General features: G+C 71.4%; 51 protein-coding genes (1 of these 51 running past the window's edge). 26 read left to right on the top strand and 25 right to left on the bottom strand.

The genetic code is table 11. The features are described 5' to 3' along the window. The 4 genes in view from IFR11_RS12830 to IFR11_RS12815 are tightly spaced (at most 33 nt apart) and all read left to right on the top strand, a layout consistent with a single transcriptional unit that may run on beyond the window. On the top strand, window positions 1-189 hold the end of the coding sequence (locus IFR11_RS12830; RefSeq protein ID WP_055935870.1) for a carbohydrate ABC transporter permease. Its footprint begins 741 nt before the window's first position; 189 of the gene's 930 nt are visible here — the last part of the coding sequence; its start codon lies off the left edge, out of view; the stop codon is at window positions 187-189. A gap of 1 nt (window position 190) precedes the next feature. Next, window positions 191-1063 (top strand): carbohydrate ABC transporter permease, encoded by an 873-nt coding sequence (locus IFR11_RS12825; protein WP_235561568.1) that lies wholly within the window; start codon window positions 191-193, stop codon window positions 1061-1063. A 33-nt stretch (window positions 1064-1096) separates the two neighbouring features. Then, window positions 1097-1960 (top strand): ketose-bisphosphate aldolase, encoded by an 864-nt coding sequence (locus tag IFR11_RS12820; RefSeq protein ID WP_055833435.1) that lies wholly within the window; start codon window positions 1097-1099, stop codon window positions 1958-1960. A gap of 7 nt (window positions 1961-1967) precedes the next feature. Then, the gene (locus IFR11_RS12815) at window positions 1968-3221 is read left to right on the top strand and encodes an ADP-dependent glucokinase/phosphofructokinase (protein WP_342030301.1); all 1254 of its coding nucleotides are present in this window, start codon (window positions 1968-1970) and stop codon (window positions 3219-3221) included. Between the two features lie 117 nt (window positions 3222-3338). Here the strand turns inward: IFR11_RS12815 and IFR11_RS12810 are convergent, their stop codons facing one another. Together IFR11_RS12810 and IFR11_RS12805 are read right to left on the bottom strand one after the other, a co-directional pair. Beyond that, window positions 3339-4442 (bottom strand): FUSC family protein, encoded by a 1104-nt coding sequence (locus IFR11_RS12810; RefSeq protein WP_191916400.1) that lies wholly within the window; start codon window positions 4440-4442, stop codon window positions 3339-3341. Between the two features lie 99 nt (window positions 4443-4541). After that, window positions 4542-5507, bottom strand: coding sequence for an alpha/beta fold hydrolase (locus IFR11_RS12805; protein WP_191916399.1), 966 nt, complete (start codon window positions 5505-5507; stop codon window positions 4542-4544). Window positions 5508-5586: 79 nt separating this feature from the next. Between IFR11_RS12805 and IFR11_RS12800 the strand changes: the two genes are divergently transcribed. Beyond that, on the top strand, window positions 5587-5826 hold the full coding sequence (locus IFR11_RS12800; protein ID WP_191916398.1) for a DUF3072 domain-containing protein: 240 nt from the start codon (window positions 5587-5589) through the stop codon (window positions 5824-5826). A gap of 40 nt (window positions 5827-5866) precedes the next feature. Here the strand turns inward: IFR11_RS12800 and IFR11_RS12795 are convergent, their stop codons facing one another. Further along, a complete protein-coding gene (locus IFR11_RS12795; protein WP_191916397.1) occupies window positions 5867-6355 on the bottom strand; it encodes a MarR family winged helix-turn-helix transcriptional regulator in 489 nt (162 codons plus the stop codon). Window positions 6356-6490: 135 nt separating this feature from the next. Between IFR11_RS12795 and IFR11_RS12790 the strand changes: the two genes are divergently transcribed. After that, entirely contained in the window at window positions 6491-7018 is a 528-nt protein-coding gene (locus tag IFR11_RS12790) for a MarR family transcriptional regulator (RefSeq protein WP_191916396.1), read from the top strand. Between the two features lie 63 nt (window positions 7019-7081). Here IFR11_RS12790 and IFR11_RS12785 read toward each other — a convergent pair whose 3' ends face one another. Then, window positions 7082-7393 (bottom strand): DUF7882 family protein, encoded by a 312-nt coding sequence (locus IFR11_RS12785; RefSeq protein WP_055833451.1) that lies wholly within the window; start codon window positions 7391-7393, stop codon window positions 7082-7084. A 112-nt stretch (window positions 7394-7505) separates the two neighbouring features. Between IFR11_RS12785 and IFR11_RS12780 the strand changes: the two genes are divergently transcribed. Further along, window positions 7506-7823: a DUF7882 family protein gene (locus tag IFR11_RS12780; protein WP_055833454.1), complete on the top strand. Its 318-nt coding sequence runs from the start codon at window positions 7506-7508 to the stop codon at window positions 7821-7823. A 40-nt stretch (window positions 7824-7863) separates the two neighbouring features. On the opposite strand, the gene IFR11_RS12775 is transcribed toward IFR11_RS12780, so the two are convergent. Then, window positions 7864-8202, bottom strand: coding sequence for a DUF7882 family protein (locus tag IFR11_RS12775; RefSeq protein WP_055833458.1), 339 nt, complete (start codon window positions 8200-8202; stop codon window positions 7864-7866). Window positions 8203-8318: 116 nt separating this feature from the next. Here IFR11_RS12775 and IFR11_RS12770 point away from each other — a divergent pair, with 116 nt between their 5' ends. From IFR11_RS12770 to treZ, 7 genes are all read left to right on the top strand, one after another. Continuing rightward, a complete protein-coding gene (locus IFR11_RS12770) occupies window positions 8319-8459 on the top strand; it encodes a hypothetical protein (protein WP_156458694.1) in 141 nt (46 codons plus the stop codon). Window positions 8460-8502: 43 nt separating this feature from the next. Continuing rightward, window positions 8503-9180 (top strand): GTP pyrophosphokinase, encoded by a 678-nt coding sequence (locus IFR11_RS12765; RefSeq protein WP_055833460.1) that lies wholly within the window; start codon window positions 8503-8505, stop codon window positions 9178-9180. Between the two features lie 21 nt (window positions 9181-9201). Next, window positions 9202-10053 (top strand): transposase, encoded by an 852-nt coding sequence (locus tag IFR11_RS12760; protein ID WP_191916395.1) that lies wholly within the window; start codon window positions 9202-9204, stop codon window positions 10051-10053. Continuing rightward, complete coding sequence (locus IFR11_RS12755; protein ID WP_191916394.1) at window positions 10050-10538, top strand: glutaminase; 489 nt, start codon at window positions 10050-10052, stop codon at window positions 10536-10538. Before IFR11_RS12760 ends, IFR11_RS12755 begins: the two co-directional genes overlap by 4 nt. A 79-nt stretch (window positions 10539-10617) precedes the next feature. After that, a complete protein-coding gene (gene glgX / locus IFR11_RS12750) occupies window positions 10618-12840 on the top strand; it encodes a glycogen debranching protein GlgX (RefSeq protein ID WP_342030300.1) in 2223 nt (740 codons plus the stop codon). A gap of 5 nt (window positions 12841-12845) precedes the next feature. After that, entirely contained in the window at window positions 12846-15251 is a 2406-nt protein-coding gene (gene treY / locus IFR11_RS12745; protein WP_191916412.1) for a malto-oligosyltrehalose synthase, read from the top strand. A gap of 85 nt (window positions 15252-15336) precedes the next feature. Next, window positions 15337-17088, top strand: a complete 1752-nt coding sequence (gene treZ, locus IFR11_RS12740) for a malto-oligosyltrehalose trehalohydrolase (protein ID WP_191916393.1) — start codon at window positions 15337-15339, stop codon at window positions 17086-17088. A 143-nt stretch (window positions 17089-17231) separates the two neighbouring features. On the opposite strand, the gene IFR11_RS12735 is transcribed toward treZ, so the two are convergent. From IFR11_RS12735 to IFR11_RS12700, 8 genes are all read right to left on the bottom strand, one after another. Continuing rightward, complete coding sequence (locus tag IFR11_RS12735) at window positions 17232-18047, bottom strand: tryptophan-rich sensory protein (RefSeq protein WP_191916392.1); 816 nt, start codon at window positions 18045-18047, stop codon at window positions 17232-17234. 128 nt (window positions 18048-18175) lie between these two features. Continuing rightward, on the bottom strand, window positions 18176-18904 hold the full coding sequence (locus IFR11_RS12730; protein ID WP_191916391.1) for a glutamine amidotransferase-related protein: 729 nt from the start codon (window positions 18902-18904) through the stop codon (window positions 18176-18178). A 91-nt stretch (window positions 18905-18995) separates the two neighbouring features. Continuing rightward, complete coding sequence (locus IFR11_RS12725) at window positions 18996-20111, bottom strand: ABC transporter ATP-binding protein (RefSeq protein ID WP_191916390.1); 1116 nt, start codon at window positions 20109-20111, stop codon at window positions 18996-18998. Continuing rightward, on the bottom strand, window positions 20108-20911 hold the full coding sequence (locus tag IFR11_RS12720; protein ID WP_191916389.1) for an ABC transporter permease subunit: 804 nt from the start codon (window positions 20909-20911) through the stop codon (window positions 20108-20110). The genes IFR11_RS12725 and IFR11_RS12720 overlap by 4 nt, the downstream gene beginning before the upstream one ends. After that, window positions 20908-21825 (bottom strand): ABC transporter permease, encoded by a 918-nt coding sequence (locus tag IFR11_RS12715; RefSeq protein WP_055937641.1) that lies wholly within the window; start codon window positions 21823-21825, stop codon window positions 20908-20910. The genes IFR11_RS12720 and IFR11_RS12715 overlap by 4 nt, the downstream gene beginning before the upstream one ends. After that, entirely contained in the window at window positions 21822-22961 is a 1140-nt protein-coding gene (locus IFR11_RS12710; RefSeq protein WP_191916388.1) for an ABC transporter substrate-binding protein, read from the bottom strand. The genes IFR11_RS12715 and IFR11_RS12710 overlap by 4 nt, the downstream gene beginning before the upstream one ends. 157 nt (window positions 22962-23118) lie before the next feature. Beyond that, complete coding sequence (locus IFR11_RS12705; protein WP_191916387.1) at window positions 23119-25116, bottom strand: CocE/NonD family hydrolase; 1998 nt, start codon at window positions 25114-25116, stop codon at window positions 23119-23121. Window positions 25117-25187: 71 nt separating this feature from the next. Further along, on the bottom strand, window positions 25188-25760 hold the full coding sequence (locus tag IFR11_RS12700; protein ID WP_342030302.1) for a LysR substrate-binding domain-containing protein: 573 nt from the start codon (window positions 25758-25760) through the stop codon (window positions 25188-25190). A gap of 184 nt (window positions 25761-25944) precedes the next feature. Between IFR11_RS12700 and IFR11_RS12695 the strand changes: the two genes are divergently transcribed. Continuing rightward, on the top strand, window positions 25945-26334 hold the full coding sequence (locus IFR11_RS12695) for a DUF1304 domain-containing protein (protein WP_055833494.1): 390 nt from the start codon (window positions 25945-25947) through the stop codon (window positions 26332-26334). Between the two features lie 104 nt (window positions 26335-26438). On the opposite strand, the gene IFR11_RS12690 is transcribed toward IFR11_RS12695, so the two are convergent. From IFR11_RS12690 to IFR11_RS12675, 4 genes are all read right to left on the bottom strand, one after another. Continuing rightward, window positions 26439-26846, bottom strand: coding sequence for a transferase (locus IFR11_RS12690; protein WP_055833497.1), 408 nt, complete (start codon window positions 26844-26846; stop codon window positions 26439-26441). A gap of 279 nt (window positions 26847-27125) precedes the next feature. Next, on the bottom strand, window positions 27126-27902 hold the full coding sequence (locus IFR11_RS12685) for a DNA-formamidopyrimidine glycosylase family protein (protein WP_070408629.1): 777 nt from the start codon (window positions 27900-27902) through the stop codon (window positions 27126-27128). Between the two features lie 167 nt (window positions 27903-28069). Beyond that, the gene (locus IFR11_RS12680; protein WP_191916385.1) at window positions 28070-32758 is read right to left on the bottom strand and encodes an ATP-dependent helicase; all 4689 of its coding nucleotides are present in this window, start codon (window positions 32756-32758) and stop codon (window positions 28070-28072) included. 128 nt (window positions 32759-32886) lie between these two features. Continuing rightward, window positions 32887-33555 (bottom strand): alpha/beta hydrolase, encoded by a 669-nt coding sequence (locus IFR11_RS12675; RefSeq protein ID WP_191916384.1) that lies wholly within the window; start codon window positions 33553-33555, stop codon window positions 32887-32889. An 85-nt stretch (window positions 33556-33640) separates the two neighbouring features. Between IFR11_RS12675 and IFR11_RS12670 the strand changes: the two genes are divergently transcribed. Further along, the gene (locus IFR11_RS12670; protein ID WP_055833509.1) at window positions 33641-34255 is read left to right on the top strand and encodes an NUDIX hydrolase family protein; all 615 of its coding nucleotides are present in this window, start codon (window positions 33641-33643) and stop codon (window positions 34253-34255) included. 89 nt (window positions 34256-34344) lie between these two features. After that, window positions 34345-36267 carry a M3 family metallopeptidase gene (locus IFR11_RS12665; protein WP_191916383.1) on the top strand — a complete coding sequence of 641 codons (1923 nt, stop codon included), beginning with the start codon at window positions 34345-34347 and terminating at the stop codon, window positions 36265-36267. Window positions 36268-36324: 57 nt separating this feature from the next. Here the strand turns inward: IFR11_RS12665 and IFR11_RS12660 are convergent, their stop codons facing one another. After that, window positions 36325-37392, bottom strand: coding sequence for a threonine aldolase family protein (locus IFR11_RS12660; RefSeq protein WP_055833516.1), 1068 nt, complete (start codon window positions 37390-37392; stop codon window positions 36325-36327). A 119-nt stretch (window positions 37393-37511) separates the two neighbouring features. Here IFR11_RS12660 and IFR11_RS12655 point away from each other — a divergent pair, with 119 nt between their 5' ends. Together IFR11_RS12655 and IFR11_RS12650 are read left to right on the top strand one after the other, a co-directional pair. Further along, window positions 37512-40709 (top strand): DEAD/DEAH box helicase, encoded by a 3198-nt coding sequence (locus IFR11_RS12655; RefSeq protein ID WP_197978631.1) that lies wholly within the window; start codon window positions 37512-37514, stop codon window positions 40707-40709. Between the two features lie 67 nt (window positions 40710-40776). Beyond that, window positions 40777-42312 carry an MFS transporter gene (locus IFR11_RS12650; protein ID WP_191916382.1) on the top strand — a complete coding sequence of 512 codons (1536 nt, stop codon included), beginning with the start codon at window positions 40777-40779 and terminating at the stop codon, window positions 42310-42312. Between the two features lie 75 nt (window positions 42313-42387). Here IFR11_RS12650 and IFR11_RS12645 read toward each other — a convergent pair whose 3' ends face one another. Together IFR11_RS12645 and IFR11_RS12640 are read right to left on the bottom strand one after the other, a co-directional pair. Further along, window positions 42388-43086, bottom strand: coding sequence for an SDR family NAD(P)-dependent oxidoreductase (locus IFR11_RS12645; RefSeq protein ID WP_191916381.1), 699 nt, complete (start codon window positions 43084-43086; stop codon window positions 42388-42390). A gap of 84 nt (window positions 43087-43170) precedes the next feature. Next, complete coding sequence (locus IFR11_RS12640; protein WP_191916380.1) at window positions 43171-44568, bottom strand: DUF6421 family protein; 1398 nt, start codon at window positions 44566-44568, stop codon at window positions 43171-43173. Between the two features lie 107 nt (window positions 44569-44675). On the opposite strand from IFR11_RS12640, the gene IFR11_RS12635 reads away from it, so the two are divergent. The 3 genes from IFR11_RS12635 (at window position 44676) to IFR11_RS12625 (ending at window position 47136) form a co-directional block, all read left to right on the top strand. After that, entirely contained in the window at window positions 44676-45164 is a 489-nt protein-coding gene (locus IFR11_RS12635; protein WP_191916379.1) for an Lrp/AsnC family transcriptional regulator, read from the top strand. Between the two features lie 63 nt (window positions 45165-45227). Continuing rightward, window positions 45228-46409 (top strand): sensor histidine kinase, encoded by a 1182-nt coding sequence (locus tag IFR11_RS12630; protein WP_191916378.1) that lies wholly within the window; start codon window positions 45228-45230, stop codon window positions 46407-46409. 79 nt (window positions 46410-46488) lie between these two features. Beyond that, window positions 46489-47136 carry a response regulator gene (locus IFR11_RS12625; protein ID WP_055935912.1) on the top strand — a complete coding sequence of 216 codons (648 nt, stop codon included), beginning with the start codon at window positions 46489-46491 and terminating at the stop codon, window positions 47134-47136. Window positions 47137-47191: 55 nt separating this feature from the next. Here the strand turns inward: IFR11_RS12625 and IFR11_RS12620 are convergent, their stop codons facing one another. Beyond that, the gene (locus tag IFR11_RS12620; protein ID WP_191916377.1) at window positions 47192-47698 is read right to left on the bottom strand and encodes a hypothetical protein; all 507 of its coding nucleotides are present in this window, start codon (window positions 47696-47698) and stop codon (window positions 47192-47194) included. 85 nt (window positions 47699-47783) lie between these two features. Between IFR11_RS12620 and IFR11_RS12615 the strand changes: the two genes are divergently transcribed. Next, window positions 47784-48407 carry a 2-phosphosulfolactate phosphatase gene (locus tag IFR11_RS12615; protein WP_191916376.1) on the top strand — a complete coding sequence of 208 codons (624 nt, stop codon included), beginning with the start codon at window positions 47784-47786 and terminating at the stop codon, window positions 48405-48407. Window positions 48408-48414: 7 nt separating this feature from the next. Here IFR11_RS12615 and IFR11_RS12610 read toward each other — a convergent pair whose 3' ends face one another. From IFR11_RS12610 to IFR11_RS12600, 3 genes are all read right to left on the bottom strand, one after another. Next, window positions 48415-48903 carry a SprT-like domain-containing protein gene (locus IFR11_RS12610; RefSeq protein ID WP_055833532.1) on the bottom strand — a complete coding sequence of 163 codons (489 nt, stop codon included), beginning with the start codon at window positions 48901-48903 and terminating at the stop codon, window positions 48415-48417. Window positions 48904-48933: 30 nt separating this feature from the next. Next, window positions 48934-49461 (bottom strand): tetratricopeptide repeat protein, encoded by a 528-nt coding sequence (locus IFR11_RS12605; protein WP_191916375.1) that lies wholly within the window; start codon window positions 49459-49461, stop codon window positions 48934-48936. 94 nt (window positions 49462-49555) lie between these two features. Continuing rightward, the gene (locus tag IFR11_RS12600) at window positions 49556-50422 is read right to left on the bottom strand and encodes a spermidine synthase (RefSeq protein ID WP_070408621.1); all 867 of its coding nucleotides are present in this window, start codon (window positions 50420-50422) and stop codon (window positions 49556-49558) included. A 323-nt stretch (window positions 50423-50745) separates the two neighbouring features. On the opposite strand from IFR11_RS12600, the gene IFR11_RS12595 reads away from it, so the two are divergent. The 3 genes from IFR11_RS12595 (at window position 50746) to IFR11_RS12585 (ending at window position 54461) form a co-directional block, all read left to right on the top strand. Next, the gene (locus IFR11_RS12595) at window positions 50746-52413 is read left to right on the top strand and encodes an ABC transporter substrate-binding protein (protein ID WP_055833541.1); all 1668 of its coding nucleotides are present in this window, start codon (window positions 50746-50748) and stop codon (window positions 52411-52413) included. A gap of 84 nt (window positions 52414-52497) precedes the next feature. Continuing rightward, complete coding sequence (locus tag IFR11_RS12590; RefSeq protein WP_055833544.1) at window positions 52498-53502, top strand: ABC transporter permease; 1005 nt, start codon at window positions 52498-52500, stop codon at window positions 53500-53502. A 53-nt stretch (window positions 53503-53555) separates the two neighbouring features. Further along, complete coding sequence (locus IFR11_RS12585) at window positions 53556-54461, top strand: ABC transporter permease (RefSeq protein WP_235560547.1); 906 nt, start codon at window positions 53556-53558, stop codon at window positions 54459-54461. 278 nt (window positions 54462-54739) lie between these two features. On the opposite strand, the gene IFR11_RS12580 is transcribed toward IFR11_RS12585, so the two are convergent. After that, window positions 54740-56407 carry an ABC transporter ATP-binding protein gene (locus IFR11_RS12580; protein WP_191916374.1) on the bottom strand — a complete coding sequence of 556 codons (1668 nt, stop codon included), beginning with the start codon at window positions 56405-56407 and terminating at the stop codon, window positions 54740-54742. Between the last annotated feature and the right edge of the window lie 208 nt (window positions 56408-56615).

Here is a 56615-nt window from a genome sequence, read left to right as displayed (position 1 = left end):
TTCGCCCTCATCTGGCTGACCACGGGCGGCGGTCCGATCGACGTCACCGAGATGCTCAGCACCTACACCTACAAGCTCGCATTCGCGAAGTACGACTTCTCGATGGCCTCCACCTCGGCGGTGCTGGTCCTGGCGATGTCGATGATCATCGCGGTGCTCTACGTCCGCCAGCAGAAGGCGAGGGACTGACATGGCCCTGACCACCCCCGCGCGCCCGCGCGCCATGAGCACCGTCGCACGCCGCCGGTTCGCCCAGACCGGCGTGTTCATCGGCCTCCTCCTCGGTGCGGTCTTCGCCGCGGGACCGGTGCTGTGGATGCTGTCGAGTTCGTTCAAGTCGAACACGCAGATCTTCGAGCTCCCGCCGCGCCTGATCACCGAGACGTTCTCGTTCGACGCGTACATCTCGATCTTCACCAACCCCGAGACGGTGCGCTTCTTCATCAACAGCTACGTCGTCGCGGGAGCCGTGACGATCCTCACGCTCCTGGTGGCGATCCAGGCCGCGTACGCCTTCAGCCGCTTCGAGTTCCGCGGCAAGCGCATCGTCAACGTCATCATCGTCAGCGTCCAGGCCGTGCCGCCCATCACCCTGCTCATCCCGTACTTCGGGCTCATGGTGGGACTGGGGCTGTACAACACCTATCCGGGCCTCATCTTCACCTACATGGTGTTCACGCTGCCCTACGCGATCATCATGATGACCGGGTACTTCAACACCCTGCCGAAGGAGCTCGACGAGGCCGTCCGCGTCGACGGGGCCGGATCCTTCACCGCCCTCTGGCGCGTGCTCGTGCCGATCTCGATCCCCGGGATCGTCTCGGTGGGCATCTACACGTTCATGATCGCGTGGAACGAGTTCCTCTTCGCGCTGACCCTCACGCGCACCATCGACATGCGCACGGTGCCGATCGGCATCCAGTTGCTCATGGGACAGCACTCGTACGAGTGGAACCAGATCATGGCGATGAGCATCCTCGGCTCGATCCCCGTGCTGCTGCTCTTCCTGTTCTTCCAGCGTTTCTTCATCAGCGGCCTGACGGCCGGCTCGGTGAAGAGCTAAGCCACCCGACCCCACCCAACAAGGAGAATCTCCGTGCTCTACACCGGCAAGTCCATCCTCGACGTGGCGAACGCCCACAGCTTCGCCATCCCGGCCTTCAACATCAGCGACTGGTCGATGTTCACCGGGATCATGGACATCAGCGAAGAGAAGTCCGCTCCGGTCATCATCGCCATCCACCCCGACGAGGTCTCGCACATCACGACCGACCTGATCGCCGCGATGCGCTCCCGCGCGCACCGCTCGAGCGTGCCCGTCGCCATCCACTGGGACCACGGCGGAACCTACGAGCAGATGATCGTCGCGATCCAGTCGGGCTTCACCTCGGTGATGATCGACGCCTCGCTCGAGCCCTTCGAGCAGAACGTCGCCCTCACCCGCAAGGTCGTCGAGGCCGCGCACGCCGTGGGCGTGCAGGTCGAGGGCGAGCTCGGCACGATCGGCGCGAACGACAGCTACGGAGAATCCGGCGCCGCCGAGATCATCTACACCAACGTCGACGACGCGGTGCGCTTCGTCGAGCAGACCGGTGTCGACAGCCTCGCGATCGCGATCGGCACCTCTCACGGGCTGTACCCGGCCGAGAAGAGCCCTGAACTGCGTCACGACCTGCTCGAGCAGATCAAGGCCGCGGTCGGTATTCCCCTCGTGCTGCACGGCGGCTCGAGCAACCCGGATGCGGAGCTTCGCCGTGCGGTCGAGCTGGGCGTGAACAAGATCAACATCTCCAGCGACATCAAGGTGGCCTACCACGACCGCATGCGCGAGATCCTCGGCACCGACCGGCGCCTGCGCGAGCCCAACGCGATCCAGCCCGAGCCCATCGCCGCGATGAAGATCACCGCGGCGGAGAAGATCGACCTGTTCGGCGCCGCCGGCAAGGCCGACCTGTACTGATCGGACGGTGACCGACGTCATGGCAGAAGACCTCGTCCTCGGACTCGGCGGCACCGTCGACTACGAGATCCGATGGGATGCCGCGGTGCTCTCCGCGCTCGCGCAGGAGCACGGCATCCGTCGAGATGAGCTGACCACCACGACGCCGATCATCGACGAGCGCTCGCTCGTGATCACGGTGCTCGCCTTCCTCGCCACCGGCGGGGGAGGCGAGCGCTTCGTCCTGTCGTCGCGGATCGTCGGGCAGTTCGCGGCCCACTTCGACAAGGAGATCACCCTCGGCGGCACGGGCGTGCGCGCGGGCATCGCACTCGATCGCATCGGCGTCCCCACCGTGCAGCACCTCGTGAGCATCGACGACAACGTGCGGCGCCTGCTGCCGGCCTCGATGCGGGTGGTGTCGTCGGCGACGCGCGACACCCTCGACCCGCACCTGATCGTCCAGTACCCCGAGGGGACGACCGTGCACCTCGCGGACGCGGCGGTGACCGCTCCGGCATCCAATCGCCTGATCTTCGCCAACGACGCCCCCAACCGCGAGATGGCGATCGCCGAGGGACTTGGTGAGGTGCTCGAGGGAGCCGCGGCGTTCCTGATCTCGGGCTTCAACACCATGCAGGATGCCGACCTGCTCGCGCGTCGGCTCGACGACCTCGATGCGGCGATGGGCCAGCTGCCCGCCGACGCCCTCGTGTACTACGAGGACGCGGGCTTCTACCAGCGGGAACTGTCTGCCCTCGTGCGCGCCCGCCTGCTCGATCGCATCGACGTGTACGGCATGAACGAGGACGAGCTGCAGGAGTACCTCGCCCGCCCCGTCGACCTGCTCTCACCCGACGACGTGGCTGCCGCGCTCGCCGAGGTCCACGGCCTCATTCCCGCGCGCACTCTGGTGGTGCACACGAAGTACTGGGCGATCGCCGTGGGTCCCGCGGCCGCCGCGCACCTCGCGGGTCTCGACAGTGCGGTGCGCACCGCCGCGACCCGGTACCGGCTCGGCGATGCCTGCACGGCCGCCGACCTCGACGAGACCGCCCGTCTTCCCCGCCACGCGGGTGGGGCGGCTGTGGTGGCAGCGCTCCGCGAGCGACTGGGGGCCATCGGCGTGCCCGCGTTCGTCGTCGACACCGCCCACCCCACCACGATCGGCCTGGGCGACACGTTCGTCGGCGGATTCCTGGCCGCCGTGCCGGCCGCGGCACGCACGGCGACGGGGGCTGCCCTGGAGCGTGCGCTCGACGCGGCGGCGACCGCGCCCTGACCGGGGCGGACGAGCGCGCACCGTCTTGGGCGCTGCAACACCCTCCGCTCGTCCCTCACCCTCCGCTCGTCCCTCACCCTCCGCTCGTCACGCACAGCATGACGAGCGAGGCCCCCGTCAGCGCGTCGCGGTGTCGGCGTCGGGGTCGGAGAAGGGGCCGCACGCGGCGATCACGCGGCGCAGGCTCACCGCCGCCTCCCACGCGTCGAGGGGCTCCTCGTCGGCCGCGAGCTCACGCAGGCGATCGGTGTACCCCGTGAGCGCCGTCTCGGCCTCGTGCAGCTGCGGGCCCGTGCTCTGCGGGTCGGGCGGAGTGACGGCCAGGTGCGACACGCTCTCGATCGCCTGGGCGAGCGCGCGCCGGGCGTCCGGGGGCAGGCGCGTGTCGACGTCGGGTCCGGCGGTCAGGCGGCCGAGGGCGGCCGCCAGCTCGCGGGTGGCGTCGGCGATGCCGGTGAGGGCGTCGAGGCGGCGGCGGTTCAGGTCACGCGGAGCCTGCAGGCGCCGGCCGCGGGGGTTGTACCGGCGACTCTCGTCGGCGAGCTCGACCTCTTCTTTCACGTCGGCGAGGGTGCCGGTGAGACCCTCCGAGGCCGCGTCGGCGGCGGCGGGGTCGAAGGCGTGACCGGCGAGCGAATCGGCGATCGCGCGCAGGGCGTCGCCGAGAGCATCGCGCAGGTGGCCCAGCCGGTCGTCGGCCCGCTGCACCCGCAGCGGGGGCACCACCACGAGGTTCACCACCACGCCGACCACGACGCCGAAGGCCATTGTCATCAGGTACGACGACGAGTAGCCGTCGGGGTCGGCGCCGCCCAGCAGCAGCACGAAGAGTCCCGCGATGGCCACCCAGTCGCGGCCGACGCCGAGCGCGCGCACGCCGGCCAGCAGCACGCCGATGAGGATGACGACCGCGACCGCCACGATGCGCGGCAGGCCCGTTCCCACCACGGCGAGGCTCGCGAGGCCCAGCCCGATGCCCAGCGCGAGACCGACGACCGCCTGCACCCCGCTCGAGGCGGAGCGGGCGACGGTGGGGTACATGCTGACGAGCACGCCCAGCGGGGCGTAGTACGAGTACTCGCTCTGCGCGAAGGGCACGAGGGGCGCGAGATACCAGGCGAGGGCGGCCGCCGCAGCGGTCTTGGCGGCCAGCAGGAGGCGGTCGGGGGTGACCGCGTCGGACCACCACCGTCGCGGATCGAGGGACGGGGACAATCTCATGAGCGATGAGTGCGCGGGCGAGTCGACACCGAACCCATCCTGCGGGCGGCGCGACGCGCGGTCGCGGGGGTTGCCGTGGGGCGGCGGGCGAGGTACCGCTCAGCGGCGCGGGCGGTAGGCCTCCCACAGCACCCGGGTGTGGCGCGCCTTGGCCTTCTCCACGCCCGTCTCGTCCTTGCGTGCCGCGCTGACCCACTCGGCGGCGCGGCTGGCCATGGCGCCGAGCACCATGCGCACGTCGGCGTGCGAGGCCGGGGGAACCACGGCGTCGGCCGCCGGCATCCGGCCCTTCGCCGCCAGCTCGTCGCGCACGTGCCGCACGACCAGGTCGGCGACGCCGACGGCGTGACTGTTCACGACGCAGTGCGCGGCCCCCTCGATCTCCCACCGGCGCGCGGAGCGGGCGCGGGCGACCAGACGCGAATGCAGCCGGCGCGGCGAGGGGCGGTCGAACTCGCCGCGCACGAGCAGCAGGGTCGCGTGAGCCGCACCGATGCGGTCCGAGATGCGGTAGCGCAGCATGTGCGGCAACGTCTCGAAGAAGTAGAGGAACCCGCACAACAGGTAGGCCGACACCGCCAGCAACGCGATGTGCACGGACTCGCGCAGCGTCGACTGCACGAAACGCACCGCTTGGGTGAGGGCGTGGGCCTCGCTCTCGTCGACGACGGGACTCACGAGCACCGCGTGCGAGAGGTCAGGCCGCCGCGCGAGCACTTCGGTGACCACCTGCGTGCCCATCGAGTGCCCGATGAGCACGGGGTCGTCGAGGTCGTAGTGGTCGAGCACCCCCTCGACCTGGTCGGCGAAGAAGGAGGCGGTGGGCTGCTCCCCCGACGCGGGGACCCCGCCGAAGCCCGGCAGGTCGAGGGCGAAGACGTCGCCCTCGTTCGCGAGCAGCGGTGCGAGGAACTCGAAGTACGTCGATGCCACCCCGATGCCGGCCACGAGCACGAACGAGCGCCCCGTCGTGGCCCCGCTGGATACGCGGGTGACCCTGGTTCGCGCGTCGCCGCGCCGATAGGTCTCGACCTGGACGTCGGCGGGTCTCGGGTCGCGGGGCATCGATCCAGGATGCCGTACTCGCCTGGACGCTCTGTCAATCCCGGGGGCCGTGTCGACCGCGTCGGCCTAGCCTCGACTCATGAGCGATTCCTCCCGAGAAGAAGAGACCCTGGGTGCCGTCCGCGACAGCGACAACCCCGCCGAGAAGGACCCCTCGGACTGGGTCACCGGCGACGAGCCGATGACCGCCCCGCAGCGCAGCTACCTCGACACGCTGGCACGCGAAGCCGGCGAGGAGATCCCCGCCGACCTGAACAAGGCCGAGGCGTCGGAGCAGATCGAGCGTCTGCAGGCCGAGACCGGCCGCTCCCAGAACTGACGGTCGCCTCGCGACCCGGGCGTCCCGTCCGACCTGCTGGTCAGGTCGTGCGGGACGCTTTGTCGTGGAGCCGCAGCTCGTCGATGTCGTGCGTCTCACCGCGGGCGATGTCGTCGAGGAAGTCGGCCACGATGCGCCGCTCGGCGGCACCCAGACGCCCGGCGGCCGCGGAGGCCGAGGAGTGGCGCACCGCCAGCACGCGGCGGGCGGGGGAGTCGGCGTCGATGGTCTCGCGCACGACGATCGAACGGCGGTCGCCCGGGTACGGTCCGCGCTCCACCCATCCGGCCTCGGCCAGTCGATCGATGAGGGCGGTGGTCGCCGCCGACGAGATGCCCAGCATCTCGGCCAGCAGGCGCGGGGTGACGGGGGCGTCGTCGGTGTCGCGCTGCAGCAGGAACCGCAGCACCTTGGCGTCGTTGGGGCCGATGCCGAGCGACTGGAGTGCGGCCCGCTCGGAGGCGACCCCGGACTCGGTGAGGTCGGTGAGGGCCTTGACGACGTCGTCTGCCGACGTGGTGTCTTCCATCTCGCCTCCCGCGATCTCTCGGCGGCCTAGTGTCTCCGAGGCCGATCAAGTAGACAGCCTCGCTACTAACCATGGTAGCTGTCCGCCTCGCGCAGGGGCAGGGGGCTGGGCGTTTCCCTGTCATAGGATGCCCAGGTGGAGAACGACTCGGGCGAAACGCGCTATTGGTACGGCGCCGCGGACGAGGATCGTCGCCGACGCGCCATCGAGGTGCTGCAGGCGTTCCGCGTGTACCGCGCCGCCGAGGTGGCGATGCGCCGACGCACCCGCGAGTCGATGTCGATGGGCGAGAACGAGCTCCTCGTGCTGCGCTACCTGCTGCGGGCCAAGGGCCAACAGCGTCAGGTCTCACCGAGTGAGCTGACGCGGTACCTCGGTGTCTCGACGGCGTCGACGACCGCCATCGTCGACCGTCTCGAGAAGTCCGGCCACGTCACCCGCACGCCCCACCCCACCGACCGGCGCAGCATCTTCATCGTCGCTACCGCGGCCAGCGACGACGAGGTGCGCGCGACGCTCGGGACGATGCACTCCCGCATGATGAGCGCCGTCGTCGACATGACGCCGGAAGAGAGCGCCGCGGTCATCGCGTGCCTCGGCCGCCTGCAGGATGCCGTCGACCAGGTCGATCCGCACCCGGAACCGGTCGACTCCGAGCGGTGAGTCGCCGACCGACGTCAGCGGGGTGACGCTCGGGGCATCCGGGCGGCAGTCCGCCGGTCCGGGTCAGGACCCCGGGTGCTCCGGCTCGGGCACCAGCAGGAGGCCGCCCGAGGAGTTCGCGGAGTTCGCCAGGTCTTCGACCCACGCGCGGCTCAGCAACGCCGGCTCCGGCTCGTCGAAGACGAAGCGCAGGGGGATCGACGGGTGCAGCCACACCGTGCTGCGACCCACGTCCTGCCCCGGACCGTGCGTCCACGACAGCGTGAAGCTCTCGCCACGGCGGAGCTTGGTGGCGATGACCACCTTGAGGTGCGCGAGCGCGCGATCCTCGATGTCGATCGGTGTCGCGGCGTCTCCGTAGTAAAGCGTTCCCACACGCTCACGCTAGTCGTGTGGAGCGTGGAGCCCGTCGGGGTTGCCTCACCGCCCCGCGCCGTGGCACCGGATGGCGGATGCCGCTCTGCGTTCCTCGGCTAGGCTCGGACGCATGGGCAGATTCATCTACGACACCGTCGCGAACGCCGTCGACATCGATGACCGCACGCTCGCACACCTGCGCATCGTCGTGATGAACAAGCTGCGCCGCTCGGAATCGTTCATGTTCGACGTCGAGGTCGGTGACGGCAGTGGCCGCCGCAGCTTCTGGATGCACCCGTCGGTGCCCATCCAGTTCCACTTCTACGGGAGCCGTCAGCCCCGCATCAACCGCGTGTGGGTCGAAGACCTCATGCTCGCGGCATCCGGACCCAACGGCCTGGCCATCACGCCCGAGCCCAGCGAAGACGCGGGCGTCGAAGAGGGCTGATCGTCGGCGCGGCGCCGAGAGTGCCGCGGGTCGGGCGCGTTCAGTGCGCCGATGACGAGGCGTCGGCCTCGGCGGACGGCGCGATGTCTTCGGCGACGAGCATGATGCCGCCCGAGGAGTTCGCCGATTCGGCCAGCCGCTCGATCCACTCGCGACTCAGCATCGTGGGTTCCGCCTCGTCGAAGACGAAGCGCAAGGGAATGGCCGGGTGCAGCCACAGCGTGCTGCGGCCGCGCTCCTCGTCGTCGCGGTGACGCCACGAGAGCGTGAAGCTCTCGCCACGACGGAGCTTCGTCGAGATCACGACCTTGAGATGCGCGAGCGCGCGATCCTCGATGTGGACGATCGTGCCGCTTCCGCCGTAATGAATGGTCCCCATGCGGCCCACGATACGCGAGGGTCTCGCCGGATACGCCGAGGATTGCCCGGTGTCAAGACCGCCGGACGGGACGGGGTGCCCCTGAGATCGTGGGACCTTCACGGAAGGAGGGCGCCATGACTCATCCCCCCACGCCTTGGCACCCGGAACCCGGCGACGAATCCGACGATCTCCCCCACGTCTTCGACGGACTCATCGGCATCGACGTCATCGACGGCGAGCTCGTCCCCCGCGCCTCGGAGCCGCCACGCCGCTGATGCTCCCAGGGCCCTCGTAGGCGCGCTGGATAACGTCGAGGTCATGACGGACTCGCTGGACGAACAGCAGATCACCGTCTCGGGTGCGGCGTTGCGAGCCCTGAGGGACGATTTCCAACGGTTCCTCATGGAGTACCGCTTCGGGCTGGCCGAGGTCGAGACAAAGATCTCGATCCTGCGCGAAGAGTTCCAGGAGATGCACGCCTACAACCCGATCGAGCACGTGTCGAGCCGGGTGAAGTCACCCGACAGCCTGGTCGACAAGGTGCGGCGCAAGGGCGTCGAGACCGACTTCGACTCGATCCGCGCAGCGATCACCGACATCGCCGGCATCCGCATCACCTGCAGCTTCGTCGATGACGCCTACCGCTTGTCCGACCTGCTCACCCGGCAGGACGACATCACCGTGCGCGAGGTGAAGGACTACATCGCCGAGCCCAAGGCCAACGGCTACAAGAGTCTGCACGTGATCGTCGAGGTGCCCGTGTACCTCTCGACCGGCCGGGTCGACGTTCCCGTCGAGGTGCAGTTCCGCACCATCGCGATGGACTTCTGGGCCAGCCTCGAGCACAAGATCTACTACAAGTACGACCGACTCGTGCCCGACGATCTGCTCGCCGAGCTGAAGAACGCCGCCGACACCGCGGCCGAGCTCGACGCGCGCATGGAACGGCTGCACCGCGAGATCCGCGGAGCGCAGCCGGGGGTGGTCTCGCTCTGACGAGCCCGTCAGAATGGAACGATGAGCGACGACGCCGGCCTCCTCGACGAGGTCGCAGCCGAACTGCTCGTCCTGCCGCCCGCGCGATTCACCGCGGCCCGTAATGCGCGAGCCGCCGACGTGGCGGGACCGGTCGGTCGCCGCATCGCGCACCTGCGCAAGCCCACGGTCGCCGCGTGGGCGGTCAACCTGCTCGTGCGCGACGGGCAGCTGGGCGAGGCCGTGGAGCTCTCCCGCGCTCTGCACGAGGCGCAGGACGACCTGGATGCCGCGGAGCTCGCCCGCCTCGGACGTCAGCGGCGTCAGCTCGTCACCGCCCTCGCCCGGCGCGCGGGAGAGCTCGCCGCCGCGGAGGGCACGCCGCTGAGCGGCGCGATGATCGACGCGGTGCAGAAGACCATCAACGCCGCCGTCGTCGATTCCACGGTCGCGGCGGCCGTACTGACGGGACGGCTCGTGGCGCCCGTCGACCTGGCCGATCTCGAGTCCGATGCCCTGGGGGCCGCGGTCGCCGGGTCGGTCCCCGGCGTGGTGCCCGCCGCCGGTCCGCGCGACGATCTCGCGGCCCGACGCGCGCGCAAAGCCGCCGAGCGGGCCGTGCGCGAAGCCGAGCGTGCGCGCGCCGAGGCCGATCGTGACCTGGCCGGTGCTGACAAGCGGCTGGCCTCGGCGCGAGAGAAGGCCGATCGGGCGAACGAGCGGGTCGACGCGCTGCGCGCCGACCTCGAGCGGGCGGAGGCCGACGCCGCGGCCGCGGCCGCCGCGGTCGATGCGCGTGAGGGCGAGCGCGCCTCGGCCGTCGAGACCGCTCGGTCGGCGGCCCGAGCGCTCGAACGGGCGGAAGCTGCGAGCGATGACGGAGAGGGCGCATGAGCGAGTCCACGGTGACGGCGATCCTCGACGCCGCGCGTCGGCGCCTGACCGACGCCCCGCGCGAGCGCATCGGCGAACTGCAGGAGGGGCGGCGGTTGCTCGGCATCCCGCGTGCGGCGCGCATCGCGCAGCGCGGGACGGCGTGGCACCTCGGGGTGCTGCTCGTGATCGACGACGGCGTGCTCGCCACGGGCGACATCGTGCGCTCGCACGAAGAGGTGCGCCGCGGTTTCGCCGCCGAATCGCAACGCCGCCGCGCCGAGCTGTCGGCGGCGGCGGCGCGCGGCGGAGTACCCGAGGGCGAGACGGTGCACATCGGGTGGCACCCCATCGACCTCGCCGCCCTCGACGCGGCATCGAGCCCCCTCGCCGTCCGCGGGGGAGAGGCGCTCGTGCGCTGGAGCGCGGCCGGGGGATACCAGCCGCTCGCCCGATACCTCGAGGAGCGCATCGAGCTGCTGCGTCATCCACCTGAGCGCGCGTGACGCCCCGCGCATAGTCGGGGGTTCGCCGGGTGTCAACTCTCGCGTCCCCGGTCTGTTCCGCGAGCGACGCTGGTCTATCGTGAGCGACGTGCAGCAGGTATGGCCAGGATCCAGTTATCCCCTCGGGGCCACTTACGACGGTAACGGGACGAACTTCGCCCTGTTCAGTGAAGGAGCGGAGCGCGTCGAGCTCTGCTTCTTCGAAGAAGACGGAACGGAGACGCGCTTCGAGCTCGTGGACGTCGACGCGTTCGTGTGGCACGGCTACCTCCCCAACATCCAGCCCGGACAGCGGTACGGCTACCGCGTGCACGGGGAGTACGACCCGGCCAGCGGCAAGCGCTACAACGCGAGCAAGCTCCTGCTCGACCCGTACGCCAAAGCCGTCGAGGGGCAGATCGACTGGGGCCAGCCGGTCTTCAGCTACGAGTTCGGCGACCCCGACTCGTTCAACGACGAGGACTCCGCCCCGCACATGATGAAGGGCGTGGTCGTCAACCCGTTCTTCGACTGGTCGGGCGATCGCCAGCCCAAGATCCCGTACGCCGAGAGCTTCATCTACGAGGCCCACGTGCGCGGTCTCACCCAGCTGCACCCCGACGTGCCCGAGGAACTGCGCGGCACCTACGCCGGCATCGCCCACCCGGCCGTCATCGACCACCTGAAGAAGCTCGGCATCACCGCCATCGGGCTCATGCCGGTGCACCAGTTCGTCAACGACTCCACTCTGGAAGAGAAGGGTCTGTCGAACTACTGGGGCTACAACACAATCGCGTTCCTCGCTCCGCAGAACACCTACTCCTCGACCGGTGACCACGGTCAGCAGGTGCAGGAGTTCAAGGCCATGGTCAAGGCACTGCACGCGGCGGGCATCGAGGTCATCCTCGACGTGGTCTACAACCACACCGCCGAGGGCAACCACATGGGCCCCACCCTCTCGATGCGCGGCATCGACAACGAGGCCTACTACCGCCTCGAAGACGACGACAAGCGCTACTACACCGACTACACCGGCACCGGCAACAGCATGAACGTGGGCAACCCCCACACGCTGCAGCTGATCATGGACTCGCTGCGCTACTGGGTACTCGAGATGCACGTCGACGGCTTCCGCTTCGACCTCGCCTCGACCCTCGCTCGCGAGTTCTACGAGGTCGACAAGCTCGCCACCTTCTTCGAGCTCGTGCAGCAGGATCCGGTGGTCTCGCAGGTCAAGCTGATCGCCGAGCCGTGGGACGTGGGCCCCGGCGGGTACCAGGTCGGGAACTTCCCGCCCCAGTGGACCGAGTGGAACGGCAAGTACCGCGACACCGTCCGCGACTTCTGGCGCGGCGAGCCGCAGGCCCTCGCGGAGTTCGCCTCGCGCCTCACCGGTTCGGCCGACCTGTACGAGCACTCCGGTCGGTTCCCGGTGGCGTCCATCAACTTCGTCACCGCGCACGACGGCTTCACGCTCCGCGACCTCGTGTCGTACAACGAGAAGCACAACGACGCCAACGGCGAAGACAACAACGACGGCGAATCGCACAACCGCTCGAGCAACATGGGTGTCGAGGGGTCGACCGACGACCCCGATGTGTTGAAGCGTCGCGCGCAGCAGCAGCGCAACTTCATCGCGACGCTTCTGCTGAGCCAGGGTGTGCCCATGCTGCTGCACGGCGACGAGCTCGGTCGCACGCAGGGCGGCAACAACAACGGGTACGCCCAGGACAACGAGATCACGTGGGTGGACTGGTCGAACATCGACACCCCGCTCATCGAGTTCACCGCCGCCCTCGCGCGTCTGCGTAAGCAGCACCCCACCTTCCGACGCAGCCGGTTCTTCGACGGCCGCCCCGTGAAGATGGAGGAAGGCGCTCCCATCCCCGACGTGGTGTGGCTGCGTCCTGACGGCTCACTCATGCAGCCCGAGGACTGGGACAACGGCTTCGGGCTCGCGGTCGGCGTGTTCCTCAACGGCCAGGGGATCCGCGAGCGCGACCGTCGCGGCGAGTCGATCAGCGACGACCACTTCCTCGTGCTCTTCAACGCGGGTGACGACAAAGTCGACTTCCGGCTTCCCGACTTCGAGTACGCCCCCAAGTGGGACGCCTACGTCGACACGGCGGGCGAGCGGGCCAACACCGAGCCGCTGAGCCCCGGCGAGACGCTGCCGCTGGAGCCCAAGTCGCTCATGGTGCTGCGCGAGCACCACCTTCCCGAGCCCGAGATCGACCACTCGGTCGCGGCCTCGCTCACGGCGCAGATCCAGGTCATCGGCAACGACGACCTGCCAGGTCAAGCACCCAAGCCGGAGCTGTGAGCGACATGCGGCATCCGCTTTCGACCTACCGCCTGCAGATCCGCGAATCGTTCACCCTCGACGACGCCGCCGAGGTCACGGGATATCTCCGTGACCTCGGGGTCTCGTGGGCGTACCTCTCGCCGATCCTCGAGGCCACCCCCGGCTCCGACCACGGCTACGACGTCGTCGACGTCACGCGCGTCGATCCCGCCCGCGGAGGCGCGGAGGGTCTCGACCGCTTCGCCGCCGCGGCGCGCGCCGAAGGGCTCGGCATCCTGATCGACATCGTCCCCAACCACATGGGCGTCTCGGAGCCGCGCTCGAACGCCTGGTGGTGGGACGTGCTGCGTCAGGGGCGCGCCTCGGCGCACGCGACCGCCTTCGACATCGACTGGGAGTTCGGTGGCGGCAAGGTGCGGGTGCCGGTGCTCGGCGACCACCTCGACGCCGTCATCGATGAGATCTCGTACGACCCCACGCCGGCCGACGACGCACCCGACGGGCTCATCCGGTACTACGACCACGCCTTCCCGGTCGCACCGGGAACGGGGACGGATGCCGCGGCCTCGGGCTCGCGCGATGCCATCGAGGCGCTGCTCGACGCGCAGAACTTCGAGCTGCGGTTCTGGCAGGACGAGGCGGCCGAACTCAACTACCGCCGTTTCTTCGCCGTCACGACCCTCGCGGGCGTGCGCGTCGAACGGCCCGAGGTGTTCCAGGCGACCCACGCCGAGATCCTCCGCTGGGTGCGCGAGGGCCTCGCCGACGGCCTGCGCGTGGACCACCCCGACGGTCTCGTCGACCCGGGCGGTTACCTCGACCAGCTCGCGACCGCTCTCACCGAGGCCGGCGGCCCGGATGCCGGGTACGTGCTCGTGGAGAAGATCCTCGAGCACGGCGAAGCCCTGCCCTCGTGGTGGAAGACGGCCGGGACCACCGGATACGACGCCCTCGCCGAGATCGACCGCGTGCTCACCGACCCCGCCGGAGAGGCGGCGCTCGACGCGCTCGACGCGCGACTGCGCGCCGCCAGCGATCTCGCACCGCTGACCGGCTGGCACGACCTCATCCACGACACCAAGCGCAAGATCGCCGACTCCATCCAGGTGTCGGAGATCCGCCGGATCGTGCGCGGCCTTCCCGCGTCGCTCCGCGAGGAGTTCGAGGTCGAGGTGCTGCAGGACGCCCTGGCCGAGATCCTCGCGTGCTTCCCGACCTACCGCTCGTACCTCCCCGCCGGTCGCGCGCACCTCGACGCCGCCGCGGGCGAGGCCGAGGTGCGTCGCCCCGAGCTGGGGGACGTGATCGAGAAGCTCGTGCCCGCGCTCGCCGACACCGCGCTCGAGATCGCCTGGCGTTTCCAGCAGACCACCGGGCCCGTGATGGCGAAGGGCGTCGAAGACACGGCGTTCTACCGCTTCACGCGTCTCGGCTCGCTCACCGAGGTGGGCGGCGACCCCGGGCAGTTCTCGCTCGACGTCGACGGCTTCCACGCGGCGCAGGCCGCGCGGCACGCCTCGTGGCCGACCGCGATGACGACGCTCTCGACCCACGACACCAAGCGCGGCGAGGACACGCGTGCCCGCATCGCGGTGCTCGCCGAGATCCCCGAGCGCTGGGCCGAGGTGCTCGAGGAGTTCCGCGGCATCGCCTCGACCGGGCACGGGCCCTTCGATGCCCTGCTGTGGCAGGCCATCGTCGGAGCGTGGCCCGCCACGGCGTCCACGCGTCACGGGCTGTCGGAGTACCGCGAGCGTTTGCACGCGTACGCCGAGAAGGCCGCGCGCGAGGCGTCGGAGGTCACCGGCTGGTGGGAGCAGGACGAGGCCTTCGAGGAGCGCATGCACGCCGTGGTCGACGCGGCCACCGGTCGCGCTGCCGACCGCGTGCGCGCGTTCGTCGACGAGATCTCGGCCGCGGGCTGGTCGAACGGCCTCTCGGCCAAGCTGCTGCAGCTCCTCGGCGCGGGTGTGCCCGACGTGTACCAGGGCTCGGAGTTGTGGGAGCAGTCGCTCGTCGACCCCGACAACCGCCGCGCGGTGGACTTCGCCGAGCGTCGCCGACTGCTCGCCTCGATCGACGCCGAGGGTGCCGCAAGCCCCGCGGTCGATGAGACGGGCGCGGCCAAGCTGCTCGTGACCTCGCGCGCCCTGCGCGTGCGGCGCGAGAAGCCCCTCGACGTGTACCGGGCGCTCGAGGCTGCGGGAGTGGCATCCGATCACGTCGTCGCCCTGGACCGCGGCGGGGTGTTCGCCGTGGCGACCCGTCTGCCGTGGGGCCTGGCCGAGCGCGGGGGCTGGGGCGACACCGTGCTGCTGCTGCCCGAGACGCCGGTCACCGACGTGCTGACCGGCCGCGAGTTCCCCGGCGGCCCCACCCCTCTGTCGGCCCTGCTCGCGACGTACCCCGTCGCCCTCCTGGTCTGCTGACCTTGCGCGTGAGGCGTCGAGAATCGTCGCCTCACGCGCCCCCGAAGCGACAATTCTTGGCACCTCACGCGTAAGGAACGACCTCATGAGCATTGCCGTCTGGGCACCGAAGAGCACGCGGGTGCGGCTGCGCCGGCTCGACGACAGCGGCGACACCGTCGTCGAAGACATCGAGATGGCGGCCGGTGACGGCGGCTGGTGGACGGCTCCGACGCGCCTCGCCGACGGCGAACGCTACGGCTTCGTGCTGGGCGACGGCGACGACCTGCGTCCCGACCCGCGCTCGCGCCGCCAGCCCGGCGGCGTGCACGAGGCCTCGGCGTGGTTCGACCCGTCGGTCTACACGTGGAACGACACCGCCTGGACGGGCAAGCAGCTCGCGGGCGGCCTGATCTACGAGCTGCACCTGGGAACCTTCACCCCCGAGGGGACCCTGGATGCCGCGATCGGCCGCCTCGAGCACCTCGTCGACCTGGGGGTGACCCACGTCGAGCTGCTGCCGGTCAACGGCTTCAACGGCACCTGGAACTGGGGATACGACGGGGTGCTCTGGTACACCGTGCACGAGGCCTACGGCGGACCCGAAGCGTACCAGCGCTTCGTCGACGCGGCCCACGCGGCGGGGCTCGCCGTCATCCAGGACGTCGTCTACAACCACCTCGGCCCCTCGGGCAACTACCTGCCCGAGTTCGGCGAGTACCTGCGCGAGGGCAGCCGTAACACGTGGGGCGACTCGGTCAACCTCGACGAGGACGCGGTCCGCTCCTACATCGTCGAGAACGCCCTGATGTGGATGAGTGACTACCACGTCGACGGTCTTCGCCTGGATGCCGTGCACGCGCTGCTCGATCACCGCCCGGTGCACGTGCTGCAGGAGATCGCCGAGCGCACCGACGCCCTGTCGGCGCACCGCGGCCTGCCGCTCACGACCATCGCCGAGAGCGACATGAACGACCCGAAGCTGATCCTGCCGCGCGAGGCCGGGGGCTACGGCCTCACCGCGCAGTGGTCGGACGACTGGCACCACACCGCGCACGTCGCGCTGACCGGCGAGACCATCGGGTACTACGAGGACTTCGCGGCGCTCGACGCGTTCGAGAAGGTCTCGGAGGGCGGCTTCTTCCACGACGGCAGCTACTCCACCTTCCGCGAGGAGAAGCACGGACACCCCATTCCGGATGCCGTGCCCAACTGGCGCCTGGTCACCTTCGCCCAGGACCACGACCAGATCGGCAACCGGGCCGCCGGTGACCGGCTGTCGCAGTCGCTGCCCTACGACCGCCTCGCGGCGGCCGCCGTGCTGACGCTGACGGCGCCCGGCACGCCGATGCTGTTCATGGGCGAGGAGTGGGGCGCGACCACCCCGTGGCAGTTCTTCACTTCGCACCCCGAGCCCGAGCTCGGCAAGGCCACCGCCGAGGGGCGCATCGCCGAGTTCGAGAAGATGGGCTGGGACGAATCCACCGTCCCCGACCCGCAGGACCCGTCGACCTTCGAGAACTCGAAGCTCGACTGGGACGAGGTCGGCGAGGGCGACCACGTGCAGCTTCTCGGGCTGTACCGCGAGCTGGCGAAACTGCGCCGCGAGCGTCCTGAGCTCACCGAACCCTCCCGTGAGGGACTGTCGGCGTCGACCCGCGAGGCGTCGGGCGGTCGCGTCTACGAGCTGCGGCGCCGAGACCTCTCGGTGATCGTGAACCTGTCCGAGGTCGAGATCACGGCATCCGTGGCCCGCGAGGCCCGCGTGCTGCTCGCGACGACCGAGGGCGTGGTGCTCGACCGCGACACGCTGACGGTGCCGGCGGGAGCCAGCGCGATCGTCGCCCCCGCGCGGTAAGACACCACGACGGCCCCATCCCCGCGCGGGATGGGGCCGTCGTCGTGCGCGGCTCAGACCTTGAGCGAGCTGCGGCCCGTGTGCCCGGGCGGGAGGCTGGAGCGGTCCACGCGGAGGCGCACCGCCGGCGCGCGGCCGCGGTGTCAGTCGATGCTCGGACGCAGCAGTCGCATGCCGCTCACGGCCACCGGCACCAGCAGCACGACGACGGCCACGATGATCGCGGTGATGCCGATCGGCGTGCTCTGCGGGGAGCCCGTGAAGCGCTCGACCGCGAGCCAGCCGAGACCCCAGGCCAGGGCCAGGGCCGGGGCCACGCGCCAGGAGCTGCGCCACGCGATGGCGAGTCCGATGAGGGCCACCACGATCAGAATGGTGATGCCGATGGCATCCGCCCCCTGCTCCCAGCTGGGCGGGACGACGGTGGTGAGCCAGGCGGCCGTGTTCGCGACGGTGGCGAGGGTGACCCAGCCCAGGTGAAGGCCCGTGATGCCGTCGATCAGCACCGAATCGACCACTCCTCCGCGGGGCTCGCGCGTGGCGACGGCGACGCGGAAGGTCCACCCGAGGGCGGCGAGCAGCAGCACGATCACGACGACCGTGAGGAACAGCGTGCCGAAGCGCGCGGTGACCAGCCACAGCCCGTTCAGCGTCATGGTGAGGGCGATGAGCCAGCCGAGCGCCCGCTGGCGCGGATTCGCGCGCTGGCGGGGGAGGGCCTGCCAGATCGCGTAGACGATCAGTCCGAGGTAGATGAGCGACCAGATCGAGAAGGCGGGGCCGGCGGGGGCGAGATACGAACCGTCGGTGTCGAGTGCGCCGCCCTGCTGGTCCTCGACGGCGGAGTTGCCGAAGGCCCCGGCTCCGATGACCGCCGCGATGAGCATGAACGACAGCGCGGAGAGGACGACGATCTGGCGTGCGAGGTCGACCCCGCGTGATGGTGTGGAGGCGTTCATGTCTAGAAGACTAGATAAGCTAGCGAGTTTTACGCATCGGGCTTGACATCACGGCATCCGGTATCGACGCGGGGCGACACGGCTCGACCGCGCGGAACGGGATGCCGAGGAGCTCGGGTGCGGCCGGGTCAGGCCGAGACGACGCGGGCGGCGAAGGAACGCAGCAGCCGGGTGGGCTGCTCGACCGAGGCGGTACGCACGTGCGCCGACACCTCGTCGAAGGCGTCGGCATCGAAATAGCCCGCATCGCGGTAGACGACCATGCGCGCCACGAAGGCGTCGGCCGTGGGCTCGGGGTGGAACTGCGTCGCCCACAGCCCCGCGCCCGCGCGGTAGGCCTGCACGGGGCAGGCGTCGTTCTCGGCGAGCAGAGTGGCGGTGGGCGGCACGCTCGCGGTGCCCTCTTTGTGGGCGGTCAACGCCTCGAACCGCGGACTCAGGATGCCGAAGAGCTCGTCGTCGCGACCGGCCGCGGTCAGGGTGATGTCGGTCGGTCCGGTGCCCTCGGGGTGCATCAGCGTGACCTCCCCGCCGAGCAGGCGCGTGACCACTCCGATGCCGAAGCAGGTGAACAGCGCGTTCGTGCGCCCCTCGATCGCCGTCGCGGCCAGACGCTCGAGGTCGCGTTCGAGGCGGCGCTGCGCGTCGGTCTTGTCGGGGTCGGTGACGTTGAAGGGGCTGCCGCCCACGACCACGGCAGCGAAGCGGTCGAGGTCGTCGGGCAGGGGATGACGCACCAGGTCGTGGTGGACGAGGTCGTCGTCGCCGACGCCCAGGCCGTCGCGGAACGACGCCCACTCGGCCACAGCCGCCGTGCGCTGCGGCCGGGCGCAGACGTAGAGCAGGCGTGCGGTCATCCCGAAATTGTATGCGGGTGAGTGCGCGGCGGGCAGGCCCTGGACATACGGCGACACGCGGTCGCGGTGCCCGAGTCGTGCGGCGCGCGCGTCAGCCGCCGGCCGGCGACGTGACGGGTCGGGTCAGTGCGGGCACCGCGTCGACCCGGATCCGCACGCGGTCGCCGGGCGTGAGACGCACCTCGGCGGGGTGCTGCACGTGCACGCCCGTCCCGTCGTCCACGCGCAGCATCGAGCGCCGCATGCTCCCGAGGAACGTGCTGGATTCGACGACCGCGTCGACGCCGGAGTCGCCGGGCGCCACCACGCGCACGTTCTCGGGGCGCACGAACACCTCGCACGGGCCGTCGGGGGCGAGCGCGAGCAGCGGCAGCCGCTGACCCCAGACCGACACCGTCCCCGCGGAGACGATCCCGGGCACCACGCTCGACGCTCCCACGAACGCCGCGACCTCGGCGCCGGCGGGCCGCGAGTAGAGGTCTTCGGGGCTCCCCACCTGGAGGATGCGGCCGGCGCCCATCACGGCGACGCGGTCCGACACCGCCAGGGCCTCCTCTTGGTCGTGCGTGACGAAGACGGTCGTGGTGCCCAACCGCAGCTGGATGCGCCGGATCTCGTCGCGCAGCTGCACCCGCACCTTGGCGTCGAGGGCCGAGAGGGGCTCGTCGAGCAGCAGCACACGCGGCTCGGTCACCAGAGCGCGGGCGAGGGCCACGCGCTGCTGCTGACCGCCCGAGAGCTGGTGGGCGTATCGATCGCCGAGGTGGCCGAGCCCGACCAGGTCGAGGGCATCGCCCGCGCGCCGGCGGGCCTCGGTCGCGCCGACCCCGCGGCGGCGCAGTCCGAACGCCGTGTTGTCGAGCACCCGCAGGTGCGGGAACAGGGAGTACGACTGGAACACCATGCCGATGTCGCGCTTGTTCGTGGGCACGCGCGACACGTCGCGCCCGCCGATGCGCACCTCGCCGTTGTCGGCGTGCTCGAGTCCCGCGAGCACGCGCAGCGCCGTGGTCTTGCCGCAGCCCGAGGGCCCGAGCAGCGAGACGAACTCCCCGGGGGCGACGTCGAGGTCGACGCCGTGCAGCACGCGGGTGGATCCGTACTCCTTGACGACGCCGCGCAGTTCGACCCCCGCGCGGGTGCCGGTGGCGAGGGTGCTCGCGGCGGCGTCGGGGAGCGCCCGGATGGGGGTGTCGGCGGCGGTCATGGGGTCTTCCTTCCGGCGCCGATGCGTCCGACGCGGCCGATGACGAGGAGCAGCACGAACGCGAACGCCAGTGCGAGCAGGGTGAACATGGCGGCGACCCAGCCGTCTTGCTTGTTGACGACCACGAGGGCCGTCTGCAGGGTCTGACGGTTCAGCAGCGAGGCGATCGTGAACTCGCCCAGCACCACCGCCACCGAGATGAGCGCGGCGGCGAGCAGGCCCTGCCGCAGATTCGGCACGATCACGCGCAGCAGCACGGAACCCCAGCCGGCGCCGAGGGTGCGCGCGGCCTCGGCGAGGGTCGTGACGTCGATGGCGTCGATCGAGGCCTGGATCGAGCGGTAGGCGAAGGGGAGCACGAGGATGCCGTACGCGAAGGCGAGCGTCCAGGCCCCGGTCCCGAGAGTGCGACCGATCTGCAGATAGATGGGGGTCAGCCCCACCACGAGCACGATCGCGGGCAGCGAGATCGGCAGCAGGGCGACGAACTCGAAGACGCGTCGCAGGCGCGGGAACGCGAGCGCCACCAGCACCATGGTCGGGGTGAACAGCCCCACCACCAGCAGCACGGTCACCCCCGCGAGGAGCAGGGAGTTGCCGAGGCCCGTCCAGACGGGGCGGTACTTGGCGGCGTTGGCGGGGTCGAACAGGCCGGCCCACCGGTCGAGAGAGAGGCCCGAGCCGCCCGGCAGCGGGGTCAGGGTGAAGAGCACCGTGGCCACGAAGGGGACGGCGAACACCACGCCGACGACGAGGCCGATGATCACGCGCACCGCGCGCGGGGGAGCGAGGGGGTTCACGACTGCCACCTCGCCGCGCGACGCTGGACGAGCGAGTACAGCGCCATGGCGATGGCCACGACCACGATCATGCCGAGCGCGAGGGCGCCCGCGAGGTTCTCGCGCCCCAGGACCGTCTCGCTGGTCAACGCGGTGCGGATCTGCAGCGGGACGATCTGCGACCCCTGGCTGGCGAGGGCGGCGGCGGTCGCGTACGACGAGAAGGCGTTGGCGAACAGCAGCAGCAGGCTCGCCAGGAACGAGGGGGCGAGCACCGGCATCCCCACGTGTCGCCAGAAGCCGGCGCGGGTTCCGCCGAGGGTCAGGTGCGCCTCCACCCACTGCGGCTTCAGCGCGGCGAGGGCGGGCATGAACGTGATGATCATGAGCGGCACCTGGAAGATGAGGTAGGCCAGCGCGACGCCCGGCAGGTCGTACAACCACACGCCGTTCTCGTAGAACGCGATGCCGGTCAGCTGCCGCACGAACACCGTCACCACTCCCTGCGCCCCGATCGCGGCGATGAGCACGAAGGCGAGCATGACGCCGCCGAACTGGGCGAGGACTCCGGATGCCGCGTCGACGGCCGTGCGGATCGCCCCCGTCTCGGGAAGCCCCAGCAGGGCCAGGCACACCAGCGCTCCCACGATCGCCCCCACGATCGCGGTGACGAGCGACAGCGCCGCGGAGTTGACGAAGGTCGTCACCACCAGCGGGTCGCCCAGAGCGGCGAGGTTGGCGAGGGTGAACGCCCCGTCGCCGTCGACGAACCCCGACGCCACGGCGAGCACCGTGGGCAGGGCCAGGAACAGCGCGACGTAGGCGACGAAGGGGAGCAGCCCCAGCCAGGCCCAGCTGCGGCGCGCCGCACCCCGCGGCGCCGGAGCGGAGGGCTCCGGCGCCGCGGGGGCGACGACCTGGTGAAGGACGGTCACTGCAGCGCCGTCGCCCACTTCTGCCCGAGCGTCTCGCCGGCGGCCGTGGACTGCGCCTCGGTGGGCACGACGGTGTCGTCGGGGGCGGCGGGCAGGGCTGCGGCGAGCGTCGCGTCGATCGTGCCGGCCGAGGTCATGGCCTCCATGCGGGCCGGACGCGCGCCGCCCTTGAGCCACAGGTTCTGCACGTCGTCGCTGTACAGGAACTCCTGCCACAGACGCGCTGCGGCCGGGTTCGGCGCATCTTTGTTGATGGCCTGGTTGTAGTAGCCGGCGTAACCGGTGCCGGGGAGCACGACGGTCTTCCAGGTGGGAACGGCCGATGCCTGGGCGGCGTTGAGGTAGTCCCAGTCGAAGGCGACCGGGGTCTCGCCGCTGGCGATGGTGGCGTCGGTCGGGTCGACCTTGAGGAAGTTCCCGGCGGCGTTGAGCTGGCCGAAGAAGTCGATGCCGGGTGTGAAGTCGTCGAGCGTTCCCTTCTGCTGAACCGTCGCCAGGCCCACGGCCGCGAAGGCCGAGCCCGCCTGCGTCGGGTCGCCGTTGATGGCCACGGCGCCCTTATAGGCCGGCTTGAGCAGGTCGCTCAGCTGGCTGGGCGCGGGGAAGCGGGCGGAGTCGTAGCCGACCGACATGTACCCGCCGTAGTCGCCGACGAACAGGCCCGAGCTCTCTTTGAGCGCGTCGGGGATCTCATCGAAGGTCGCGACCTTGTAGGCGGCGAAGGAGTCGGTGTTCTGCAGGGCGACGGCGAGACCGAGGTCGAAGACGTCGGGGGCGGTGTCGAGGCCCTGGTTGGCCGTGGCCGCCTGGATCTCCTCGGCGCTGGACACGTCGGGCGACTGCTCGTTGATCGTGATCTCGGGGTACCGCTCGGCGAACAGGTCGAGGATCTCGCCGTAGTTGGCCCACGTGCGCGGCAGCGCGATGACGTTGAGCTGGCCCTCGGCCTTCGCGGCCGCCTCGAGGTCGGTGAGGGTTCCGAAATCGGCGAGGCTCGTGGCCGTGGCGGCGTCGACGCCACCCTCGGCGGAGGAGGCGGAGCTGCCGCCGGCGCACCCGGCGAGCGACAGAGCCGCGACCGTGACGAGGGCGATACCGGCGATGGACCGGCCGGGGGAAAGGCGCGGGAATGACATGGATTTCCTCTCGTGTCTCTCGGGGGATCGACGGGGACGCCGGTACGAGACGGAGGAAAGCTATGGGCGCCTCGTGACCATTCGGAGCGGGACGGGTGAACTCGGCTCGTCCGCCGCCGAAACGGATGGGGGACGACGCGAGGGCGTGGGGCGGTGCTCAGCGGGAGGAACGCGTCGCGCGACGGCGCACCAGCGCGGCGCCCAGCGCGAGGGCGGCGATCGCCCAGAGCGCGGCCGCCGGCGAGAGCTCCCCACCGGAGCGGGCGAGTTCCCCGCCCGTGGCCGCCGTGGGGGAGGGGACCGGGTCCGCCAGCGAGAAGCTCGGTGCGACCGCGCCGATCGCCACCGGCCACCGGGCGTCCGCGAGGTAGGCGTCGAGGAAGGGGGCCCGATCCCCGGCGGTCGGCAGATCGGCCGACGTGCCCTGCGCGTGCAGGGTCAGGATGCCGCCGTCGATCGTGACGGTGGTGTCGCGAGGGGAGGGCCGCCAGAGGAGGGAGTCCGTCGTCCCCACCGTCAGCAGCGCGGCGTGCCCCGCCGACAGCGTCCAGTCGAGGGCGCGGAGGGTGACGGAGGTCGTGCCGCCGGCATCCACCGGGGTGAGGGTCTCGTCGATGAGGGTCGGGATGCCCTCGACACCGACGTCCCACAGCCGAACATGCGCCGCACCCTCGCCGCGCGTCTGCAGCACCACCTCGGCGCTGCCCGTCAGGCGCGTCTCCTCGGCGACGGGGACCGACAGCGTCTGCGAGGCACCGAGCGTTTCGGCGGTTCGCGGCGCCGTTCCGAAGAACGACCCGTCGCCGTCGTCGCCGTCGGGCAGAGCACCGGCGCCCTCGCCCGTGTCGACGTACTGCGCGGGGGCGAGGGCGGACGTGACCTCGCGCGTCGTCCCCGGCCACTCCGCCTGGGTCCGCCAGCGCCCGAGGTTGTCCTGCAGGGCGAACGAGGGCGCGGGACCCTCCTCGTCGCGAAGGTGGGCGTCGAAGAACGCGCGCACCTCGCCGAACCAGTCGGCGCGCCCCATCTGCAGGCGACCGGCGGAGTCGACGTCGTTTCCGGCGACGTGGTCCCACGGCCCCGCCCAGGCCGACACCGGCCCTTCCAGGCCGTCGACGACGTCGACCAGTCCGTCGGCGCGGGTGTTGCGCTCGGTCCAGCCCTGGGTGAACAGCAGCGGTACCGTCGACCCCTCCGCCCGGCTCGCGAGATCGCGCGCGGCCCATTCGGGTGACGCGCGCTCGGCGACGAGGGTGTCGGCGAGCAGCGACGTCGCGCACTCGGGGTGACGTTTCTCGTAGGTGGCGTTGTCGCGGTAGCGGTCGGTGTCGGGCGGGATGACGAGGCCGTCGACGTGTCCCGGGGTCGCGATGCCGGGAAGGGCGGCCATCTGCAGGTACGCCTCGGGCGTGGCCCGATTGTTCTCGGTCGGGATGCCGTTCTCCCACAGGTACGAGTACGGATCCCACACCGGTTCCTGACTGACGACGGCGGCGAGGCCGGCGGGACGCGCGGCCACCCCCATCAGGCCCGTCATCGCGTCGTAGGACTTCCCGTACATCCCGACCCTGCCCGTCGACCAGGCGGCGCTCGCCGCCCACTCGACGGCCGCCGTCACGTCGGCCTGCTCACCCGGACCGGCGAAGTCGAGGCACCCGGTGCTGCCGCCGAAGCCGCGCAGGTCGACGAAGACCACCGTGTACCCGGCGGCCAAGAGGTCGCCCTGATCGATGAGCGCTCGATGTCGCTGCGTCGGACCGGTGAAGGGCCGGTGCTCGTCGCTGGCGGCGCCGCTGTGCGAGAAGTAGGGACCGATCAAGAGGATGACGGGGGTGCGCGCATCCGGAGGCAGGTGCGCCGGCCGCAGCACGTCGGCGTGTAGCTCGACGGGGTCGCCGTCGGTGGAGGCGGCGGGCGAGGGCAGGTACTGCTCGGTCCACACCGCGCCCTCGGGGACGGAGGGGTTCTGCGCGTGCGTGACGCCGGAGGCCACGTCGGAGGCGGAGGTCGTCGTCGTCGGCGTCGCCGGGGCAATGGATGCCGCGGGTGTCGGCGCGATGTCGAGGTCGGGGGTCGCCGCGGACGCACCGCCCGCCCAGAGCAGCGTCATCACCACGCTCGACGTGACGATGAGCCCGGCCGTTCGGCCCCGCATTCCCACTCCCTTTTCCCCCGCAGGTTATCGCGCGGCGGATGCGCGGATGCGAGAGCGCGAGCTGCCCCGGCTCAGCGTGAGGAACGCGCCGTGCGGCCCCGCACGACGCCCACGAACGCCTCGACATCGGGCGTCGTGTTCTCCCGCAGCCAGGCCAGCGCGACCGTGGACACGGGTCCGTCCCGCAGGACCCGGTACTCCACGTCGCGACGACGGTGCGCGCGAGCGAGGGACATCGGCACGATCACCACACCCACGCCGGTGGCGACGGTGGCGATCGCCTGGGCGGTGTCGCCCGGCGGCGCGAACGCGGGGGGCACGGCATCCGGGACGACGACGTGCAAGACGTCATCGGCCGCGGCGATCACCACCTGCCCCGCGAGGTCGGCGAGTGCGAGCTCGTCGGCGGCGGTGAGCTCGGAATCCGTGGACATCACCACGACCGGCTGCTCCTCGTAGAGCTCGATCACGTGGAGGTCCTCGGATGCCGCCAGAGGCAGGCGCACCAGGGCGGCATCGAGGTCGTCGATGGCCGCGCGCTGGTGCTCGACCGTGATCTCTCGAAGCTCCAGCGAGACGTGGGGCATGCGTTCACGCCACAGATCGATCCACTTACCGGGCGTGGCGCCGGGGACGGCGCCCAGGACGAAGGTGCGCGGCTCCTCCCGAGGCGGCGGGGTCGGGCGCGCGACACTCTTCTTCGCGGGTCGTGCGCGGCCCGCGGCGACGGGACGGGCGGGTCTGCTGCGTCGAGGCGCGCCGCCGCGTCCCCGAGAGCCCTTGCCGTTCACCATGACTCCAGGCTAGCCGCGGGAGTAACGTGAGAGCATGATCGGTATTCTGGCGCTCGTCGTCGCGGGACTCGCGGCCCTGCTGCACGTGTACATCTTCGTGCTCGAGAGCGTGCGCTGGACGAACCCCCGTACGCGGAAGGTCTTCGGCATTCCCGACCAGCAGACCGCTGAGATCACGAAGTCGATGGCCTACAACCAGGGCTTCTACAACCTGTTCCTGGCGATCGGCGCGATCATCGGGATCATCGTCTGGGTCGTCAGCGGAATCGGCGACCCGGTCGGGCGCACCCTGCTGGCCTTCTCGCTCGGCTCGATGCTGGCCGCGGCTCTGGTGCTCGTGAGCACGGGCCGCAAGAACCTGCGCCCCGCGGTGATGCAGGGCACCCTGCCTCTCATCGGGCTCGTGCTGACGTTCCTCGCCTGAGCTCCGCCCGCGCGGAGCCGACGGCGGCCGGGCCCGTCGGGTACACGAAAACCCGCACGCTCCGAGGAGTCGTGCGGGTCGTGGATGCCGATGAAACGGCGGAGTCAGGCGGCCAGGCGCAGCCCCCGACGGTCGGTGGCGACGGCTTCGCCGTCGTTGATGATCTCGTCGTCGCCGATCAGCGAGCCGGTGGCAATGCGGGCGTTGTGGCCCACCTGCGTTCGCACGCCGATGTGAGCACCCGCGCCGATCACCGCGCCCGCGCAGATGTGCGCGTGCGGCTCGATGTGCGCCTCGGGTCCGATGACGGCGTCGGACTCGATCCAGACCCCACGACCGACGCGGACGCCCGCGGCGATCTGCACGCCGGGTTCGACGTAGGCACCGTTCTCGACCAGCGCCGACGGGTGGACCTTCGCGCCGTGCGCGACGAGTCCGCGACCGTTGACGTGCTTGCGGTAACGCAGCGTCTCGCCATGGTCGTTTTCGATGTCGATGTAGTTCTTACCCACGATCCCCTCCGGACGGCTATCGGGTCAGCCGACATGTATGACAACGGGTGCAGAATCGGCTTCATTCCCTCGAATGCTTCTTCGTCGCCCGTGCCATGATCGGTTTGCTCGACGTCGAGAGAAAGTGCGGCACGGTTCCCGGCGTCGGTGTCTTCCCCCGTTCTCCCACGGGGAAGCGAAAGGCGCGGGCGGGTTGACACGCGGGGCGTGCGGGTGGGGTGACGTGGCGTCGGCGTGCGCGGGTCGGTCCACTCTGCTGCCGTCACGCGGCGGGACACCTCACCCGGGCTGGCAGGTGGGGCACCAGTACACGTTTCGCTCGCTGGTGGACGAGGCGCCGAGGCTCGTGGCGCGGATGGGCGTGCCGCAGCGCCGGCACGGGGCTCCGTCGCGGCCGTAGACCCAGAACCGTCGCCCGGGGCGACTGTCTCCGGTGAAAGTGCGTTCGGGGCGGGGGAGGTTGGCGCGGATCATGCGCTCGCCGAGGGCGATGGTGGCCTGCACGTCGATCTCGTTCGCCGGGGTGGTCGGCGCGATTCCGCGCACGAAGAGCAACTCGTTCGCGTAGACGTTGCCGAACCCCGCGACGTTGCGCTGGTCGAGGAGTGCGACGTGCGCGGCGCGATCGTCGGCCGCGACGCGGCGGACGGCCTCTGCCTCGTCCCAGTCATCGGCCAGCAGGTCGGGTCCGAGATGCCCGATCACGGTGTGCTCGTCGACCGTGCGGAGGACCTCGACCATCGCAAGGTCGAAGCCCACGGCATCCGCCCCGCTCACCCCGACGATCGCGCGTGCCTTGAAGGCTTGACGTCGCCACCGTTCGCCGGGCCGGTAGACGTCCCACCGGCCCTCCATCTTGAGGTGGGAGTGCAGCGTGTAGCCGCCGATGCGGTGCAGCAGGTGTTTACCGCGCGCGGCGACCTCGTGCACGGTCTCACCGCGCAGATCGGCGGTCGCGCTGCCGGGCACGCGGATGTCGAACCGCGTGACGACCTTGCCGGTCAGTGCCGCCGACAGCTTGGCGGCGGCGCGGTAGACGGTGTCGCCCTCAGGCACGGTGCACTCCCGGGTCGTGGGGCGCGGAGGGGTTCGCCTGGGTCTGGGTCTGGGCCGAGGCCGCCGCGGCGTCGGTCGCGCCGGATCCGCGTTCGGGCCGACGCGGCCGGACGAACGGCGCGGGCGACGTCGGTGCGGGGGCGGTGCGGGCCACCGGCCCGCCGCGCTCACGCACGAGCGGCCTCGCGAATGGCGTCGCCGGCGGTGAGTTTGCGCAGGGTCAGCCCCTTCGGGGACTCGACGAACCCCGCTTCGCGGAGCGCGCGTCCGACCGCGGTGCCGTACACGAACGCGCCGTTGACCTGCTCGACCGTCAGGGTCTCGAGGCGACGTCTCTTCGCCGTCTCGGCGAGGTCACGTGTCGCGGACTGCAGCTGCGCCTCGTCGTCGGTGAAAGCCAGCGCGCTGCGGCCGCCACGCTCGAGGTACAGCGTCAGGTCGCCGTCGACGAGCACGACGAGTCCGCCGGCCTTGCGTCCGGGGCGGTGCGTCACGCCCTCGATCGACGGCCACCCGAGGGCCGCACCGTAGGGATTGGCCGGGTCGGTGGCGGCGAGGGTGATCGCGCGTCGCGGTGGGGGGTCGGCGACCGCCGCGAACTCGCGCAGACGGTCGACGGTGGCGGAGGCGGCGAACTGCGCCGCCCCGAGCTTCTCGATGACGTACCCGCGGCGGCAGTGGCCCGCCTCTTCGAAGCCCGCCAGGATGCGGTACACCTGCGCGAAACCGCCGGGGACCCCCTCGGACTGCACCGCCCCTCGCGTGACGACGCCGTACCGATCGAGCAGCAGGCTCGCGGTGGCGGTGGCCCGGGCGGCGGGGTCCGGCTCGCGTTCGGGAAGCAGCGACCATCGGCCGCCCAGCGACGGCGGGCGAGGAGCCGAGGTTGCGCGCGGCATCGTCGCGCCCCGGTACATGCGTGCGCGCGGAGCCCGACGGGCGACGCGGTGGGACTGCCCGCCGCCGCTCAACAGGGTGCGCACCGGCGCGAAGGTGTCGTTCGTGACGCGTCCCGCCCAGGTGAGGGCCCACAGGGCGTCGTTCACCGACTGCTCGTTCTCGGCGCCGGCCAACTGCCTGAGCTGGGCAGCGAAGTACGCGCCCCCGCCGTCGAGAGCGCCGAGGATCCGCGCCTCCAGCGAATCGGGCGCCGGATCGTCGGCGTCATCCGGGTCTTGACGCGTGAAGGGGGCGGCCTCCGCCGGGTGCAGGGCGATCCAGCCGTCGCGGCCGGGCAGGGTGCCATGTCCCGACCAGACGACCTCGCCCGTCGCGGTCAGCTCGTCGAGCAGGGCGGGGGAGTAGTCGGCGACGCGCGACGGCAGCACCAAGGATTCCCACGCGCTCGCGGGGAGGGGAACACCCGCGAGTTGCTCGATCACCGCGAGCACGCCGTCGATGCCCTCGAGCGGGCGACCGAGGTGCTGCCAGACCGGCAGGAACCGCGCGTAGGCGGCGGGAGGGACGGGTTCCACGCTGCCGCGGATCGCCGCCAGCGAGCGCATGCGCAACCGGCGCAGCACTTCGACGTCGCACCACTCGGTGGCGTCGCCGCGGTTCCCGCCCGACGCCTCGGGAAGGAAGAAGCCGCTCGCGAGGCGCCCCTGCGACTCGAGGCGCTGCAGTGTCAGTCGCGCGACCGCGATCCCCACGCCCAGGCGAGCGGCCACCGCGTCGGTGGTGAACGGCGCGTGCGTGCGCGCGTATCGGGCGACCAGGTCGCCGAGCGGGTCGGCAAGGGGCTCGAGGAAGGCGTTCGGGATGCCGACGGGAAGCGCGGCGCCCAGCGCGTCGCGCAGACGCCCGGCGTCTTCGATACCGGCGACCCGAGCGACGCCCGCGATCGTCAGGCGGATCGCGCGGCGATCGTCGACGAGGGTCGCGAGGTGACGTTCCGCCTCGGCCAGGGCGTCGGTCTCGGCGTCCAGTCGCGCGGCCACCTCGCTCGCGTCGAGCGGGCCGAGGATGCGCAGCAGATCGGCGACGCCCTCGACGCCTCGCGCGCGACGGTCGGGGTCGAGCCGCTGGGCCTCGCGCTCGAACTGGGCGATCACGTCGGGGTCGAGGAGCTCGCGCATCTCGACCTTGCCGAGCAACTCGCTCAGCAGAGCAGGGTCGACCGACAGCGCGGCGGCGCGGCGCTCGGCGAGGGGCGAATCGCCCTCGTACATGAACGCCCCGACGTACCCGAAGAGCAGATCGCGGGCGTACGGCGAGGGCTGCGAGGTCGTGATCTCGACGAGGCGGATGCGCCGTTCGCCGATCTGCCGGGTCAGGCGCAGCAGCGCGGGAAGGTCGTAGACGTCTTGCAGCACCTCGCGGAGCGTCTCGAGGATGATCGGGAACGCCGGGTGGCGCTTCGCGACCTCGAGCAGCTGCGCCGAGCGTTGGCGCTGCTGCCACAGGGGGGAGCGACGGTTCGGATTCAGTCGGGGCAGGAGCAGGGCGCGTGCCGCACATTCGCGGAAGCGCGAGGCGAACAGCGACGAGCCGCCCACTTCGTCGGTGACGATCTGCTCGAGCTCGTCGGGCTCGAAGACGAAGAGGTCGGCCCCGGGCGGTTCGGCGGCGGCATCCGGAACCCGCGCGATGATGCCGTCGTCGCTCGCGACGGCGGCCCCCTCGACGCCCAGGCGCTCGCGGATGCGGGCGTTCACCGCGAGGGCCCACGGGGAGTGCACCTGCATGCCGTACGGGGAATGCAGGATGATGCGCCAGTCGCCGACCTCGTCGCGGCTGCGCTCGACGGTGAGCGTGCGGTCGGTGGGCAGGCTGCCGGTGGCTTCGCGCTGTTCGGCCAGGTAGGCGAGCAGGTTGGAGATGGCGTTGTCGTCGAGACCGGATTCGCGCAGGCGCTTCTCGGCCTTGGACCGGTCGCCCCCCGCCAGCTCTCTCGAGAAGGCACCGAGCGCCTCACCCAGCTCGGCGGGGCGGCCGATGCCGTCGCCATGCCAGAAGGGCAGCTTGCCCGGTTGGCCGAAGGCGGGCACGACGTTCACCCGGTCGTGCGTGATCTCGACGATGCGCCAGCTGGTCGTGCCCAGGGTGAAGACGTCGTTGACGCGCGACTCGTAGACCATCTCTTCGTCGAGCTCGCCCACGCGGGCGTTCTGCGACTCGCCCGCGACGAAGACTCCGAAGAGGCCGCGGTCGGGGATCGTGCCGCCGCTGGTGACCGCCACCCGCTGCGCGCCCGGCCGACCGGTGAGCGTGCCCGCGTCGCGGTCCCACACCAGGCGAGGGCGCAGCTCGGCGAACTCGTCGGACGGATACCGCCCGGCCAGCAGGTCGAGGGTGGCCTCGTAGGCCGAGCGGGGGAGGGATCGGAACGGCGCGCTGCGCTTGACGGTCTCGAACCACTCCTCGACGTCGATCGAGCCGAGGGCGGAGGCGGCGACCGTCTGCTGCGCGAGGATGTCGAGCGGGTTCTGCGGCACCGAGATGGCCTCGATGCGCCCCGCCAGCATGCGCTCGGTCACGACGGCCGTGTGCAGCACGTCGCTGCGGTGCTTGGGGAACAGCGCCGCGCGGCTCACCTCGCCCACCTGGTGGCCCGCGCGTCCGACGCGCTGCAGCCCGGAGGCCGCGCTCGGGGGCGACTCCACCTGGATGACGAGGTCGACCGCACCCATGTCGATGCCGAGCTCGAGGCTGCTGGTCGCGACGACGCAGCGCAGGACGCCCGACTTCAGCTCGTCTTCGACCTGGGCGCGCTGCTCCTTCGAGACCGAGCCGTGGTGGGCCTTCGCGAGGATCGCGGCGACGCCCGCCGACGAGCCGGCCTGCGCCATCTGCGCCGCCGGCACGGTCGGATCGGGCACCTCGATGCCGACCCGCTCGGCGTAGATCTCGTTCAAGCGCCCGGTGAGCCGCTCGGCCAGGCGGCGGGAGTTCGAGAAGACGATGGTCGACCGCCGCTCGAGGATCCGGTCGACGATGGCCTCTTCGACGTGCGGCCAGACCGACCCGGCCATCTCGGTACTCTCGGGGCGATCCGAGAACCACTCGCCGTCGGCGGCCTCGTCGGGGGCGGGGCTGCCCGGCGGCGGAGGCGGGTTGAGCATGTCTTCGATGGGCACGACGACCGACAGGTCGAACGCCTTGGTGGCTTTGGGGGCCACGATGTCGACCGGCTGGGCACCGCCGAGGAACCGCGCGACCTCGTCGATGGGTCGAACGGTCGCCGACAGGCCGATCCGCTGCGCGGGCTTGTCGAGCAGCGCGTCGAGGCGCTCGAGACTCACGGCCAGGTGGGCGCCGCGCTTGGTCGCGGCCACCGCGTGCACCTCGTCGATGATGACCGTGTGCACGCCGCGCAGGGTCTCTGCCGCCTGGCTGGTGAGCATGAGGTACAACGACTCGGGGGTCGTGATGAGGATGTCGGGCGGGGCGGTGACGAGCTTGCGGCGGTCGCTGGAGCTCGTGTCTCCGGAACGCACGCCCACGGTGACGGACGGCACCTCGATGCCCAGCCGGCGGGCGGACTGACCGATGCCGACGAGCGGGGAGCGGAGGTTGCGCTCGACGTCGACGCCGAGCGCCTTCAGCGGCGAGATGTAGAGGACGCGGGTGGTGGTCGGTGGGGTCTTCGCGAGGGTGGTCTTCGCGGCGCCGCGCGGGCGACGCGGCGGGGGAGCGGCCTCGGGCGCGTCGGGAGCCTTTTCGCGGAAGATGCGGTCGATCGCGAAGAGGAACGCCGAGAGCGTCTTGCCCGAGCCGGTGGGGGCGACCACGAGCGCGTTGCGCCCCGACGACACGGACTCCCACGCGCCCTTCTGCGCGTTGGTCGGAGCGGGGAACGCACCGCGGAACCAGTCCCGCGTGGCGGGCCCGAATCTGTCGAGTACGTCAGCCATGCCGCCATCCTCTCTCGGACCTCCGACATCGGGTCGGGGTTGACGTTCGCCCGTCGCGGAACGGCCGCTGCCCTCGGGTGTCCGTCCCGTGCTTCGCGGCCTCTCGACCGAACGATCGACCCCTGTCGTCACCCCTCGGTCGGGGTGCCCCCCTCGGCCAGACGCGCCTCGAGGAAGGCGCGCACGTCGTCGAGTTCGTCCTGCGAGACCGAGTGGGTCAGCCCGGGGTAGACGCGACCGCTCAGCTCGCTGTGGGCCGGCAACCACTGGGCCGTCATGTCGACGAGGTGCGCGGGGATGACGTCGTCGCGCGAACCGCGTCCCCAGAACACGGGCGGTCGCCGCTCGGCCAGCACGGCGTCGCCCGGCAGCTCGCCGGCGGCGGCGTACCCGGCCAGCACGACGGTGAAGGCCACCGCGTCGGGGTCGACGCGCAGGGTCTGCACCGCGACGGCGCCGCCCTGCGAGAACCCCAGCAAACCGACCGGCCGCGGCCCGACCTCTTCGCGGATCCAGGACAGCAGCCCCTCGGCGGCGCGCGTGATCGCGACGGGGTCGCGGCCGTCGAGACCCTCGATCGGGTACCACGACGCCCCGGGGGTGGGCCACGGCGGGGTGAGCGGCGCGCGCACGCTGGCCATCACGAAGTCGGCGGGCAGGTGCGGCACGAGCCCGAACAGGTCGTGCTCGTCGGACGCGTAGCCGTGCAGCAGCAGGAGCACCGGCCGATCGCCGCGTTCCTCCGGCGGCGCGGACCAGCGCACGAGGGTGGAGTCGAGGGGAGGGTGGGTGCTCATGCGGCCCATTGTCGCAAAGGCCTCCGACATCCGCTGTGGGCGAAGACACGCGGCATCCGGGGCGGACGGTTGATATACAGGGATCATGCCCGTACGCACCCCCGACCCCGATTCCGGCGACAACGGCGACGAGAACGAATCGTTGTCGGCGTCCTTCTCGGGCGCCTCGGGGGGCCCGAACCCCAACCCGGGGTGGTTGAGCGAGGTGGAGCTGGCCGAGGCCCGCCGCCGCCTGCCGATGCTGTACGTCGAGGCGCTCCCCGTGCGCACCGACGGCATGGGGGCCGTCACCCAGGTCGGCATCCTGCTGCGGGCGACGCCTCTCGGCGAGATGACCCGCACGCTCGTGTCGGGGCGCGTGCGCTATGGCGAGACCGTGCGCGACGCCCTGTTCCGCCACCTCGAGAACGACCTCGGCCCCATGGCCTTCCCCTCCCTGCCCCCGTCGCCGACGCCGTTCACCGTCGCCGAGTACTTCCCGATCCCGGGCGTCAGCGCGTTCCACGACGATCGCCAGCACGCCGTCGCGCTCGCCTTCGTGGTCCCCGTCACGGGAACCTGCGAACCGCGTCAGGACGCCCTCGAAGTGACGTGGCTGTCGCCGCAGGAAGCGGCATCCGAGGCCCTCTCCGACGAGATGGAGGGCGGGCGGGGCACGCTCATCCGCCTGGCGCTCGCCTCGGTCGGCGCGCTGCGCTGATCCCCTCGCGGATGCCGTTCCGCGGCCTGGCGGAGGCGTCGTCGGTCCTCGACGTTGCCGGTGTCGGAGGTCGTCCCTAGGGTCGGAGGATGCCGCATCCTCCCCTCGAACCCCTGTCCCTTCCGCTCGACCGCGCCGGCTGGTTGAGCTTCGCCGGGGAGCGCCCCGCCGAGCGTCTCGCCCGCGTGGCCGAGATCGACCGCCGTCTCGTCGCCGAGACGGAGCTGACCACGAGCGAGCGCCTCGACCTCTGGAACGACGCCGACATCGCGCTCGCCGAGGCCGCCGCGCCGTCGCACCTGCTCAGCGAGTGCCACCCCGACGCCGAGGTGCGCGCCGCCGCCGAGGCGCAGGCCCAGGCGATCGACGCGGCCCAGGCGCGCCGGCTGCTCGATCGCGACCTGTGGCACGTGTTCTCCGACGCCGACGCCGCGGGCCTCGACGCCGCGCAGCAGCGCCTGCTCGACCACCTCCGGCGCGATTTCCGCCGCGGTGGTGTCGACCTCGACGACGCGGGCCGCGCGCGCGTGCAGGAGCTCGCCGACCGCGACACCGCTCTGTCGCAGACGTTCTCGCGCCACATCCGCGAAGGACGCCGCGAGATCCGCGTCCCGGCCGCCTCGCTCGACGGACTCCCGGCCGATTTCCTGGCCGAGCACCCCGCCGACGACGAGGCCATGGTGACGCTGACCACCGAGTACACCGACCTCATGCCGGTGCGCGAGTACGCCCGCGACATCTCCGTGCGCCACGCCCTCGTCGGGGCGTACAACGATCTGGCGTGGCCCGAGAACGAGGCCGTGCTCGCCGATCTGCTCGCCGTCCGTGCCGAGCGGGCGGCCCTCCTCGGCTACGGCGACTGGGCCGATTACGAGACCGAGACGCGCATGATCGGGTCGAGCGCCGAGGTGCGCGCGTTCCTCGATCGGGTGGCCGAGGCCGTCGCCCCCGCCGCCGCGTCCGAGTACGCCCGCGTGCTCGAGCGCCTCCGCCGCGACGAGCCCGACGCCACCGAGGTCACGATCGCCGACTTCTGGTATCTGCTCAGCGCGCTCAAGCGCGAGGAGTACGACGTCGATGCACAGCTCGTCCGTTCGTACTTCCGCTTCGATCGCGTGCTCGACGGCGTCCTCGCCACGACGGCGCGCCTTCTCGACGTCGAGTACTTCCCCGTCGACGCGCCTTCGTGGCACGACGACGTGCGCACCTACGACGTCGTCCGCGCGGGCGAGCGGCTCGGCCGCATCCACCTCGACCTGCATCCTCGCGACGGCAAGTACAACCACGCCGCGTGCTTCGGGCTCGTGCCCGGCATCACGGGGCACGCGCTGCCCGAGGGGGCGCTGCTGTGCAACTTCTCGCGCGGTCTGCTCGAGCACGACGAGGTCGTCACCTTCTTCCACGAGTTCGGTCACCTCGTGCACGACATCCTCGGCGGTCATCACCGCTGGGCGTCGTTCACGGGGATCGCGACCGAGTGGGACTTCGTCGAGGCACCGAGTCAGCTGCTCGAGGAATGGGCGTGGGATGCCGAGGTCCTGGCATCGTTCGCGGTGAACGACGAGGGCCGGGCCATTCCCGCCGACCTCGTCGCGCGCATGCGCACCGCCGACGCGTTCGGCCGCGCCCTCGAGGTGACCCGGCAGCTCGGACACGCCACGACGTCGTACCGCCTGCACGTCGAGCGTCCGACCGACCTTCAGGCTGCGGTCGACGGCTACTACCGGTCGGCGAGCCCGGTCACACCCCTCCCCGGGTCGCACTCGTACGCCGGCTTCGGCCATCTCACGGGCTACGGCGCCTGCTACTACACCTACCAGTGGAGCCTCGTGATCGCGCGCGACCTGCTGTCGGCCTTCGCCGGCGACCTGTTCGACGTCGAGACGGCGCTCCGCTATCGGCGCGAGATCCTGGAGCCCGGCGGAACCCGCGACGCGCGCGACCTGGTCGAGGCCTTCCTGGGTCGCGAGAGTACGTTCGACGCCTACCGCGACTGGTTGGCGGGGGCGTGATGCGGTGAGGGCCGCGGCATCCTGGATCGGATGCCGCGGCCCTCACCGCAGCCGGGGTCAGGCCGTCGTCTCGCGGGCGATCGCGGCGACGAACGCGTCGATGTCCTCGGCGGTGGTGTCGAACGAGCACATCCAGCGCACCTCGCGGCGCAGCTCGTCCCAATCGTAGAAGCGGAAGCTCTGGCGGAGGCGGTCGGCGACACCGGCCGGCAGTGTCGCGAAGACACCGTTCGCCTGCGTCGGCTGGGTGAACTGCACGCCCTGGATCGAACCGTCGGCGAGCCCCGCTTCGACGCCGGCGCGCAGGCGCTGCGCCATCGCGTTGGAGTGGCGGGCGTTGCGCAACCACAGGTCGTCCTCGAGCAGAGCCACCAGCTGTGCCGAGACGAAGCGCATCTTGCTCGACAGCTGCATGTCGAGCTTTCGCAGGTAGGTCAGGCCGGTCGAGGCCGCCGGGTCGAGAACGACAATGGCTTCGCCGATCATCGCTCCGTTCTTGGTCCCGCCGAAGCTCAGCACGTCGACGCCGGCATCGCGGGTGAACGCCCGCAGCGGCACGTCGAGGGCTGCGGCGGCGTTGGAGATCCGCGCGCCGTCCATGTGCAGGCGCATGCCGTGCCCGTGCGCGTGCGCCGCCAGGGCGCTGATCTCGTCGACGGTGTACAGGGTGCCGAGCTCGGTCGACTGGGTGATCGAGACCACGAGCGGCTGGGCGCGGTGCTCGTCGCCCCAGCCCCAGGCTTCGCGGTCGACCAGTTCGGGGGTGAGCTTGCCGTCGTCGGTGGGGACGGTCAGCAGCTTGATCCCGCCGACGCGCTCGGGGGCACCGCCCTCGTCGACGTTGATGTGCGCGGTGGATGCCGTGATCACGGCGCCCCAGCGGGGGAGCATCGACTGCAGCCCGACGACGTTGGCGCCCGTGCCGTTGAAGACCGGGTAGGCCTCGACGCCGTCGCCGAGCAGGCCGGTGAACAGCTCCTGCAGGCGGGCGGTGTAGACGTCTTCGCCGTAGGCCACCTGGTGGCCCTCGTTGGCCGCGGTGATCGCGGCGAGGACGTCGGGGTGGATGCCGGAGTAGTTGTCGGAGGCGAAGCCGCGCACCGATGCGTCGTGGAGGGGAGTCACCGCTCCAGCGTAACGACCAGGGGGCCAACCCCTCCTCCCCAGGGCGCGAAGTCGGACTCCGCTCCCCATTCGGCCCGGCGCGCCGACCGGAGGTCGTCGGACCCGACGAGAATGAAGGGATGCACATGGACCCCGAGGCGCTCAGCATCGCCGGCGAGTTGTTCTCGCCGTCGGCGATGGCGCGTGCCGACCGGCTCCTCGTGTACGGCTCCGTCGAGGTCGGCGAGGTCAGGACGCTCGACGGTGTCCTCGTGGTGACGGCGCAGTCGTTCGGAGCCGCGGGCTACGAGCACCTCGAGCTGCGGGTGCCCACCGACCTCTCCCGTCTCGCCGGGTGGTGCTCGTGCGGGCGCGGACCCGAGTGCGAGCACGGGTGCGCGGCCGCGCTCGTGCTGTTCGATCGCGTGCTGTCGGCGGGTCGCCCGACGCGTCCGGAATGGCAGCGATCGCTCGACGAGCTCTTCGCGGTCGCGCCCGCGGCGGCCACCGACGAAGACCCCGTCGAGCTCTGCCTGTTCCTCGCCGTCCGTCGCGGGGGTGGGCATGGCCGCAGCACAGCCCTCACCCTCACGGCACGTCCCGGCATGCGCGGAACGCGCGGAACCTGGATCAAGGGGCGGGCCGGCTGGGCGGCGCTGTCGTCGCTCCCCGCCGATCCGCGGGCGCGCGCCGCCCTCGACAGTCTGGGCCGAGTCGGTCGATCCGGCCCCGGCGCCTTCCTGTCCGACGAGTGGATGCCGTTGTCCGCCGTTCCCCCGCACTCGCTGTGGTTGCACCTCGAGAACGTGCTCGCGGCCGGAGTGCCGATCGTGTCGAGCGCGGGCGCCCACCACCCGGTTCACCTCCCCGACGACCCGGCGGTGCCCGCGATGGCCGTCGATCGCCGTGGCTCCGCGGTGCTCCTGCGGGGGATCGTCGAGGGGATGGCCGACGAGGTCGCGGCGCGGCCGTCGTGGGTCGTGGGAGACCCCGCCGTGGCGGTGGCCTTCGTCGCGGATCGCGACGGAGACGACGAGCGCATCACCCTCGCTCGCCTGTCGACGCCGGTGGCCGACCCGCTGCGCGGTCTGCTCGCGCGCACGGGAGCCCTCACCATCGACGATGGCGGGTCCGAGACCTTCTTGCGCGAGTATCTGCCCCGTCTCCAGCTCGAGGCGCCCGTGGTGTCGCCGCGCGGCACCGTCGAGCTCCCCCCGGCGCCGCGGCCGGTCCTCGAGGTGCTCGTGGCGCACGGCTCGGGCTCGGCGACGCTCGCCACCCGGTGGGACCGTTCGGCGACGCGCGGACGCCGCGACGACGAGCACGAGCGCGGGGTGATCGCCGCCGTCGACGCCATCGGCGCCGACCTGCGCATCTCCCTTCCCCGTCCCCCGGCGACGGGTACGACTCCCGCCCGGGCGCTGACGGCGGCCGATGCCGCGATCCTCGCCGTCGAGGCCGCACCGCGCCTCGAGGCGCTCGACCACGTGCGGGTGCTCGTCTCCGGCGACGCGCTGACCTACCGGATCGCGTCGGAGGCCCCGTCCGTGCAGCTGAGCACGGGAGCCGACGACGGGAGCGACTGGTTCGACCTCCACGCCCGCGTGACCGTGGGCGACGCCGAGGTCGACTTCACCGATCTCTATACGGCCCTCGCTCTCGGCGATCGGGCGCTCTTCCTCGGCGACGGAACGTACGTGCGGCTCGACACCCCCGAGTTCGACCGACTGCGCGCGGTCATCGACGAAGCGCGCACCCTCGCCGATCGCCCCGAGGCGGGGATGAAGCTCAACCGCTACAACGTGGGACTGTGGGACGACCTGGCCGAGATGGGCATGATCGCCGCGCACGAGGCCGAGTGGTGGCTGCGCGTCCGGGGCCTCACCGACGAGGCCGCCCTCGCCTCGATCGACCCGCCGGCCGGACTCCGCGCCACGCTGCGCGACTACCAGCGCGCGGGCCTCGACTGGCTGCACTTCCTGCGCGCGCAGGGGCTGGGCGGGATCCTGGCCGACGACATGGGCCTCGGCAAGACGGTGCAGACGATCGCGATGATGCAGGCGGCGCTCGAAGCCGATCCGCTCATGCCCCCCTTCCTCATCGTGGCTCCCACCAGCGTGGTGGGCAACTGGGCGCGGGAGTGCGCCACGTTCGCCCCCGGGCTGCAGACGGTCACGATCACGGCCACGCGGGCGCGACGAAAGACGAGCATCGCCGAGGCCGCCGCCGGGGCGCACGTCGTGGTGACCAGCTACGCGCTGTTCCGTCTCGAGCAGGAGCAGTACGCCGAGGGGGAGTGGTCGGGCCTGGTGCTCGACGAGGCGCAGCAGATCAAGAACCCCGCCTCGCGCGGGTACCGTGCGGCACGGGCCCTGTCGGTGCCCTTCACGCTCGTGGTCACGGGCACGCCGATGGAGAACAACCTCCTCGAGCTCTGGGCCCTGGTGTCGCTCGTCGCTCCCGGTCTGCTGGGCACCCGCGAGTCGTTCACGACGCTGTACCGCACGCCGATCGAGAAGCATTCCGATGGCGCACGGCTCGACCTGCTGCGCCGGCGCATCCGCCCCTTCCTGCTCCGACGCACCAAAGAGCTGGTCGCCGCCGAACTCCCGCCGAAGCAGGAGACGATCCTCGAGGTCACCCTGCACCCCGCGCATCGCAAGCTCTACGACCGTCGCTTCCACCGGGAGCGTCAGCGGCTGCTGGGGCTGCTCGACGACGCCGACGGCAATCGCTTCGCGATCTTCCGCTCCCTGACGATGCTGCGCCAGCTCGCCCTCGACCCGGCCCTCGTCGACGAAGGAGAAGCGCCGTCGGCGAAGCTCGACGCGCTCGAAGAGCTCCTCGTCGAGGCCGCCGCCGAGGGGCACCGCGTCCTGGTCCTCAGCCAGTTCACGCGGTTCCTGCGCGCGGCGCGGCAGCGGTGCACCGACGCCGGGCTCGCGTCGGGCTACCTCGACGGCACGACGACCCACCGCCAGGCCGAGATCGACCGCTTCCGCGACGGCACCGATCCCGCGTTCTTCGTCTCGCTCAAGGCGGGAGGCGTGGGGCTCAACCTCGTCGAAGCCGACTACGTCGTGCTGCTCGATCCGTGGTGGAACCCCGCGGTCGAGGATCAGGCCATCGACCGCGCCCACCGCATCGGGCAGACGCGCCCGGTGATCGTGTACCGGCTCGTGTCGTCCGACACCGTCGAAGAGAAGGTGGTGGCGCTGCGCGAGGCCAAAGCCGACCTGTTCTCGCGCGTGCTCGACGGGGGCTCCGACGAGGGCGACGGCGTCTTCGCGGGTGGCCCGCGCCTCACCGCCGACGACATCCGCAGCCTGCTCGACTGACCGTCCCGCCGGCGGCGCCGAGCGCCGGGGTCTGGCCGATGTCGGAGGTCGGGTCTACCGTGTGGCTATGTCCGCATCGCCGCCCTCCGCCGCCGCCCCGGCCGGCGCTCCGACGACCGGGAACCGCACCTTCCTCGCGGTGCTCGTCAACACCGCCGCGGCGAACGTCACGACCAGCTTCCTGTGGTTCGCGCTCACGTTCTGGGTCTATCTCGAGACCCGCTCGGTGCTGGCCACCGGCATCGTCGGCGGGGCGTACATGCTGCTGCTCGCCGTCTTCGCGATGTTCTTCGGGTCGCTCGTCGACCGCCACCGCAAGCATCGGGTCATGGTGTTCTCCGGGCTCGTCACCCTGACGGCGTTCCTCGTCGCGGGCGCCCTGTGGCTGGCCTTCCCCGAGGCGGCGCTGCTCGATCTGGGCGGTCCCTGGTTCTGGCTCTTCGCCGGCGTCATCCTGGCCGGAGCGGTCGTCGAGAACATGCGCAACATCGCGCTGTCGACCACGGTCACGCTCCTCGTCCCCGTCGAGCGCCACGCGAACGCGAACGGTCTGGTCGGCACGGTGCAGGGTCTGGCCTTCGTGGTCACCAGTGTCTTCAGCGGCTTGTCGGTGGGCTTCCTCGGCATGGGCGGCACCCTGGCCATCGCCATCGCGCTGACACTCGTCGCGCTGGTGCACCTGTTGACCATCCGCATCCCCGAAGAGCGCCCGGCCGCGGGCGCCGAGCCCGGCCCCCTGGTCGACGTGCGCGGGGCGATCCGCGCGGTGCGGGCGGCTCCCGGACTCTTCGCGCTGCTCATCTTCTCCACCTTCAACAACCTCATCGGCGGCGTCTACATGGCCCTGATGGACCCCTACGGTCTCGAGCTGTTCGACGTGCAGGTCTGGGGCATCGTTCTCGGCGTCACCGCGACGGGGTTCATCATCGGCGGCGGGCTCGTGGCGCGGTTCGGACTCGGTCGAAACCCCATCCGCACGATGCTGTGGCTCGTCATCGCGATGGGGGCGCTCGGCGCGATCTTCACCCTGCGCGACTGGTGGTGGCTCTACGTCGCCGGCATCTGGGTGTACATGGCGCTCATCCCCCCGGTCGAGGCCGCCGAGCAGACGATCATCCAGAAAGTCGTGCCGTTCGAGACGCAGGGGCGGGTGTTCGGTTTCGCCGCCGCCTTCGAGTCGGCGGCCGCGCCCGTCACCTCGTTCCTCATCGCCCCGATCGCCGAGTTCGCGATCATCCCCTACATGCGGGGCGGTGAGGGTCAAGCGACGTGGGGCTGGCTGGTCGGCGACGGAGCGTCGCGCGGCATTGCGCTCGTGTTCGTCTTCGCCGGACTGTTCATGGTGGTGGCCGCGTCGCTCGCGTTCCTCACGCGCTCCTACCGCACCCTCTCGCGGCAGTACCGCACGGCCGAGGTCAACGCCGACGTGGCGGACGGGCCCTCTCCCGTCGATGACCGCGAGGTGTCGGTGCACAACGCCGCCGCCCCGCCGATCGCAGACGCCGCAGCGTCGACTGCCGCGTCGACCGCGGACTCGCCCGCGTGGACCGCCGATGCCGCAACGCCGCCCGCGCACGCGACGCCGGGCGACGCGCGCGGCTGACCCTGTCCGCGACGCCGCGAGACTCGCACGGCTGACGCTGTCCGCGACGCCGGGAGACGCGCGCGGCTGACGAGGTCAGGCGGGAGCGTCGATACCGATCGTCACGTCGTTCCAGGCGGTCGCGTCGTCATCCCACAGGGCGACGAACGACGCGGCGAGGGCGTCCTCGAGCCCCGCCAGGCTGGTGACGCGGAAGATGACCGCCGCGGCCGTCGACTCCCGCCCGGCGTCGCGGGCGGCTTTCGCGTAGCCCTGCGCAACCGCGCGCACCCAGGTCTCCGATGCCGCCTTGGTCGTCGCGTAGTTCGCCCCACCCGCGAGCGGACGTTCCACCGCGTTCGACGACACGATCGCCAAGCGCCCCGCGGGGGAGGCGCGCAGGTCGTCGTCGAACGCGCGGCTCACGTGTCGGAGCGCCGTCACCGACTGCAGCAGGAAGGCGAAGTCGTCGTCGCTCTGTCCGGCCAGGCCCCCCCCGCCCCGCCAGCCACCGACCAGGTGCAGCAGGCCGTCGATGGGACCGTGCTCGGCGCGCACGCGATCGCGCAGCTCACCGACGGCGCGCTCGTCGGTCAGATCGCAGCGTTCGACGGCGATGCCCGGCAGGTCCGCCGCCATCGTCGCCAGACGTTCGTCGGAGCTTCCCACCACGACGACGCGCGCCCCGGTGTCGAGCAGTGCGCGCGCGCAGGCGTGTCCGGCGGCGCTCGTTCCGCCCGCGAGCAGCACCGTGCGCCCCCGCACTCCCTCGTCGTCGTTCCGTGCGTCGGTCATCGTCATCCCCTCGCCCCCGGCCGGCCCCGTCGCCCGCGTCGTCGTTCCCGCGAGAGCCAGGGTACGGCCGTACCCCGCCCCGCGTCAGTCCGTCCCGCGGATCCCCTCGGTCGATGCGATCACGGGCCGCATCTTCTTCTCGAGCGCTTCGAAGAACATCGACAGCGGGAACTCGTCATCCAGGACGGCGTCGGTGTATCCCTTGGGGAGCCCCGCGAGCACGTCGTCCGAGAGTCCCCTCGCCCACACCGAGGCGGGGTGCGGGGTGACGACCGCGCGCACGAGGTCGTACGCGGCGAGCCAGTGCGCGACCTTGGGGCGGTCGATCGAGCGCCAGTACAGTTCGTCGATCGCGTCGGCCAGCGCGATGACCGCGGCGGGCACCCCGTCCCAGTCGAACGCGAGCGAGGTGTCGGTCCAGTGCAGCACGCGGTGCTGGTGCAGCCAGGCGAAGAGCAGCTGTCCACCGAGGCCGTCGTAGTTGCGCACGCGCGAGCCGGTGATGGCGAAGCGGAAGATGCGGTCGAAGATCACGGCGTACTGCACGAGGCCGGCGTGCTCGCGCATGGCGATCTCGGCGGCATCCAGGTCGTCGCGGGCCGACAGTCGGGTCTGCAGCGACACGCACTCGCGGAACGCCGTGAGGTCGCAGCGCAGCTCCTCGAGCGAGTAGAGGAAGAACGGCATCCGCTGCTTGATCATGAACGGGTCGAACGGCAGGTCGCCGCGCATGTGCGTGCGGTCGTGGATGAGGTCCCACATGACGAACGTCTGCTCGGCGAGGTCCTGGTCATCGAGCAGACGCGCGGCCTCGGCGGGCAGCTCGAGCTTGGTGATGTCGGCGGCGGCGCGGGTGACGCGACGGTAGCGCGCGGCCTCGCGGTCCTGGAAGATCGCCCCCCACGTGAAGGTGGGGACCTCGCGCATGGCGACGGTCTCGGGGAAGAGCACCGCGGAGTTCGTGTCGTACCCGGGTGTGAAGTCGATCAGCCGCAGCGAGACGAACAGGCGGTTGGTGTACTCGGTCTCGAGACGCGCGATGAACTCGGGCCAGATGGCCTCGACGAGCACGGCTTCGACGTGGCGGTTGCTCGAGCCGTTCTGGGTGTACATCGGGAAGACGACGAGATGACGGATGCCGTCGACCCGGTGCTCCTGCGGCTGGAAGGCGACGAGCGAGTCGAGGAAGTCGGGTGTGCCGAGGCCCTCGTCCTGCCAGCGCCGGAAGTCGGCGATCGAGGCCGTGAGGTAGGCGTCGTCGTGGGGGAACAGCGGGGTGAGGGCGCCGATTGCCTCGACGATCTCGTCGACGAGGGGACCGGCGGCGGCGGTGTCGTCGATCGAGCCGTCCTTCGCCTGCAGCGTGTGCAGCGCGGTGGCGGCTCGTTTGAGCTGAGCCCACGCGGGGGTGTGTTCGACGTCGTCGACGGCTCGGCCGTCGAGCAGATCGTGCGCGGCACGGGAAGGCGTGGCGATGGTCATGGCATCCTCCGATCAGGCTGTAAATATTCCTGCTGAAGTGGCATGCTAACGGAAAACTTACGGACACCGCCAGGGCGACCCTCGCACGCCCTGATACTGTCGAGCGCATGACCGAGGCCCCTGCCCGCGCCGCGCGCCTGGAGGACTCCGTCGACGCCGCGATCGTCCGCGAGATCTCGCTCGACGCGCGCGCCACGCTCTCGCACCTCTCGGAGCGCGTCGGGCTGTCGGTGTCGGCCGTGCAGTCCCGACTGCCCCGACTGGAGTCGCGCGGCATCGTGCGCGGATACCGCCCCGTGCTCGACGCCGAGGCGCTCGGCCGGCCCCTCGCCGCCTTCGTCGAGATCACGCCGCTCGATCCGGCCCAGCCCGACAACGCCCCCGAACTCCTGTCGCATCTGACCGCCATCGAGGCGTGCCATTCCATCGCGGGCGAGGCGGCGTACATGCTCTTCGTGCGCGTGCCCACGCCGCGCGATCTCGAGACGCTCATCCGCGACATCCGGGCGGCAGCCCAGGTCAACACCCGCACCACGGTGGTGCTGCAGACCTTCTTCGAGGCGCGCCCGATCGAGCCCGCCGCCTTCCCCGCGTGAGCGCGGCCGAGATACATCGCGAGACGGATGCCCAGCCCACCCGCGGCGCGTAGCGTGGCCGCGATGTTCACTCCGCGCCCGCTGCAGCGATACCAACTGGTCACCGACCTCGGCATCGCCCTCGTCTTCGGCCTGCTCGCCATCGCCACGGAACTCGCGGGCGGGTCGGGCGCCACCGCCGGCGTGGACCTGGCACTCGAGACGCTCGGCGGGATGCTGGTGGCCGTGGCCCTGACCGTGGCCGTGGCGGTGCGCCGCCTGCAACCGGCCCTGGCGCTGATCTTCGCCTGGGCGGGGGCGCTGCTGCAGATGGGTTTCGGTCGACAGCCGTCGCCCAGCGACGTCGCCATCTTCGCGGTGCTCTACGCCACCGCGGCCTACGGGACGCGCCGCGTGTTCTGGGGCGGCTTCGCCTCGGCGATCGCCGGGGCGATCATCGTGCCGCTGTACCTCGTCGGTCGCGGGGTGACGGCGCCACTCACCGCGAACGAGTGGTTCGCGGTCGCCGCGTTGCTGCTGGCATCCGGGTTCGCGCTCATGCTGGCGTGGGTGTCGGGGGCGCTGGTGCGTACGGCCATGCGTGCGACCGCCAACAGCAGGGCGCAGCGGGCGGCCGAGGCCGAGACGATCGCCGAGCAGCAGCGGGTGCGCATCGCCCGCGACATGCACGACGTCGTCGCCCACTCGCTCGCCGTCGTCATCGCGCAGGCCGACGGTGCGCGCTACGCTGCCGCGACCGACCCGCAGGCCACGACGGCGGCGCTCTCGACGATCTCGTCGACGGCACGCGCCGCCCTCGGAGACGTGCGACTGCTGCTCACGCAGCTGCGCCACAGCCAGGCCGAGGGGCCGCAGCCCACCCTCGCCGACATCGAGACGCTGTACACCCGCATGCGCGCGGCGGGCCTCGTGGTCACCGCCGAGGTCGATCCCTCCCCGCCCGGCGAGCCGCCCGCCGCCATCCAGCTCGCGGTCTACCGCATCATGCAGGAAGCCCTCACGAACGCCCTGCGGCACGGCGTCGACCCACGTGTCCGCGTGCACCTGGCGTGGTGGCCCGACCGGGTGGAGCTGTCGATCCGCAACGCCCGTGCCACGGCATCCGTCGCCCCGGCCGCGCCGGGCGGTCACGGCCTCATCGGCATGCGCGAGCGCGCGCAGTTGGTCGGCGGTCGACTCACGGCCGAACCCGAATACGGCGAGTTCGTCGTGCGGGCGACCCTGCCGATCGGGCGCCCGGCGTGAGCCCCGCCCCCGCCCCCGCCGGACTCGATCGGCGCAGGGGATGCCGCACCCTCGCTCGACCAGAAGAGGAACCGCCCGCATGACCGCTCCCATCCGTATCGTCCTCGTCGACGACCAGGTCCTGTTCCGCGCGGGCATCCGCATGGTGATCGACTCGCAGCCCGATCTCGAGGTGGTGGGCGAGGCCTCCGACGGGCGCGAGGGTATCGACGTGGTGCGGGCGACCCGCCCCGACCTCGTGCTCATGGACGTGCGCATGCCGGTCATGGACGGCCTGACCGCCACGGCGGAGATCCTGAGCGAACCCGCGCCCCCGCGCGTCGTCGTGCTGACCACCTTCGACCTCGACGAGGCCGCTGCGCGGGCCATCCAACGCGGAGCGAGCGGGTTCCTGCTGAAGGACTCGGAGCCCGAGTTCCTGCTCTCGGCGGTGCGCACCGTGCACGCCGGCTCCGCCGTGATCGCCGCCGAGGCGACGCGGACGCTGTTCGCGCACATCGCCGAAGGCGGCGCCGAGCCGGTGCCCGCGAGCTACGCGAGCCTCACCGACCGCGAGCGCGAGATCTTCGCGCTCGCCGCGGCGGGCCTGAGCAACGCCGAGATCGCAGAGCGCGAGTTCCTGTCGGAGGCGACGGTGAAGACGCACATCAGCCGCGTGCTCACCAAGCTCGCCCTGCGCGACCGCGTGCAGCTGGTGGTCTTCGCGTTCCGCCACGGCCTGGCCTGACCCGCGCCTCGCGTCGAGTCCGCGCCTGCCTGCACCCCACGCCGGCGCGAAGCGGTCAGGGCGTGGAGGGGGATGCCTCGGGGTCGTGGGCCCAGGTCGGGGCGAGCGCCCGGATGCGTGCCGCGCGCCACTGCCACGTCGCCCACAGTCCCGGCCAGAGCGCCGGGGCGGCGGCGCCGCCGATGGTCAGTCGCTCGCGCCAGAGGGTGCGGCCCGCCTCGCCCGGGGCCGCCGAGACCGCCATCTGGTGGTCCCAGACATCGAGGCTCGCCAGCGGGCCGGTCAACGGGACCCCCCAGTCCCGGAACACCCGCACGCGGCCGTTGCCGTCGTGGGTCTCACGATCGGCGACCGAGATCAGCTGCCGGCCGACGGGAAAGATGCCCGCGACGCTCATCTGCACCGGAACGTCGTCCCCCGACTCGAACGAGGTGGGCATCGTGCCGAGCGCGTCGACCTCGAGCAGGGGGCCGTACAGCTCCGCGACGGCGCGCGGGGAGTGCAGCGCCCGCCACGCGGCATCCGGGTCGCAGTCGATGACGAACTTCAGCAGAATGCGCATGTCACCGATCGTGCCCGACGTGGCCGTCTTCGTCGGTACCGCTTGACGAACACGCGGTGACGCTCCACCGTTCTAGGCTCGGAGGATGCCGAAACACCCCGCCCTCTCGCAGTCCGACTACCAGGTGCGGCTGGAGTGGGGTGGCGCGGGTCTCTCCCGCCTGGCCGACGCCCACGTCGTGGTCCTCGTGCAGACCCTCGGCCTGTCGGCGCGCGCCCTGGCGGCGGCCGAAGCCGGGGCGCCCTTCGACGCCGTCGACGATGCGGCAGCGGCCCTCGTCCGCGCCTCGGCCGCGACCGGGGCGCACGTCGTGGTGGGAGGTCTGCGCAACGCTGCCGCCGTCGCCGCGCACGTGCTCGAGGTGCAGCGCACGCGCGGCGAGCGCACGAGTATCTCGATCGTCGCGGCGGGGTACCCCGACGGCACGGATGCCGAGGGACTCCGCTTCGCCGTCGACGACCTGCTGGGCGCCGGGGCCGTCGTCGCCGCTCTGGGCGACCTCGGTATCGACCACGCCTCGCCCGACGCCGCCGTCGCCGGCGAGGGCTTCCGTGCTCTCGGCGGGGCCGTGCGCCACCTGCTCACGGCCAGCGGCACGGGGCGTCGGCTCGCCGCCGACGGGCAGCGCGAGCAGGTGTTGGCCGCGGCCGCGCGCGACGCCGCATCGGTCGTGCCGGTGCTGCGCGACGGAGCGTTCGTCGCCCCCTGACGCGCGCTCAGCGCGGCGTGGAGGCGGCCAGGCGCACCGCGGGCGAGATCTCGCGCCGCACCCACGACAGGGCGAAGCGCGGGTCGAAAGTGGGCGCGCACTTCGCGCACGAGGTGGGACGCGTGGCCTTGCGGTGCCGGTAGGCGACGTGGCCGGCGGGACAGGTGCCGACCCACGGCGCGAGCTCGGTGGCCGTCTCGCCCGCGTGCGTCGTTCCGCCGACGTACCCGAGCTCGCGCGCGGTGCGTTTCCACGCCGCGCCGTGGCCGGCCCGGGCTCCGGCGAGGGCGTGCGCCACCTCGTGCAGCAGCGTCTGGTGGTTCGTGTCGTCGTCGTAACGCGCGGTGAGGTAGCGCGAGACGCTGATGCGCTTGCGGCCGTAGTCGCACAGACCCGCGCGGCGCTTGGCGTTGTCGAACGCGAACGTCCACGACGCGTCGAGGTGCAGGGCGATCAACGCCTCGGCCCAGACGCGTACGCGGTGCAGATCGGACATGACGGGAAGCCTAGGCGGGGCCTACGACACTCAGCTCGCGACGACCTCGCGCGTGCGTCGACGCTCGGCGGCATCGATCGCCAGCAGGGTCGACTCGAGCTGCGCATCGGTGGCGCCGGCGTTCTGGCGCAGGAAGAGCGCCTGCTTGAAGTCGCGGCGCGCGGCGTCGTAGTCGCCCTCGTCGTAGTGCACCTTGCCGCGGTGCTGCAGGGCGAAGGCGGCGATGCTGGCCCACCCCTGGCCCTCGGCCTCGTCGGCGCACATGGTGAGTTCCTGCTCGGCGGCGGCGAACGCCCCGCGGCACTGCAGGATCGTGGCGTGCAGGATGCGGGCGCGCAGCAGGTCGCGGCGGGTGCCGGCCATGCGGGCGACGCGCACCGACTGGTCCGAGATGACGAGGGCCTCGTCGAAGCGGTCGAGCACCTTCAGCAGCCACACGCGTTCGAGCAGGGCATGGAGGCTGCGCTGCGAACCGATCTCCCCGAGTCGTTCCGCGCACTCGCGAGAGTCGGTGACCTCGCGCAACGTGTCGGGGTCGTACCCGTGGATGTAGCTCACCGTCGCTCCTCTCGGTCGGGCAGGAGTTCCAGTTTGCGTGGCAGGCGCGCTCAGAACGCCCGCGCCACGCGGTCGGGGCGCGAACACGCCGCCGTCACCGTTCGAAGATCGACGCCGAGGGCTTGGGCGACGGCGTCGCGTCGGCATCGGTGGACGCCCGCACCCCGCGCATGAACTCCTCGATCTCGGCCCCCTGGGCCACTTTCGCCGGGTGGGGACCGGCCGCCATGAGACGCGGGAGCCATTCGACGGGCAGGGGAGCGGCGGAGGCGGCGACGACGAGATTGCCGAAGCGGCGGCCCTTCAGCACCTGCACCTCGGCGAGCACGATCACCTCGGGCAGAACCGCGCGGATCGTGGCGACCTGTCGTCGGGCGAAGGCGAGGCCGGGGCCGTCCGACACGTTGACGAGCAGGACGCCGTCGGGGGCGAGCAGACGGGCGGCGTCGCGGTAGAACTCCACCGTGGTCAGGTGCGCCGGGGTCTGCGCGCCCGAGTACACGTCGCTCACGAGCAGGTCGACGGCGCCGGTGAGCCCGGCGGGGAGCTTGGCGAGACCGGCGCGCGCGTCGCCGATGCGCACGCGGATCGCGGCGCCGCGGGGAAGGGGGAGGTTCTCGCGCACGAGATCCCAGAGCGCCGGCTCCAGTTCGATCACCTGCTGGCGGGAGCCGGGGCGGGTGCTCTCGACGTAGCGGGGGAGGGTGAGGGCCCCCGCGCCCAGGTGCACCGCGGTCAGCGGCTGTCCCGGCATCCGCAGGCGGTCGATGACCGCTCCCATGCGCGCGACGTATTCGAAGTGCAGGTGGGTGGGATCGTCGAGGTCGACGTGCGACTGGGGGGTCGCGTCGACGACCAGCTCCCATCCCGAGACGAAGCCCGACGGCGACACCCGCGCGGTCGATCCGTCCGACAGTCGCGCCGTGGGGGCGTCGTCGGGTTCGATGCGCATGCGTGCCATCCCTCCACGCTAGCCGGGCCCGTCGCGCGAGATGCCGAACCCCGACGCGCGCATTGGCCGCGAAGCGACGACTCTCGGCTCCTCGTGCTGCCCGAGGCGGGCAGGGTGCGCACCGCGGCGGCGGGGGGATGGGCGGAATGCGCCATCGGTGGTCCGGGAGGGCATCAGGATGCCGGATTCTCGAAACACGATCGATACACGCGGGCAATGGGCACGACGCCGCCCGCCCTGTACGGTCGGGGGAACACAGCAAGCGGAGCGCGGCACGATGACGTGACAGCGCCGTCGTTCTCCTCCCTTTCCCCCCGGAAGGTGTACCGAAAATGCTCAGTTCTCTTCGACGACGTCTGCTCGTCGGCGGCGCCACCGTCGCCATCGGCGCGCTCGCCCTGTCGGGCTGCACGAGTCAGCGCGACGACGACGGCGGCGGCGACGCCGGCGGTGACGTCGACTCCACATTCGTGTTCGGCGCCTCGGGCGATCCGTCCAGCCTCGACCCCGCCTTCGCCAGCGACGGAGAGTCGTTCCGCATCTCGCGGCAGATCTTCGAGGGCCTCGTCGGCGTGGAGTCGGGCACCGCCGACCCCGCCCCCATGCTCGCCGAGAGCTGGGAGCAGTCGGACGACGGCCTGTCGTACACCTTCACGCTCAAAGAGGGCGTGACCTTCCACGACGGCACCGAGTTCAACGCCGACGCCGTCTGCTTCAACTTCGATCGCCAGAACAACTTCACCGGCATCGCGCAGTCCGAGAGCCTGTCCTACTACTGGGGCAAGATCATGCGCGGCTACGCCGACACCGGCACCTCGATCTACGGCGGCTGCGAGGTGGGAAGCCCCACCGAGGTCACCATCACGCTGACCGAGCCGTTCGCCGGCTTCATCCCCGCGCTGTCGCTGCCCGCGTTCGCTATGCAGAGCCCCACGGCGCTGCAGGAGTACCAGGCCGACGAGGTGGGTGGCACCTCCGAGGCGCCGACCCTCAGCGAGTACGCCCAGGGCCACCCCACCGGCACGGGTCCGTTCCAGTTCGACTCGTGGGAGCCCGGCGCCGAGGCGACCGTCAACGCCTACGAGGGCTACTGGGGTGACCAGGGCCAGGTGCAGAAGGTCATCTTCCGCGTGATCGGCGACACCACGGCTCGTCGCCAGGCGCTCGAGTCCGGCTCGATCGACGGTTACGACCTCGTGGCCCCCGCCGACCTCGGCGCGCTCGAGTCCGCGGGCTACATGCTCACCAACCGCGACCCGTTCAACATCCTGTACCTCGGCATGAACCAGGCCGACCCGGCGCTCGGCGACATCCGCGTGCGCCAGGCGATCGCCCACGCCATCGACAAGCAGCAGCTGGTCACCCAGGTGCTGCCCGAGGGCACCACGGTGGCCTCGCAGTTCATGCCCGACAGTGTCATCGGCTTCAACTCCGGCGTGACCACGTACGACTTCGACCAGGCCGCCGCCAAGGCCCTGCTCGCCGAAGCCGGCTTCACCGACGCCAACCCGCTGACGCTGACGTTCAACTACCCGGTCAACATCTCGCGCCCGTACATGCCGAACCCCGAGCAGATCTTCACGAACCTCCAGTCGCAGCTGCAGGCCGTGGGCATCGTGCTCAACCCGGTGTCCAACGAGTGGGGCGAGTACCTCGACCTGATCCAGGGCGGCAGCGAGCACGGCATCCATCTGCTCGGCTGGACCGGCGACTACAACGACCCCGACAACTTCGTGGGCACGTTCTTCGGCGGCACGTCCAACGAGTGGGGCTTCGACAACGCGGAGCTGTTCTCGGCTCTCACCTCGGCCCGCGGCCTCGCGACCGAGGCCGAGCAGGACCCCGCGTACCAGGCCGTCAACGAGCAGATCGCGACGTTCCTTCCCGGCATCCCGCTGGCCAACCCCGTGCCGACGCTCGCGTTCGCACCCCGGGTGAAGTCGTACCCCGCCAGCCCCGTGCAGGACGAGGTCTACAACGAGATCGAACTCACCGAGTGATCCGGATGCCGCGGGCTCCGCGTCGTGACGACGCCGGGGCCCGCGGTTCCGCGTCCCCCCGTTCCCGACACCCTGTGAGAACCCGTGCTCCGCACCATCGGCAGGCGCCTGCTCCTGCTCATCCCCACTCTGTTCGGTCTGTCCGTCCTGCTCTTCGCCTGGGTGCGCGCGCTCCCGGGCGGCCCCGCCGTCGCCCTGCTGGGTGAGCGGGCCACCCCCGCCGCCGTCGCTCGCATCAACGAGCTCTACGGCTTCAACGAACCCCTCTACGTGCAGTACTTCACGTGGCTCGGGCGTCTGATGACCGGAGACTTCGGCTCCTCGATCCAGACCGGCCGGCCGGTGCTCGAGGAGTTCGTGCGCCGCTTCCCCGCCACCCTCGAGCTGTCGATCGGCGCGCTCATCGTGGCGGTGGGCATCGGCATCCCGCTCGGCTACTGGGCCGCGCGCCGTCACGGCAAGATCTGGGACCACACCGCCGTCGTGCTGAGCCTCATCGGCATCACGATCCCGGTGTTCTTCCTGGCGTTCATCCTCAAGTACGTCTTCGCCGTGCAGCTCGGCTGGCTGCCCTCCGACGGTCGCCAGAACCCGCGCATCGACGCGACGCACTACACGAACCTCTACGTCTTCGACGGGCTCATCACCGGGGAGTTCGACGCGTCGTGGGATGCCGTGCTGCACCTGATCCTGCCGGCGGTCGCGCTCGGCACGATCCCGCTCGCGATCATCGTGCGCATCACGCGCGCCTCGGTGCTCGAGGTGCAGAACGCCGACTACGTCCGCACCGGCCGCGCCAAGGGCATCGGCCGCTCGACGCTGCGCAACCGCTTCATCCTGCGCAACGCCATGCTGCCGGTCATCACCACCGTGGGACTGCAGGCGGGCCTGCTCATCTCGGGGGCGGTGCTCACCGAGACGGTGTTCGCCTTCCCGGGCATCGGGCAGTTCCTCGCGCGGGCCATCTTCACGCGCGACTTCCCCGTGCTGCAGGGCTTCATCATCTTCATCGCGATCGCGTACGCGCTCATCAACCTGCTGGTCGACCTGTCGTACAGCGTCATCGACCCGAGAGTGAGAGTCCAGTGAGCTCCGGCATCCTCCCTCCCGCCCCCAGCGGCGGTCCCGTCGACGACAACGCGATCGTCGACGGCCAGCTCCTCGCCGCCCAGGCGCGCGGGGGCGGCTTCTGGCAGGACGTGTTCCAGCGACTCCGGCACAGTCCCGTCGCCTGGATCGGCGCGATCATCGTGCTGGCGTTCCTGCTCGTGGCCGCCCTCGCGCCGCTGCTCGCGCCGTACCCGGCCGAGTCCCTGCCCGGACAGCGCTTCATCACGCCGACCGACATTCCGGGGCCGGGCGAGATGGCCGAGTTCCCCCTCGGTCTCGACCGCTTCGGCGGCGACGTGCTGTCGAAGCTCATCTGGGGCGCTCAGGCGTCGCTGCAGATCGGTGTCATCTCGACGGCGATGGGCCTCATCGGCGGCATGGCGCTGGGGCTGCTGGCGGGCATGTTCGGCGGGTGGGTCGACGCGGTGGTCATGCGCTTCGTCGACATCCTGCTCTCGGTGCCGAACCTGCTGCTCGCCGTCTCGATCGCCGCCATCCTCGGCCAGAGCCAGCTCGCGATCATGATCGCGATCGGTGCGTCGCAGGTGCCGGTGTTCGCGCGGCTCCTGCGCGCCTCGATGCTGCAGCAGCGCGGCGCCGACTACGTGCTGTCGGCGCAGACCCTGGGCCTCAGTCGACGGACGATCACGATGACCCATGTGCTGCCCAACAGCGTCGGGCCGGTCATCGTGCAGGGCACGCTCACCCTCGCGACCGCCGTCATCGACGCGGCCGCACTGTCGTTCCTGGGCCTCGGTGGCGGACTGCCGCAGACCGCCGAGTGGGGCCGCATGCTCACGTACGCGCAGGCCGAGCTGGCGATCGCCCCGTGGCTGGCGTTCCTGCCGGGCATCTGCATCGCCGTGACCGCGCTGGGCTTCACGCTGCTGGGCGAGTCGCTCCGCGAGGCGATGGACCCCCGCACCCGCGCGCGGTAGCGGGCGCCCGTCCCCGGCCTCGCGCGGGTCGGGGCCGGTCCGTCGTCGGCGCGGCATCCATGTCCCACTTCGTGCAGTCTTGCCGACCGTTTCTCGCACGAAGTGGGACATGCCCCGGCGCGTGAGCCGCTGCGCCGCCGGCGGTGGGTGCCGTGTCCCACTTCGTGCAGGTCTGCCGACCGTTTCTCGCACCAAGTGGGACATGCCTCAGCGCACGTGCCGCGGGGCCGTGGGCCAGCGGGTGCCGGGGGACATCGCCCGCTGCACCGCGAGCTGTTTCAGCCCGCCAAGCCCAGCTCGTTGCCCGGGATCGACGCCAGCAGGCGGCGCGTGTACGGGTCGCGGGGGTTGGTGAAGACCTCTTCGCTGGATGCCGCCTCGACCAGGCGCCCGTCCTTCATCACGCAGACGTAATCGCTGATCAGGCGCACCACCGCCAGGTCGTGCGAGATGAAGAGGTAGCTCAGGCCGTACTCGCGCTGCAGGTCGCCCAGCAGGTCGAGGATCTGCGCCTGCACCAGCACGTCGAGCGCCGACACCGGCTCATCGCACACGACCAGCTCGGGCGAGAGGGCGAGGGCCCGGGCGATCGCGACGCGCTGCCGTTGCCCGCCCGACAGTTCCGAGGGGTAGCGGCGCAGCATGGATGCCGGCAGGGCCACGTCGTCCATCAGCTGGCGCACCCGCTTCGCACGTTCCGCCTTGGAGCCGCGCTTGTAGAACGACAGGGGCTCCTCGACGATGCGCTCGACGGTGAACATGGGGTTCAGGCTCGAGTACGGGTCCTGGAAGATCGGCTGCACCTTCTGGCGGAACTGCCGCAGGGCGTCGCCCTTCAGAGCCGCGACGTCCTGCCCGTCGAACGTGATTGATCCGCTCGTGGGCTCGACGACCTTCAGCAGCATGCGCGCGGTCGTGGTCTTGCCCGACCCCGACTCGCCGACGATGGCGACGGTCTGACCGCGGGGGATCGCGAGCGACACGTCGTCGACGGCGCGGAAGTCGTCGCCCCGGCCCCGCGTCGGATACACCTTGGTCAGGTTCGAGATCTCGACGATGTGGTCGCGCACCGGCTCGGCGGCGCGCGAGCCGCGGAAGTCCTCGGGGCGCAGTCGCACGGCCGCGACCGAGGGCGCCGCCGCCACCAACGACTTCGTGTACTCGTGCTGGGGGTTCTCGAGGATCTGGCGTGCGGGCCCCTGCTCGACGACGCGCCCGCGGTGCATGACCACGACTCTCGATGCGCGCTCCGCGGCGAGGCCCAGGTCGTGGGTGATGAGGAGCACGGCCGCGCCCAGCTCGTCGGTCTGCTTGTCGATCTGGTCGAGGATCGTCTGCTGCACGGTGACGTCGAGCGCGCTCGTCGGCTCGTCGGCGATCAGCAGGCGCGGTCGGCAGGCGAGGCCGATCGCGATGAGCGCGCGCTGGCGCATGCCGCCCGAGAACTCGTGCGGGTACTGCGTCGCCCGCTTCTCGGCATCCGGCAGTCCCGCGGCCTCGAGCGCCTCGACGACCTTGCCCTTGACGTTCGCGCGTTCGGCCAGGCCGTGGGCGAGCAGCGTCTCGGCGACCTGCGTGCCGATCTTCGCGACGGGGTTGAGGTTCGACATCGGATCCTGGGGTACCAGGCCGATCTGCCGGCCGCGTACCTGACGCATGCGGGCCTCGCCGAAGGTGGTGAGGTCCTCGCCGTCGAGCAGGATCTGGCCGCGGGCCACGCGGCCCCCGGAGGCGAGCAGACCGATGATCGCCATGGCGGTCGTCGACTTGCCGGAGCCGGATTCGCCGACGATGGCGATGGTCTCACCCGCGTGGATGTCGAGATCCACCCCATCGACGGCCCGCACGGGGCCGTCCATGGTGGCGAAGTCGACCGCGAGATCACGGACCGAGAGAAGGGGCAGGGGGGATGCCGGAGCGGGGGGACCGGCGACATCGGAGGTCATCCCACCATCCTCGCCCGCGCCGCCCGTTCTGCCCACCCCCTCCGCCCGATCGTCACACCCCCGTAACGCGCTCGGATCCGCACGACTCAGGTGGATGCGCCCGCTCACCGTCGGTGTGCGCCCGCCGCACGGATGCTGCAGGAGCTGCGCGCGCCGTGCGCCGGGCAACCGTCCACGACGGGCCGCGCCGCCGTGCGCCGCCGCCCCC

Source organism: Microbacterium sp. CFBP 8801 (assembly GCF_014839455.1).
Lineage (GTDB): Bacteria > Actinomycetota > Actinomycetes > Actinomycetales > Microbacteriaceae > Microbacterium.
This window is presented reverse-complemented; position numbering and strand designations above follow the sequence as displayed.

Bases quoted from the DNA above. Each gene is read 5' to 3' on its own strand.
- IFR11_RS12670 (WP_055833509.1), top strand. From the start codon at position 33,641: ATGCCCGTACGCACCCCCGACCCCGATTCCGGCGACAACGGCGACGAG.
- IFR11_RS12810 (WP_191916400.1), bottom strand. From the start codon at position 4,442: ATGAGATTGTCCCCGTCCCTCGATCCGCGACGGTGGTGGTCCGACGCG.
- IFR11_RS12755 (WP_191916394.1), top strand. From the start codon at position 10,050: ATGAGCGAGTCCACGGTGACGGCGATCCTCGACGCCGCGCGTCGGCGC.
- IFR11_RS12795 (WP_191916397.1), bottom strand. From the start codon at position 6,355: ATGGAAGACACCACGTCGGCAGACGACGTCGTCAAGGCCCTCACCGAC.
- IFR11_RS12640 (WP_191916380.1), bottom strand. From the start codon at position 44,568: ATGACCATCGCCACGCCTTCCCGTGCCGCGCACGATCTGCTCGACGGC.
- treZ (WP_191916393.1), top strand. From the start codon at position 15,337: ATGAGCATTGCCGTCTGGGCACCGAAGAGCACGCGGGTGCGGCTGCGC.
- IFR11_RS12595 (WP_055833541.1), top strand. From the start codon at position 50,746: ATGCTCAGTTCTCTTCGACGACGTCTGCTCGTCGGCGGCGCCACCGTC.
- IFR11_RS12645 (WP_191916381.1), bottom strand. From the start codon at position 43,086: ATGACCGACGCACGGAACGACGACGAGGGAGTGCGGGGGCGCACGGTG.
- IFR11_RS12780 (WP_055833454.1), top strand. From the start codon at position 7,506: ATGGGCAGATTCATCTACGACACCGTCGCGAACGCCGTCGACATCGAT.
- IFR11_RS12675 (WP_191916384.1), bottom strand. From the start codon at position 33,555: ATGAGCACCCACCCTCCCCTCGACTCCACCCTCGTGCGCTGGTCCGCG.
- IFR11_RS12730 (WP_191916391.1), bottom strand. From the start codon at position 18,904: ATGACCGCACGCCTGCTCTACGTCTGCGCCCGGCCGCAGCGCACGGCG.
- IFR11_RS12705 (WP_191916387.1), bottom strand. From the start codon at position 25,116: ATGCGGGGCCGAACGGCCGGGCTCATCGTCACGTCGAGCGTGGTGATG.
- IFR11_RS12620 (WP_191916377.1), bottom strand. From the start codon at position 47,698: ATGCGCATTCTGCTGAAGTTCGTCATCGACTGCGACCCGGATGCCGCG.
- IFR11_RS12665 (WP_191916383.1), top strand. From the start codon at position 34,345: ATGCCGCATCCTCCCCTCGAACCCCTGTCCCTTCCGCTCGACCGCGCC.
- IFR11_RS12680 (WP_191916385.1), bottom strand. From the start codon at position 32,758: ATGGCTGACGTACTCGACAGATTCGGGCCCGCCACGCGGGACTGGTTC.
- IFR11_RS12695 (WP_055833494.1), top strand. From the start codon at position 25,945: ATGATCGGTATTCTGGCGCTCGTCGTCGCGGGACTCGCGGCCCTGCTG.
- treY (WP_191916412.1), top strand. From the start codon at position 12,846: ATGCGGCATCCGCTTTCGACCTACCGCCTGCAGATCCGCGAATCGTTC.
- IFR11_RS12635 (WP_191916379.1), top strand. From the start codon at position 44,676: ATGACCGAGGCCCCTGCCCGCGCCGCGCGCCTGGAGGACTCCGTCGAC.
- IFR11_RS12710 (WP_191916388.1), bottom strand. From the start codon at position 22,961: ATGTCATTCCCGCGCCTTTCCCCCGGCCGGTCCATCGCCGGTATCGCC.
- IFR11_RS12600 (WP_070408621.1), bottom strand. From the start codon at position 50,422: ATGGCACGCATGCGCATCGAACCCGACGACGCCCCCACGGCGCGACTG.
- IFR11_RS12630 (WP_191916378.1), top strand. From the start codon at position 45,228: ATGTTCACTCCGCGCCCGCTGCAGCGATACCAACTGGTCACCGACCTC.
- IFR11_RS12825 (WP_235561568.1), top strand. From the start codon at position 191: ATGGCCCTGACCACCCCCGCGCGCCCGCGCGCCATGAGCACCGTCGCA.
- IFR11_RS12765 (WP_055833460.1), top strand. From the start codon at position 8,503: ATGACGGACTCGCTGGACGAACAGCAGATCACCGTCTCGGGTGCGGCG.
- IFR11_RS12760 (WP_191916395.1), top strand. From the start codon at position 9,202: ATGAGCGACGACGCCGGCCTCCTCGACGAGGTCGCAGCCGAACTGCTC.
- IFR11_RS12615 (WP_191916376.1), top strand. From the start codon at position 47,784: ATGCCGAAACACCCCGCCCTCTCGCAGTCCGACTACCAGGTGCGGCTG.
- IFR11_RS12775 (WP_055833458.1), bottom strand. From the start codon at position 8,202: ATGGGGACCATTCATTACGGCGGAAGCGGCACGATCGTCCACATCGAG.
- IFR11_RS12610 (WP_055833532.1), bottom strand. From the start codon at position 48,903: ATGTCCGATCTGCACCGCGTACGCGTCTGGGCCGAGGCGTTGATCGCC.
- IFR11_RS12800 (WP_191916398.1), top strand. From the start codon at position 5,587: ATGAGCGATTCCTCCCGAGAAGAAGAGACCCTGGGTGCCGTCCGCGAC.
- IFR11_RS12625 (WP_055935912.1), top strand. From the start codon at position 46,489: ATGACCGCTCCCATCCGTATCGTCCTCGTCGACGACCAGGTCCTGTTC.
- IFR11_RS12735 (WP_191916392.1), bottom strand. From the start codon at position 18,047: ATGAACGCCTCCACACCATCACGCGGGGTCGACCTCGCACGCCAGATC.
- IFR11_RS12650 (WP_191916382.1), top strand. From the start codon at position 40,777: ATGTCCGCATCGCCGCCCTCCGCCGCCGCCCCGGCCGGCGCTCCGACG.
- IFR11_RS12770 (WP_156458694.1), top strand. From the start codon at position 8,319: ATGACTCATCCCCCCACGCCTTGGCACCCGGAACCCGGCGACGAATCC.
- IFR11_RS12655 (WP_197978631.1), top strand. From the start codon at position 37,512: ATGCACATGGACCCCGAGGCGCTCAGCATCGCCGGCGAGTTGTTCTCG.
- IFR11_RS12805 (WP_191916399.1), bottom strand. From the start codon at position 5,507: ATGCCCCGCGACCCGAGACCCGCCGACGTCCAGGTCGAGACCTATCGG.
- IFR11_RS12580 (WP_191916374.1), bottom strand. From the start codon at position 56,407: ATGACCTCCGATGTCGCCGGTCCCCCCGCTCCGGCATCCCCCCTGCCC.
- IFR11_RS12725 (WP_191916390.1), bottom strand. From the start codon at position 20,111: ATGACCGCCGCCGACACCCCCATCCGGGCGCTCCCCGACGCCGCCGCG.